General features: G+C 36.4%; 41 protein-coding genes (1 of these 41 only partly in view). 22 read left to right on the top strand and 19 right to left on the bottom strand.

The genetic code is table 11. From position 1 onward, the window contains the following. The first annotated feature begins 727 nt into the window (after window positions 1-727). The 4 genes from gyrB (at window position 728) to coaBC (ending at window position 7182) form a co-directional block, all read left to right on the top strand. Window positions 728-3160, top strand: a complete 2433-nt coding sequence (gyrB, locus tag ACFIK7_RS03160) for a DNA topoisomerase (ATP-hydrolyzing) subunit B (protein WP_273790211.1) — start codon at window positions 728-730, stop codon at window positions 3158-3160. Between the two features lie 118 nt (window positions 3161-3278). Continuing rightward, complete coding sequence (gene ubiE, locus ACFIK7_RS03155; protein WP_273790210.1) at window positions 3279-4061, top strand: bifunctional demethylmenaquinone methyltransferase/2-methoxy-6-polyprenyl-1,4-benzoquinol methylase UbiE; 783 nt, start codon at window positions 3279-3281, stop codon at window positions 4059-4061. Between the two features lie 2 nt (window positions 4062-4063). Continuing rightward, complete coding sequence (gene ubiB / locus ACFIK7_RS03150; protein ID WP_375662925.1) at window positions 4064-5650, top strand: 2-polyprenylphenol 6-hydroxylase; 1587 nt, start codon at window positions 4064-4066, stop codon at window positions 5648-5650. A 68-nt stretch (window positions 5651-5718) separates the two neighbouring features. Next, a complete protein-coding gene (coaBC, locus tag ACFIK7_RS03145) occupies window positions 5719-7182 on the top strand; it encodes a bifunctional phosphopantothenoylcysteine decarboxylase/phosphopantothenate--cysteine ligase CoaBC (RefSeq protein ID WP_375662924.1) in 1464 nt (487 codons plus the stop codon). Between the two features lie 1817 nt (window positions 7183-8999). Here the strand turns inward: coaBC and ACFIK7_RS03140 are convergent. Further along, a complete protein-coding gene (locus ACFIK7_RS03140) occupies window positions 9000-9719 on the bottom strand; it encodes a sulfate transporter family protein (protein WP_375630592.1) in 720 nt (239 codons plus the stop codon). Window positions 9720-10693: 974 nt separating this feature from the next. On the opposite strand from ACFIK7_RS03140, the gene accD reads away from it, so the two are divergent. From accD to tsaE, 6 genes are all read left to right on the top strand, one after another. Further along, the gene (gene accD, locus ACFIK7_RS03135) at window positions 10694-11614 is read left to right on the top strand and encodes an acetyl-CoA carboxylase, carboxyltransferase subunit beta (RefSeq protein WP_375662923.1); all 921 of its coding nucleotides are present in this window, start codon (window positions 10694-10696) and stop codon (window positions 11612-11614) included. A gap of 4 nt (window positions 11615-11618) precedes the next feature. Then, window positions 11619-12938, top strand: a complete 1320-nt coding sequence (locus tag ACFIK7_RS03130; RefSeq protein ID WP_375662922.1) for a bifunctional folylpolyglutamate synthase/dihydrofolate synthase — start codon at window positions 11619-11621, stop codon at window positions 12936-12938. A gap of 43 nt (window positions 12939-12981) precedes the next feature. Beyond that, a complete protein-coding gene (locus tag ACFIK7_RS03125) occupies window positions 12982-13980 on the top strand; it encodes a complex I NDUFA9 subunit family protein (protein WP_375662921.1) in 999 nt (332 codons plus the stop codon). 713 nt (window positions 13981-14693) lie between these two features. Further along, complete coding sequence (gene ahcY / locus ACFIK7_RS03120; protein WP_375630596.1) at window positions 14694-16091, top strand: adenosylhomocysteinase; 1398 nt, start codon at window positions 14694-14696, stop codon at window positions 16089-16091. Between the two features lie 34 nt (window positions 16092-16125). Continuing rightward, window positions 16126-18591, top strand: a complete 2466-nt coding sequence (locus ACFIK7_RS03115) for a PAS-domain containing protein (RefSeq protein WP_375662920.1) — start codon at window positions 16126-16128, stop codon at window positions 18589-18591. Window positions 18592-18642: 51 nt separating this feature from the next. Then, a complete protein-coding gene (gene tsaE, locus ACFIK7_RS03110; protein WP_273790201.1) occupies window positions 18643-19113 on the top strand; it encodes a tRNA (adenosine(37)-N6)-threonylcarbamoyltransferase complex ATPase subunit type 1 TsaE in 471 nt (156 codons plus the stop codon). Between the two features lie 690 nt (window positions 19114-19803). On the opposite strand, the gene trxA is transcribed toward tsaE, so the two are convergent. From trxA to addB, 3 genes are all read right to left on the bottom strand, one after another. Beyond that, a complete protein-coding gene (trxA, locus tag ACFIK7_RS03105) occupies window positions 19804-20127 on the bottom strand; it encodes a thioredoxin (RefSeq protein WP_273790200.1) in 324 nt (107 codons plus the stop codon). A 177-nt stretch (window positions 20128-20304) separates the two neighbouring features. Next, on the bottom strand, window positions 20305-23781 hold the full coding sequence (gene addA / locus ACFIK7_RS03100) for a double-strand break repair helicase AddA (RefSeq protein ID WP_375662919.1): 3477 nt from the start codon (window positions 23779-23781) through the stop codon (window positions 20305-20307). Between the two features lie 2 nt (window positions 23782-23783). Continuing rightward, on the bottom strand, window positions 23784-26903 hold the full coding sequence (gene addB, locus ACFIK7_RS03095; protein WP_375662918.1) for a double-strand break repair protein AddB: 3120 nt from the start codon (window positions 26901-26903) through the stop codon (window positions 23784-23786). A 318-nt stretch (window positions 26904-27221) separates the two neighbouring features. Between addB and ACFIK7_RS03090 the strand changes: the two genes are divergently transcribed. Then, the gene (locus ACFIK7_RS03090; protein ID WP_375630731.1) at window positions 27222-27335 is read left to right on the top strand and encodes a type II toxin-antitoxin system RelE/ParE family toxin; all 114 of its coding nucleotides are present in this window, start codon (window positions 27222-27224) and stop codon (window positions 27333-27335) included. Window positions 27336-27886: 551 nt separating this feature from the next. Here the strand turns inward: ACFIK7_RS03090 and ACFIK7_RS03085 are convergent. From ACFIK7_RS03085 to ACFIK7_RS03075, 3 genes are all read right to left on the bottom strand, one after another. Next, a complete protein-coding gene (locus ACFIK7_RS03085) occupies window positions 27887-29461 on the bottom strand; it encodes a peptide chain release factor 3 (protein ID WP_375630604.1) in 1575 nt (524 codons plus the stop codon). Beyond that, window positions 29461-31122, bottom strand: a complete 1662-nt coding sequence (locus tag ACFIK7_RS03080; protein ID WP_273790196.1) for a lysine--tRNA ligase — start codon at window positions 31120-31122, stop codon at window positions 29461-29463. The genes ACFIK7_RS03085 and ACFIK7_RS03080 overlap by 1 nt, the downstream gene beginning before the upstream one ends. Window positions 31123-31495: 373 nt before the next feature. Next, a complete protein-coding gene (locus ACFIK7_RS03075; protein ID WP_375630607.1) occupies window positions 31496-32731 on the bottom strand; it encodes an argininosuccinate synthase in 1236 nt (411 codons plus the stop codon). A 171-nt stretch (window positions 32732-32902) separates the two neighbouring features. On the opposite strand from ACFIK7_RS03075, the gene ACFIK7_RS03070 reads away from it, so the two are divergent. After that, a complete protein-coding gene (locus ACFIK7_RS03070) occupies window positions 32903-33544 on the top strand; it encodes a LysE family translocator (RefSeq protein ID WP_375630609.1) in 642 nt (213 codons plus the stop codon). 779 nt (window positions 33545-34323) lie between these two features. On the opposite strand, the gene rlmN is transcribed toward ACFIK7_RS03070, so the two are convergent. From rlmN to lptC, 6 genes are all read right to left on the bottom strand, one after another. Continuing rightward, window positions 34324-35550, bottom strand: coding sequence for a 23S rRNA (adenine(2503)-C(2))-methyltransferase RlmN (gene rlmN / locus ACFIK7_RS03065; protein ID WP_375654291.1), 1227 nt, complete (start codon window positions 35548-35550; stop codon window positions 34324-34326). A 42-nt stretch (window positions 35551-35592) separates the two neighbouring features. Continuing rightward, on the bottom strand, window positions 35593-36096 hold the full coding sequence (locus ACFIK7_RS03060; protein WP_273790192.1) for an invasion associated locus B family protein: 504 nt from the start codon (window positions 36094-36096) through the stop codon (window positions 35593-35595). 1840 nt (window positions 36097-37936) lie between these two features. Further along, a complete protein-coding gene (gene ptsN / locus ACFIK7_RS03055) occupies window positions 37937-38401 on the bottom strand; it encodes a PTS IIA-like nitrogen regulatory protein PtsN (RefSeq protein ID WP_273790191.1) in 465 nt (154 codons plus the stop codon). An 891-nt stretch (window positions 38402-39292) separates the two neighbouring features. Continuing rightward, window positions 39293-40087: an LPS export ABC transporter ATP-binding protein gene (gene lptB, locus ACFIK7_RS03050; protein WP_273790190.1), complete on the bottom strand. Its 795-nt coding sequence runs from the start codon at window positions 40085-40087 to the stop codon at window positions 39293-39295. Window positions 40088-40093: 6 nt separating this feature from the next. Next, a complete protein-coding gene (locus tag ACFIK7_RS03045) occupies window positions 40094-40693 on the bottom strand; it encodes an LptA/OstA family protein (protein ID WP_375643020.1) in 600 nt (199 codons plus the stop codon). Window positions 40694-40769: 76 nt separating this feature from the next. Then, complete coding sequence (gene lptC, locus ACFIK7_RS03040; protein ID WP_375662917.1) at window positions 40770-41414, bottom strand: LPS export ABC transporter periplasmic protein LptC; 645 nt, start codon at window positions 41412-41414, stop codon at window positions 40770-40772. 183 nt (window positions 41415-41597) lie between these two features. Between lptC and ihfB the strand changes: the two genes are divergently transcribed. The 7 genes from ihfB (at window position 41598) to ACFIK7_RS03005 (ending at window position 47512) form a co-directional block, all read left to right on the top strand. Continuing rightward, window positions 41598-41876 (top strand): integration host factor subunit beta, encoded by a 279-nt coding sequence (gene ihfB / locus ACFIK7_RS03035; RefSeq protein ID WP_273790186.1) that lies wholly within the window; start codon window positions 41598-41600, stop codon window positions 41874-41876. Window positions 41877-41883: 7 nt separating this feature from the next. Next, the gene (locus tag ACFIK7_RS03030; protein WP_273790185.1) at window positions 41884-42180 is read left to right on the top strand and encodes a lipopolysaccharide assembly protein LapA domain-containing protein; all 297 of its coding nucleotides are present in this window, start codon (window positions 41884-41886) and stop codon (window positions 42178-42180) included. 173 nt (window positions 42181-42353) lie between these two features. Next, window positions 42354-43286, top strand: coding sequence for a class I SAM-dependent methyltransferase (locus ACFIK7_RS03025; protein ID WP_375637260.1), 933 nt, complete (start codon window positions 42354-42356; stop codon window positions 43284-43286). A 2-nt stretch (window positions 43287-43288) separates the two neighbouring features. Continuing rightward, a complete protein-coding gene (locus tag ACFIK7_RS03020) occupies window positions 43289-44143 on the top strand; it encodes an RNA methyltransferase (RefSeq protein WP_273790183.1) in 855 nt (284 codons plus the stop codon). Next, window positions 44133-44636, top strand: a complete 504-nt coding sequence (lspA, locus tag ACFIK7_RS03015) for a signal peptidase II (RefSeq protein ID WP_375662916.1) — start codon at window positions 44133-44135, stop codon at window positions 44634-44636. The genes ACFIK7_RS03020 and lspA overlap by 11 nt, the downstream gene beginning before the upstream one ends. A 1126-nt stretch (window positions 44637-45762) precedes the next feature. Then, window positions 45763-46536, top strand: coding sequence for a Bax inhibitor-1/YccA family protein (locus tag ACFIK7_RS03010; protein WP_273790181.1), 774 nt, complete (start codon window positions 45763-45765; stop codon window positions 46534-46536). Window positions 46537-46648: 112 nt separating this feature from the next. Continuing rightward, the gene (locus tag ACFIK7_RS03005) at window positions 46649-47512 is read left to right on the top strand and encodes an endonuclease/exonuclease/phosphatase family protein (protein WP_273790180.1); all 864 of its coding nucleotides are present in this window, start codon (window positions 46649-46651) and stop codon (window positions 47510-47512) included. A gap of 5 nt (window positions 47513-47517) precedes the next feature. Here ACFIK7_RS03005 and polA read toward each other — a convergent pair whose 3' ends face one another. The 6 genes from polA to ACFIK7_RS02975 all read right to left on the bottom strand — a co-directional run bounded on the left by polA (window position 47518) and on the right by ACFIK7_RS02975 (window position 54317). Next, window positions 47518-50427 carry a DNA polymerase I gene (gene polA / locus ACFIK7_RS03000; RefSeq protein WP_375662915.1) on the bottom strand — a complete coding sequence of 970 codons (2910 nt, stop codon included), beginning with the start codon at window positions 50425-50427 and terminating at the stop codon, window positions 47518-47520. Between the two features lie 299 nt (window positions 50428-50726). Further along, a complete protein-coding gene (gene dnaQ, locus ACFIK7_RS02995) occupies window positions 50727-51434 on the bottom strand; it encodes a DNA polymerase III subunit epsilon (protein WP_273790178.1) in 708 nt (235 codons plus the stop codon). A 4-nt stretch (window positions 51435-51438) separates the two neighbouring features. After that, window positions 51439-52023, bottom strand: coding sequence for a dephospho-CoA kinase (coaE, locus tag ACFIK7_RS02990; RefSeq protein ID WP_273790177.1), 585 nt, complete (start codon window positions 52021-52023; stop codon window positions 51439-51441). Next, window positions 52020-52892: a shikimate dehydrogenase gene (locus tag ACFIK7_RS02985; protein ID WP_375662914.1), complete on the bottom strand. Its 873-nt coding sequence runs from the start codon at window positions 52890-52892 to the stop codon at window positions 52020-52022. Before ACFIK7_RS02985 ends, coaE begins: the two co-directional genes overlap by 4 nt. Continuing rightward, on the bottom strand, window positions 52885-53481 hold the full coding sequence (locus ACFIK7_RS02980) for a Maf family nucleotide pyrophosphatase (RefSeq protein WP_375662913.1): 597 nt from the start codon (window positions 53479-53481) through the stop codon (window positions 52885-52887). Before ACFIK7_RS02980 ends, ACFIK7_RS02985 begins: the two co-directional genes overlap by 8 nt. Next, window positions 53478-54317, bottom strand: a complete 840-nt coding sequence (locus ACFIK7_RS02975) for a pyruvate, water dikinase regulatory protein (protein WP_273790174.1) — start codon at window positions 54315-54317, stop codon at window positions 53478-53480. The genes ACFIK7_RS02980 and ACFIK7_RS02975 overlap by 4 nt, the downstream gene beginning before the upstream one ends. A gap of 549 nt (window positions 54318-54866) precedes the next feature. Here ACFIK7_RS02975 and rho point away from each other — a divergent pair. The 3 genes from rho to mnmG all read left to right on the top strand — a co-directional run. Then, window positions 54867-56132, top strand: a complete 1266-nt coding sequence (rho, locus tag ACFIK7_RS02970; protein WP_015857121.1) for a transcription termination factor Rho — start codon at window positions 54867-54869, stop codon at window positions 56130-56132. A gap of 32 nt (window positions 56133-56164) precedes the next feature. After that, the gene (gene mnmE, locus ACFIK7_RS02965) at window positions 56165-57472 is read left to right on the top strand and encodes a tRNA uridine-5-carboxymethylaminomethyl(34) synthesis GTPase MnmE (protein WP_375630629.1); all 1308 of its coding nucleotides are present in this window, start codon (window positions 56165-56167) and stop codon (window positions 57470-57472) included. A 106-nt stretch (window positions 57473-57578) separates the two neighbouring features. Next, on the top strand, window positions 57579-57671 hold the 5' portion of the coding sequence (gene mnmG, locus ACFIK7_RS02960; protein WP_375662912.1) for a tRNA uridine-5-carboxymethylaminomethyl(34) synthesis enzyme MnmG. Its footprint extends 1776 nt past the window's final position; 93 of the gene's 1869 nt are visible here — the first part of the coding sequence; it begins with the start codon at window positions 57579-57581; its stop codon lies beyond the right edge, outside the window.

Genomic DNA, 57671 nt, shown 5'->3' with positions numbered 1-57671 from the left:
AGAGATGTTCCTTAAAAAAGCGCGAGAATATCAGCGCAATGGTGCTTTGTTTTAAATGAGGGACGTAACCTCCATTACAGGAATGAGAAAAACATAAAGCGTAAGATAATGCGTCATCACCCTCATTATTCAAAAACATCACCGTAGACGTTTTTTAAAATTGTAAAGTTGAATATAAAAGATGATCGTGGAAACGTGTTTTTATATTTACGCGTTTATATTTTCCTCAAATGAGGCTTTTTTCACATTTTAAAGATGACACCAACCAATATACACAATATTTTCGCCTCAATCTAACATACAAAAGTTTGAACTGCTTAGAGAGCTCGTAACCTTTGTTTTAAATATATGGTAGAATTAGGATTGAAAATTGATTTATGGATAAAACAAGTAAGACCTCTGTTAGAGTAACACAAAAATGCATAACTAATTTTAAAACATTACGCATATGCAAAAATAAACAAAGTAAATAGCATCGTTTTATGAAACAACTTTTTGTATAAGTCAAAAGTGTTTATTCGCCTTATATCACCGCCCTCGTGTTTTACAGCATAACAGTACACTATCATTTCATCATTCTCTCCATTATATATCGACAGATATTGAATCTAGATCTGATATACGGTAAATATTTAATGTGGTTATTCCATAAATAACTGATCAGAACATTGAGCTTTGAAAAAAGCGGATGAAATATTGTAAATTGAACACAGGAATGGACTAACTTATGAGTGATGAAATAACCTCACCAGTACAAAGCAATAACTATGATGCCGCTTCTATCAAAGTTCTCAAAGGTCTTGATGCTGTACGCAAACGTCCTGGTATGTATATCGGTGATACTGATGATGGATCGGGTTTACACCATATGGTCTATGAAGTTGTAGACAATGCTATTGATGAAACTCTAGCCGGTCATGCTACTCTTGTAAACGTCACGCTCCATGCTGATGGTTCTTGTTCTGTTCGTGATAATGGACGTGGAATTCCGACAGATATCCATCCAACAGAAGGTATTTCTGCAGCTGAAGTTATTATGACACAGCTTCATGCCGGCGGAAAGTTTGATCAAAACTCTTATAAAGTTTCAGGCGGATTACACGGTGTTGGTGTCTCTGTTGTGAATGCATTATCCGTTTGGCTTAAATTGCAAATCAAACGCAATGGTAAAATTCATGAAATATCATTTACCCACGGGGTAGCTGATGCTCCATTAAAAGTTATTGGCGATTGCGATAGAGAAAGTGGAACAGAAATCAGATTTTTACCAAGTTCTGAAACTTTTACTATGGTTGAGTTTGATTTTGAAACTTTGGAGCGCCGCTTACGGGAATTAGCCTTTCTAAATTCTGGGGTTTATATTCTTCTTGTTGACGAGCGTCATGCTGATATTAAATCAGTTGAATTGCATTATGAAGGTGGATTAACGGAGTTTGTCAAATATATTGACCAATCAAAAAAAGCCCTGCTTGATAATCCTATTTATATTGCAAGTGAAAAGGATGGTATGAGCGTTGATGTTGCCCTATGGTGGAATGATTCCTATCATGAGAAGGTCTTGTGTTTTACCAATAATATTCCTCAGCGTGACGGTGGAACTCATTTGATAGGTTTTAGAAGTGCCCTTACGCGCCAAATTAATGGCTATGCTGAATCTTCAGGTATTGCTAAAAAAGAAAAAGTGAACTTAACCGGTGATGACTGCCGTGAAGGATTAACAGCTATTCTTTCTGTCAAAGTTCCTGATCCAAAGTTTTCTTCACAAACAAAGGATAAGTTAGTCTCTTCTGAAGTGCGCCCTATTGTTGAAAATTTGGTCAATGAAGGTCTTTCAGTATGGCTGGAAGAACATCCTCATGAAGCAAAACTTCTCATTAGTAAAGTGGTAGAAGCTGCAACAGCACGTGAAGCAGCGCGCAAAGCACGTGAACTCACAAGACGAAAAGGGGCACTTGATATCACTTCTCTGCCAGGAAAGCTTGCCGATTGCCAAGAACGTGATCCTGCAAAATCAGAAATCTTTATTGTCGAGGGGGATTCGGCTGGCGGTTCAGCAAAAAGTGGGCGCTCACGTCAAAATCAAGCAATTTTACCCCTTCGTGGTAAAATCCTCAATGTTGAACGAGCACGTTTCGACCGCATGCTCTCATCTGATATGATTGGAACACTTATTACAGCTCTTGGAACGTCTATCGGTAAAGATGAATTTTCACCAGATAAATTACGTTATCATAAGATTATTATCATGACGGATGCGGACGTTGATGGAGCCCATATTCGAACTTTGCTGCTTACTTTCTTTTTTAGACAAATGCCTGAATTGATTGAACGTGGTCATCTTTATATTGCTCAGCCTCCTCTTTATAAAGTATCGCGTGGAAAATCTTCCCAATATATTAAAAATGAAGCAGCGTTTGAAGAATTCTTGATCGATACTGGATTAGAAGAAACAACGCTTGAGCTTTCAACGGGAGAAGTTCGTGCAGGGGCTGATTTGTATCAACTCGCTAAAGATGCTCGTATATTACGTCAACTTTTAAATGGTCTTCATACCCGTTATGATCGTAATATTGTTGAACAAGCAGCAATTGTTGGCGCTTTTAATCTTGAAGTCTTTGCATCACAAGAAAAAGCGCAAAAAATAGCAGATACTATAGCACACCGCCTTAATCTGATTGCTGATGATATGGAACAAGGTTGGAGTGGACAATATACAGCAGATGGAAGTTTATGTTTTGAGCGTATTTTGCGTGGTGTTAAAGATGTTGTTACGCTTGATGTGGGACTTATAAATTCAACTGATGCACGTCAAATTGATCGCATTTCCCAAAATTTTATCGACATATATCATCCTCCTGTTCTTTTACGTCGCAAAGATAAAACAGAGCGTATTTTTGGTCCTATGAGCCTCTTAGAAAGCATTTTTACAAACGGTAAAAAAGGTGTTACTCTTCAACGTTATAAAGGTCTTGGGGAAATGAATGCTGAACAACTTTGGGAAACAACGCTTGATCCCAATGCACGTTCTCTTTTACAAGTAAAAATTAATGATGCAACCGATGCAGATTCACTTTTTTCTCGTCTCATGGGTGATGAAGTTGAACCTAGACGTATTTTTATTCAAGACAATGCCTTAAACGTTGCCAATCTTGATATCTAAAGGTACTCTTCTGTTTTTGGCTGTGTAAATGTCGTAGTTTTATACGTTGTTTTTTCGTAGTTGAACATTCCCTCTCTATTTCATTTACGATAAAAGAAAAATAAGGAAGATCATATACATGGCAATTGAAACAGAACGTGTAGGAACCAAGGGTGGCATGGAGCACTCTTTTGGTTTTACAAGAGTAGATGAAACGCAAAAACAATCCATGGTGGATGGTGTGTTTCATTCTGTCGCTGAAAATTATGACAAGATGAATGATATCTTATCCTTAGGGCTACACCGTGTGTGGAAAAATTCCATGGTTGCTTGGCTTTCCCCACCAGCACTTTCTCATTGGAAAGTTCTTGATGTCGCTGGCGGTACAGGTGATATTGCTTTTCGTATTCTTAATGCTTCACGCCAAAAAGCCCATGCTACAGTACTTGATATTAATGGCTCAATGCTCAGCGTTGGCAAAAAACGCGCACAAAAAAATGGTCTTGCCCCTCTGATTGATTTTGTTGAAGCCAATGCAGAAAATCTACCTTTTGAAGATCAAAGCTTTGACGCTTACACGATTGCTTTTGGAATTCGCAATGTTCCTCATATTGATCAAGCTCTTAGAGAAGCTTTTCGTGTTTTAAAGCCCGGTGGACGTTTCTTATGTTTAGAATTTTCAAATGTCGAGATGCCTTGGCTCGATAAAATTTATGATCTTTGGTCTTTCCATGCTATCCCTACGCTGGGTCAATTTATCGCAAATGATGGCGATGCTTATCGTTATTTGGTTGAATCTATCCGCAAATTTCCTAAGCAAGATGATTTTGCCCATATGATCAAGCATGCGGGGTTTTCGCGGGTATCGTACCGCAATCTCACCGGTGCGATTGCAGCGCTGCATTCAGGTTGGAAAATTTAAAAATGGTGCAAATTTCCCCTTACTTTCAATTGATGCGTGCAGGATGGGTTTTAACACGTGAAGGTGTTTTAAGTGCTCTTCCTCATGATGATCTTCAAGGATTTCCAGCGCTATGTCATCGTATAGCGAGCGCATTAGCAAGACGCAAAACAAAAAAGAAACAGCGATCTGAAAATATTTCGTATGCCATTAATAAGCTTGGACCCTCTTACATAAAACTTGGTCAATTTCTTGCAACAAGGCCTGATATTGTCGGCCATGATATTGCGAAAGATTTGTCACAACTACAAGATCGCGTCCAAACATTTTCTTGTACCGCCGCTATTGCTCAAATTGAAAGTTCTCTTGGTCGCTCTATTGATGATTTATTCGTAAATTTTTATCCCCCCATTGCCGCCGCTTCTATTGCTCAAGTTCATCCAGCTGAATACAGTGATGAAACTGGCCATACGACAAAATGTGCTGTAAAAGTTATTCGTCCCAATATCAGAGCACGTTTTTCTAAAGATCTTAGAGGATTCTATCTCATTGCTCATTTACAAGAGCGCTATATCCCTGCCTCTCGAAGGCTTCGTCCTGTTTGTGTAGTGGATACTTTAGCACAAACAACACGGCTTGAAATGGATTTACGCCTAGAAGCAGCAGCTATATCTGAAATGGCTGAAAATATTCAACATGATACAGGCTTTCGGGTTCCACGTATTGACTGGGAACGGACAGGACGTAATGTCCTTACAATGGAATGGATTGATGGTATAAGAATATCCGAAACTTCCAAACTTAAAGAAGCAGGTTTTGATTTGAAGGCGCTCGCTATTACGCTTATTCAATCTTTTCTTCGCCATACATTGCGTGATGGTTTTTTTCACGCCGATATGCATCCTGGTAATTTATTTGTAGATGAAAAAGGATGTATTGTTGCTGTTGACCTAGGCATTACAGGAAGGCTTGGTAAAAAAGAAAAGCATTTCCTTGCTGAAATCCTTTATGGCTTTATTACCCGCGATTACCATCGGGTTGCACGCGCCCATTTTGAGGCAGGTTATGTTCCTTCACACCATAATATTGAAAGCTTTGCGCAAGCCAACCGCGCTATTGGTGAACCAATTCACGGACAATCAGCACAAAGCATTTCCATGGCTAAATTGCTCACTTTATTGTTTGAAGTCACTGAATTATTTGACATGCAAACGCGACCTGAACTTTTATTGTTGCAAAAAACGATGGTTGTTGTGGAAGGCGTTGCCCGCACATTAGACCCCACTTTTAATATGTGGAAAGCTTCTGAACCCGTTGTCAAAGAATGGATTAGTAAAAATTTAGGACCCGTAGGCGTTGCCAAAGACTTTAGTGAAGGAGCACAAGCTCTCCTTTCGCTGGCACGCAAAACACCACAATTGGTTCAAAATTTCCAACGGATAGAAGAAGATTTTAATCAAATGAGAAAAACAGGTTTTAATCTTTCTCCTACTACCCTCAAACAACTTGCTGTGGAACAAAGTCATCGAAACCGTTATGGTCGTTATAGCCTTTTCATCATTGCACTTTGTTGCACTTTTCTTACTTTTTACTTTTTTCATCTTTTCTAATCTCCTTAATATGCTAAAAATATCAACAATGAAATCATTGCAATCATTTTATTTCTTGGAGGTATTTTATGGCCAGTATTACCATTCGTAACCTGTCTCCTGAAATCAAAGAAGCTTTGCGCATACGCGCCGCGCAAAATGGTATTTCTATGGAAGAAGAAGTCCGACGCCTTTTAAGCAATCCCACTCCTCTCACCACACAACCCCTTCATGCTAGTGCTGTTGAAGTGAAATCATTGAAATCAAAATCTCTTCTTCTTATTATTGGTGGAAGTATTGCATCCTATAAAGCACTTGATTTGATTCGCCGTTTACAAGAACGTGGAGCACACTTAAAAGTTGTAATGACAAAAGCAGCGCAAAAATTTATTACGCCTTTAGCCGCTGAAGCTTTAAGCGGTGGTACTGTATATACTGATTTATTTTCACGCGAAGAAGAACATGATATTGGACATATCCGATTAGCACGTAACGCTGACCTTATTATTTTAGCCCCTGCTACAGCCAATCGCATTGCAAAAATAGCCAATGGCATAGGAGATGATCTGACTGATTGCATTCTTTTAGCGGCACGCTGTCCACTCTTAATTGCACCCGCCATGAATCCGTCCATGTGGGCGCATCCTGCCACTATTCGCAATGTTGCACAACTGCGCGCAGATGGCGTTCATATCATCGGACCAGAAATCGGAAATATGGCTGAACGTGACGAGATAGGATATGGGCGTATGAGCGAACCTTTAACTATTGTTGCTACCATAGAGGCTCTTTTGAATGGGCATGAAAAACCTCTCTCTGACCGCCATTTCATCGTTACCTCTGGCCCTACCCATGAACCAATTGATCCAGTACGTTATCTTGCTAATCGGTCTTCAGGTAAACAAGGTCATGCCATCGCAACCGCTCTTGCGCATTTGGGTGCAAAAGTAACACTTATTTGTGGACCTGTTAATCTTGCAGACCCACAAGAAGTAAAAACCATTCATGTTGAAACAGCACAACAGATGTTACAAGCCGTTCAAACCGCATTGCCTGCTGATGGCGCCATCTTTGTTGCCGCTGTTTGTGACTGGCGCAGTCAAACGCAGTCTTTACACAAAATTAAAAAGAATGCTCATAAAATACCACCATCCCTTCATATGGTCGAAAATCCTGACATTTTAGCAACGATTGGACACGCTCCAAACCGCCCCTCACTGGTCATTGGTTTTGCTGCAGAAACATGTGATATCATTGCCAATGCGCAAAAAAAATGTGTTGAAAAAGGAGCTGATTTCATTCTTGCTAATGATATTTCTCTTCAACTAGATGGTACAGGTGTCATGGGTGCTGATACAAATCAAGTTTATCTCGTAAGTAGAAAAAAAGTTGAACAATGGCCCCATATGAGTAAACAACACGTAGCGCAAAAATTAGCAAACGTGATTGTATCATTTTTTGCCCCCAAAACACCTACTCCTCATGAGGAAAAATACCCCTTTGCAAATAATAACTCTTCAAACGCGTTGATATTAAAAAAACCTATAAAATAGAACTGACAATAGGTGTCTATCCATCTCGATTGTTATACAATATTTTTGATTTATAATGATAATCTCGCATTGTTCATATTAAATTAGAACCCAAATATCGTAAGATTCTCTCATTTCCAATCTCTCTCATGTTAAAGCAATAAAAATCATTTTCTTACACATTGCAAACAAGGATAGCTGTATGAATACAAAACGTTTAAGAAAGAACTAAAAACGCTTATAATGGACCGTCTCGGGTAACACTGAGGATGATGGTGCCAGCGTGCTCTTTTTATTAAGCGTAAAGATAGTGATGCCCTATAAGTTTTATATTATTCACGAAAGCTTTACCCTTATACCATTCATGGGCGCGATTGCGAAATGGGTGTGACGAGCGTTGGGAAATATTTTTTTTAAAATCCCGTATCACCTTAGCCTTCATAAAAGTAGGATCTCTTGCACCACTGTCTCCCCAGCTTATAAAAAAACAAGCTATCATTCACTTTGGCTACCATCAATTTTGACAAAGCTCTTGCACTGGATAAAATTTATAAAAAGCATTTTCTTTCTTCAATGTTTTTATCCCCATATTGGTCATATTTATGATATGCAAATAAATGATTTTGATTGTTTCATGATGAGAGCAGCTAATGAGAAAATATGATAGCTTTATTTGGAACTCTTATTTACTATGAAAAATAATATATAAATCAATATATTATAATATCTCAATGCAATTTAAAGCATATCTCACATTAACGCTTATAAAGAGTATAGACAAAATTCACTGCACCACTGTCTAAACTGACGCCTTTATTATTTTCCTCAGTGATCGGTCTTTAAGATTAAATGTGTGTGTGTGTCCTCTCTCCAGCACACCAAGACCACAAAGACTAGAATTTTATCCATGATATCCTCACATTGTAATGATTCATGAAAAGCATTTTTATTCCTCTATCGAAAGCCTTGTATCCATACATTGGTCTCGTCTATAATGTGCAAGTAAATAATTTTTTGATGTTGAATAGAGACTTTGAAATTAAAGAATATTTCTATATTTTGGATTCTTATTCAAGTTGAAAATGATCAATTCTCTTCATAAATTAATGGTGTTATTATCTAAAAATTATTTGATACAGTGCACCACTTGTACGAAAAGTGCTTCAATGAATTCTTATTTCATTGCACTTATAGCTTTTAAAATCTCATCATTTTTAATCATCAGTGGTGTCTCTCATTCTTTGCTTCTTCTTAAGAAAGAGCTCTTCCATGGGATCGGACGGTCAATCGCCTAAGCTTATTTTTTCCACTTTTATCATATTAATCATTCTGTTGCCCAAAATTAGAATATCTACGGCGCTACTACGTTACTCCTATATAACTACGTGCTTGTTTTACACAGATATCTTTCAATAATTGCCAAAACACTCTATATGAAGAGTATACACTCTCCATGAATGGTATAAAATACTTTATGCTATCCATTTTTACTGAAATATAAGGTACAAAGCGGCACCATCATACTCTTTTTCAGTTTTCAATGCGACGATAATGTTTGCATTAAGAGGATTCATAAAAGATATTTCACGCCTTTTTGAAAGTATTTTTATCTGCACACCACCTCCGTTTATGACATATTAACAAACGATTTCAATTGATCTAATATGAATAGGGCTAAAATGAGAAATCCTCATGATATTTAGGTTTTTCATTCATGTTGTGAAACAATAAATTATCATTATAAATCAATATATTGCTTTAATAAAAGATAAAGCATAAAATTTTATATTATGCTTTCTTTGGCTAGCAAGTTTTATTAACCTTAAAGTCAAGGAACACTATTTTTGTGTAATGCGTGCCATGGTCTTTTGGGAAAGCATTTTGTGTAAATATGTCATAAAGGCGGCTGCAAAAAGCGGTGTTGCTAAATTAAGAATTGGAATTGAAACAAAAAGCGCTATCAATAATCCTGCACCAAAAACCGTTGTGTAATGAGTATGTAAAAAAGCACGTGCATCTTGCTCTGTTCGAAAACGATAAGCAGCAAACAAGAAATATTCATGACCGAGCAAATAACCATTAATAAGATAAAAAGCAATTAAATTAATACCTGGTATGAAGAATAAAATAAAAGCAATTCCATTACCAAGAAGGCTTAAAATAACAAATTTAAAGGAAATGATAAGAGAACGCCGAAACGGCAAAGCTTGTCCAATAGGCTCGTTTGGGTAATCCTCTTTTTCAATAATTTCAGCAGCAGAGTCAATGAAAAAACCACCAATCATAGCTGCGATTGGTGCAATCAAAAAAGCCAACAAAAGAGCTAAACCAAGATTAAAAATGATAAGCATGCTAAAACCAATCCATCCTGCCCAACTAGGGAGTCCAGGAAGAAATTGAGCAATCCAGGGCCAAAAGTAAGACACAAAAAGTTGGTGCACACATAACCATAAAATGGTGAGAGTGAAAAAAGTAACCCCCAATGCTTTCAGTATCATAATACGATATTGCGAGGTCAAAAGACGTTGTAAAGCACGATAAGCAGCAGTAAAAATCATAGATTAATAAACTAAGGAAAGACGCAAAAAAAACAAGAAATATATTTAAAGAATGTACTGTATAATTTTTTCTTTCTTTGAACTACAAGATTTTTTTCAAGAACATTATAAAAAACGGCTAGGGCTTCTTTGTTTAAAATAAAGTTTTAATGAATAGAAATTTTGAATTTTAAAAACCAAGAAGAATTTAAAAAGCAGCTGTTGTAGAAGAAATTTTTAATATTTTTGTACAGAGTGTAGATTATTGCATTTGTATGATATATCTAAAAAATTAAGGAATAAGAACTAGTTGGGAGGAAAGTTGTTTACTTTTATTTATTCAGTAGAGTTGTTTAACTTCGTTTAGCTACGTGCTTAATTGTTTTGCACAATTCCTAATACTCTGTACTTTTCTACTATTTGGCGGCATGCTTTTTCCTCTTGTTTTTATTCAAAACAATATTGAGTTCAATGGAATAGGAGTATTTTGAGCGTATTCAATTTTAATTGTAAAAAGCATGCGCTTTAAAGAAACCTTTTGAAAAAAACCTTGCTCTGATGTTAGCGTTTCGCTAATATAGCGTTGTCGTATTCATTATCTTTAATGGATTATTTTAGCCTTGTTAGCGCCTTATACTATAAGGTTTCTTTTCTTCAAAACTGTTGATACGAATGATTAATTGGATATTCATTTTTATTAAAAAATAAGGCGTTTGTTAACCACACAAGGAGTGAATTTTAATACCAAAGTAAAAAATAAAAAAATGTAAGTTCTTAAAACTTATGAGAAATTTATTATAGGAAATACTCTTCATGATGCATATGATTGTTATGATATGGGAAAAATTAAAAATTAAAAAACAAGCTATACGTACACTGATAAAAGTATTAAATAGACTCCTTTGTTCAACCGGTAAAGCAAATGTGACTGCTTAAGTTCTATATTCTTTCAAATCATGCAAAAGATGCACAATATTTAAAGGAAGGTTATAAAGATGAACTGGATTACAAATTATGTTCGTCCTAAAATTAACTCTATATTGGGGCGCCGTGAAATTCCAGAAAATCTATGGATTAAAGATCCTACCAGTGGTGAAATGATCTTCCATAAAGATCTGGAAGCTAATCAATTTGTAGCTCCCAATTCTGGCCATCATATGCGTATCAGTGCTAAAAATCGTCTCATGCATTTTTTTGATGATGGTGTTTATACAACTCTTGAAAATCCAAAAGTTGTAACAGATCCTTTAAAATTTCGTGACGAAAAACGCTATATTGACCGGTTAAAAGATTATCGTTCTAAACTTGGTGTTGATGACAATATTTTAAGTGCACGTGGTACGATTGAAGGCTTACCAATTATTGCAATCGTTCAAGATTTTGCCTTTATGGGTGGATCACTCGGTATGGCTTCAGGAGAAGCTATTATCAAAGCTTTTGATACTGCTATTGCTGAAAGGCGCCCGCTGGTTCTTTTTGCTGCTTCTGGTGGTGCACGCATGCAAGAAGGAACACTCTCGTTGATGCAAATGCCTCGTACAACAGTAGCGATTGAAATGTTGAAAGAAGCAAAACTTCCCTATATTGTTGTGCTGACCAATCCAACCACCGGTGGTGTTACTGCTTCTTACGCCATGCTTGGTGATATTCACATTGCCGAACCTGGCGCTATGATTGGTTTTGCTGGTCCACGTGTAATTCAACAAACTATACGCGAAACCCTACCAGAAGGTTTTCAAAGTAGTGAGTATCTGCTTGAACATGGTATGATTGATATGGTTGTATCGCGTTTAGACATGAAAACAACCATTGCACGTCTTTTACGCTTGATGATGAAACGCCCTGCTGTTTTTAACCCTTCCGATCCATCCCCAACAGACTCTCAAACATCGCTTTCTACAACAAAAGCAGCTTAAATTTATGCAACAAAGCCAAATACAAAGGGTGGTGGATGATTTACTAAAAAATTATCCGAAAAAATTTGATCTTTCTTTAGAGCGTATTGTTCACCTTTTAAAGCGTCTTGGTAATCCACATTTAAAACTTGCACCTGTTATTCACATCGCTGGAACAAATGGCAAAGGATCTGCCTCAGCAATTTGCCGTGCTCTTTTGGAAAGTGCAGGCTACCGCGTTCATGTCTATAGCTCACCTCATCTCGTCAACTGGAATGAACGCTGCCGGTTAGGTCAAAAAGGAGGTGGTCAACTTGTTACAGAAAACCAATTAGCTGAGACAATCCATGAAATTATAAAAGTAAATCGTCAAGAGCCGATTACTATTTTTGAAATTTTTACAGCCGCTGCCTTTATGCTGTTTAGTATACATCCAGCTGATGTTGTCATTTTAGAAGTTGGATTGGGAGGACATTTTGATGCTACCAATGTCGTTAACAAACCAGCTGTATCACTTATTATGCCCATTGATTATGATCATGAGATCTTTCTTGGAAAGACAATTGCTCAAATCGCTTTTCAAAAAGGAGGGATTATCAAACCAAACGTTCCTGTAGTCATTGGAAAGCAAAATTATGAAGAAACTCTTGCTACTCTAATACCCCTTGCTAATAAAAATAAAGCATCTTATTCTCTATTTGATCAAGATTATCAAAGTTATAAAGAACATGGACGTATGGTTTTTCAAAACAATCAAGGTCTCATGGATCTTCCCCTTCCTAACCTTATTGGAGACCACCAAGTTGCTAATGCTGGCGCGTCTCTTGAAGCAGTCTTTCAAGCAGGTTTTCAACTTTCAGAACAAGCCATAAATGATGCTTTGAAAAATATTTATTGGCCCGCACGAATGCAACATCTTACCCAGGGACATTTGGTTGATCAACTGTCTCCTAATATCGATTTATGGTTAGATGGTGGTCATAATCCTGCTGCTGGAAAAGTTATTGGAGCAGAACTTGCACAATGGAGAAAAAAAACAGATCGTCCTATTATTATGATTGCTGGCATGCTCAATACCAAAGATGCTGTCGGTTATTTTCGTTCCTTAGCAAACCTTGTCGATAAAGTATATACGATACCGCTGATTAACAATAATGCAAGTATCTCTCCAATAAACTTAGCTGAATCAGCGCAAAAAGCAGGAATCCTTGCTACTCCACAAGCTCATCTACAAGATGCTTTGCATAAGATTAAGGTGGAATATAAAGAGGCAATTGTCCTTATTGGTGGTTCCCTTTATCTTGCGGGCGATATTTTGCGTGACAATAAAACACCTCCGTGCTAAAAATTAGCCATTTTTAAAACTTTGAAAGATAGACTTTTTCATCATGCAACTTGATTGTGCACTTTATCAACATCCTAAACTTATTACTGTTTTTGGCGGATCTGGTTTTGTAGGACGACATGTCGTTGAAACTTTGACTAAGCGGGGGTATCGCGTTCGTATCGCTGTTCGTTGTCCACAAAAAGCTTATTACATGCTTCAAATAGGAGAAGTAGGACAAACCCAAATGCTTAAAACAGATATCAAGCATCGTGCTTCTGTTGCACGCGCATTGCTTGGAGCTGATGCAGCAGTGTTTTTGCCTGGTAGCTTAAAACAAGCAAATCAATCGAATTTTAAAAAAACACAAATTGATGGTGTTTACAATGTTGCTGAATTAACAGCAGAAACTGGTATTCCGCTAATCTATATGTCAACACTTGTGGCTAACGAGAATGCTTCATGTCTTTATGCACGTGTTAAGTTTATGGGTGAACAAATCATTCATAACAAGCATCCTCACGCAATTATTATCCGTCCATCCGTTATCTTTGGACCAGAGGACTGTTTCTTTAACACCTTGGCAGATTTGTCACGTTTTTTACCAATTATGCCTCTTTTTGGAGGTGGGCAAAGCAAATTGCAACCCGTGTATGTTGGTGATGTTGCTGAGTTTATCGCGCGCGCTTTAGATGGACAAGTTTCTTGGGGAAAAAATTATGATCTTGGTGGTCCCCAGATTATCACCTTCCAAAATACTCTTGAAAATATACTCAAAATTATTCACCGTAAAAAAACAATCCTATCCATGCCCCTTTCTGCTGGTCTATTGATTGGAGGAATTTTGGGAACAGTCGGTAAATTGCCTTTTGTACCAACACTCGTAACAGCCAATCAGATACGTTTTTTGCAAATGGATAACATTGTTTCTAAAGAAGCTATAGAGAATGGATATACTCTAGAAGGTGTGGGAATTACCCCCAGAGCAATGGCAGCATTCTTGCCAAGTTATCTTTGGCGATTTCGTCCACATGGTCAATTTTCCCAAAACCTATTCGTTTAGAATAAATTCTTCTAAAACTGAGTTAATTATTTGATTTATAATTCATCGCTCGTTGTTAGCAGTTTTAAAATCAGAGTGTTCAATAGAGTGATGTTTTTACATTTTAAATACTCTATTCAGTATCACAAAAAATGTTTAATCGTATATCTATAGTCTTTTGATAAAAATCTTTGAAAACAGAAGAAAAGCACTTCTTATAAACTGTCTTTATCCAAGAGCAGATGCAATATTGGAATCCTAAAGAACCGATTCTGAATTGCCTATTCATAAACATGATAGCCTATGGCTTTGCATTATATTATTTTGCTAAAAAGCTTAATAATGAGATTAAAGTAATACTTCCTTTTTCAACAACCGCATAAGTGAGTAGAATATGGGTATACTACTTTCGATATTATCCCATAAAAAATCGATATAAAAACTGTGAAGCAATGCACCATTTTTATTATTTAAAAGGTATTCCCTCTAGAGATTTTTAAAAGCTTTAAAGTTACGTGAAAAGGATAGAGTTTTGTTTATATAATAAGACTTATCATGAAGATCTCTTATTCTGTTAGTAACATCACTACTCAGATCCGTAAATGCATATTTGTTGCACAAATTTATGGAGATTTTAAAAGAGCTTTTTCACATAGAGAAGTCCTCTTCTTGTCTTGCATTTTTTTTTAATTTCTCCTACCGTCTTGGAAAAACTTATTTTAAAGGAATGAAGAATGGCAGCTCAAGATTTTGTTGTCAAAGATATTGCACTTGCCGCTTATGGTCGTAAAGAACTTAATATTGCTGAAACTGAAATGCCTGGTTTGATGGCTTGTCGTAAGGAGTTTTCTTCCAGCCAACCTTTGCGCGGAGCGCGTATTTCTGGCTCATTGCACATGACAATTCAAACAGCTGTTTTAATTGAAACATTAAAAGCGATTGGCGCCGATATACGGTGGAGCTCTAGCAATATTTTTTCTACGCAAGACCATGCAGCAGCAGCTATCGCCGCAACTGGCATTCCTGTATTTGCCGTTAAGGGTGAAACATTGGAAGAATATTGGACTTATATAGATGCAATCTTCCAATGGCCAGATGGTAATCCTTCCAATCTTATTTTAGATGATGGAGCTGACGCCACAAACTATATTTTAATGGGAAGTCGTGCAGAACAAAATAAAGATATTTTATCGCATCCCAAAACAGAAGAAGAAGAAATTTTTTTCAAACAAATACAAAAGCGTATGGATGCAACGCCAGGTTTTTTTACACGACAGCGTGCAGCAATTAAAGGTGTAAGCGAAGAAACCACAACAGGTGTAAACCGTCTTTATCAGTTACAAAAAGAAGGACTTCTACCTTTTCCTGCTATTAATGTTAATGATAGCGTCACTAAATCAAAGTTTGATAATAAATATGGATGTAAAGAATCATTGGTCGATGGTATTCGACGTGGAACAGACGTGATGATCGCCGGTAAAATTGCCATTGTCTGTGGTTATGGTGATGTAGGTAAAGGTTCAGCAGCATCTCTTTCTGGTGCTGGGGCTCGTGTTAAAGTAACAGAAATTGATCCTATTTGCGCTCTTCAAGCCGCTATGGATGGCTATGAAGTTGTTAATTTGGATGATGCTGCTTCCAGTGCTGATATTATCATCACGACAACAGGCAATAAAGATGTTGTTCGTTTAGACCATATGCGACAAGTAAAGGATATGTGTATTCTTGGAAATATTGGTCATTTTGATAACGAAATCCAAGTCGCTGCCCTTAGAAATTTGCCATGGACAAATATAAAACCACAAGTTGATATGATCACCTTTCCCGATGGAAAACGCATCATTTTGCTCTCTGAAGGGCGTTTGTTAAACCTCGGGAATGCGACTGGGCATCCTTCTTTTGTCATGTCAGCCTCGTTTACTAATCAAGTTTTAGCGCAAATTGAACTTTTTACCCGTGCAGAACACTATACAAATGAAGTCACTGTTTTGCCTAAACATCTTGATGAAAAAGTTGCACGTCTACATCTTGATCGGTTAGGAATAAAATTAAGTGTTTTATCAGAAGAACAAGCCGCCTATATTGGAGTCTCACCACAAGGACCTTATAAACCAAACCATTACCGTTACTAATACGTTTCCTTGGGTTAAAAAAGGGAAAGATGCCGTGCTCAGCTTTGGTGACTATAACCCCAAAGAAAAAGCTCAAAAAGAGATCCGAATCTATACGTATATATTTTGCCTTTTTTTCTTTTTTTCTCCAACATGCGCTGTTGCTCAGTCATTGGAAGGTTATTTACCATTTTTCTTCACTTTTCCAAATAGTCCATGGCTGCTTTTAGCGCTGTGTGGAGGAATTTCTTGTGCTTCACTTCTCTCGTGCATAGCTGTTACCGTGCGTGCAAAAAAAACTGCACAGAAGCCTTTGAAGATACTTCAGGCAAATTTTTCTGAAAAACTTAAATATTATGAATGGCTTCTGAAAGAAACCGAGCAATTCCTTCTTATTTGGGAAAATCCAACAACCTTACCCCGTGTTGTTGGTGCTCTTTCTGCATTGCAAAAAATAGGAATCGATCAGAAAGATTTTCAGCGTTTTGAGCTCTGGGTTGAAGAAAATTCTCTGCGAGAACTTGATTATGCATTGACTCAACTACGTTGTAAATGTCACCCTTTTGATCTTTCTATCACCACCACAAACAATGTACTGCTACAAGTTACAGGAGTCATCGCAGGAACAGTCGCTATTGCTCGTTTTCAAGATATCTCAAAACAACAGAGTGAAAATGCTCGTTTAGAGAAAGATATAGCCCGCCTTCTTACTGAACTGAGAATGCAGCGTAATCTTCTTGATCTTATTCAAGAGCCCGTATGGATAAAAGATTGTGAAGGAAAAGTTTGTTTTATCAATCGCGCCTTTAGAGAAATGACAGACTTTCCTGAAGACAGTGATGACGTGGGGGATCTTTTCAATGAAAATACACAACGCAAAACAGATGAAACAGAAACAATTTTTCAAGAACATGTTCATACGGTTATTGGTGGAGAACGGCACCGTTTTCATCTCACACGTATTACAACAGCTGAAGGAATGGCAGCTTTTGCACGTGATGACAGCGCATATGAAAATCTTGCTCATGAATTAAGATATGTTCTTCAAAGCCATTGTGAAACACTTGACCAAATTTCAACAGCTGTAGCCATTTTTGATACAAACCAAAAATTAAAATTCTGTAATCATGCTTTCAAAATTTTATGGCCGTTGGAGAGTTCTTTTTTAGAAAGTGAACCAAGCCATACATTGTTTCTTGAACGTTTACGTGAAAAGGGGCTCATTGCTGAACACCCTGATTGGCGCGCATGGAAAGAAGAACTTTTAAAAGCCTATTGGCAAACAGAATCAAACCAACAAATTTGGAATCTTCCAGATGGGCGTACGGTGCGTGTTGTCTCGAACCCTCATCCACAAGGAGGTGTCACTTGGCTGTACGAAAACCTTACAGAAAAAATTGATCTTGAGCGCCGTTATAATACACTTATTAAAATACAAGGTGAAACACTTGATAAACTTTCTGAAGGCGTGGTCGTTTTTGGTACTGATGGACGCCTTCGCTTATCGAATCCTGCCTTGTCGAAATTGTGGTCTCTTCCTTATAATTTACTGGTAGAAGGAACCCATATTACACAGTTACAAAGCCATTGTTCAGCCTTAACCTTGGGGACAGAATGGGATCAGTTTACCAAGTTCATTACCGGTTTTGCTGAAAAACGTGAAACATTTTCAGGTCGTATAGATCTTAAAAATGATATGATTATTGACTATACTCTGGTCCCTCTTCCTAATGGACAAACGATGCTTACTTTTGTGAATGTTACGGATACTGTCCATGTTGCTCGTGCTCTTCAAGAAAAAAATGAAGCATTAGAAAGTGCTGATCGTTTGCGTAATGAATTTGTCCAACATGTTTCTTATGAATTGCGCACACCTCTCACAAATATTATTGGATTTTCCGACATTTTACGTGATCAAATTTTCGGCTCTATCAATGAACGTCAACAAGAATATCTTGAACACATTCATTCAGAATCAGGAACTCTTTTAAATATTGTTAACGATATTCTTGATCTTGCTACCCTTGATGCAGGCATTATGGAGTTGGACATAAAATCGGTTAACATTGCCGATGCTATGATACAAGCAGTAGCACGCGTAGAAGATCGCCTTAATGAACGTCATATTACGCTTTTACAACAAATTTCCCCTTCCTTAAATTCTATTTCTGCTGATGAAAAACGCTTGCATCAAATTTTTGTGAATGTACTGAGCAATGCTATTAATTTTGCAACGGAGGCGAGTACTATTGAATTTTGCGTCGATGAACAAGATGATAACATTGTCTTTAGCGTTCACAATCAGGGCTCTGACATCCCAGAAGACGTCCTTGATCGTATTTTTAAACGTTTTTCTTCCCATTCACACCATGGTGGGCGTGCGGGAGCGGGTCTTGGCCTTTCCCTTGTGAAAAGTTTCGTTGAACTACACGGTGGACATGTTGAAATTCTTACCGGTTCTGGAAAAGGAACAACAGTTAAATGTTTTTTCCCACTCTCCAAAGGAGATAAGATTTTTTAATTTTAACTTTTATGATAACAAAAAATTTTCATCCATTTCATGGAACTTTTAATGAATTTTAGTTTTTTTCTTGAAAATGAAGAGGCAACAAAGCTTTTTGCACAAAATTTAGCTCTTTCTTTAAAGCCAGGAGATCTTGTAACGCTGCAAGGGGATCTTGGAACTGGAAAGTCAACCATTGCACGTACAATCATCCAAACACTTGCAAACGATAACACTATGGATGTTCCAAGCCCTACTTTTACTCTTGTGCAAAGCTATCAACTTCCAAAGTTTGAAATTATTCATGCTGATCTTTATCGCCTTTCTATGGCAGAAGAAATTGATGAATTAGGGCTTCATGAAGCTCGTGAGAAAAATATTTTACTTGTTGAATGGCCAGAAAGAAATACAGCTCTTTTAGAGCTTGCCACTTTTGCACTCACCTTACACTATAAAGAACATGGGCGTCATGTAACAGTTAAATCAGCACAACATTCCATTGAATGTTTGCAACAGTCTTTTACAATTCGTACATTTTAAAAAACATAGATATAATCATGGGCATCATCATTTTTTTAGTTGGTAATATCTCAGGATATACCTATGAAATTTGAGATGATGAACAACATAAAGAAGGCTTCATGGAGGCACCGACCATGGAAGATGAAACGAAGTGCTGACTCTTTCATATAACAATGACATAAATTGCAAAGGACAGCCGTTAATTTATAGGAATTCATCAATTTATTTTAGAGAATCTGATACCTACAATTTTGATTCTAGAGAATAGTATAAGAGAATTTTAAATTGAAGTGGTAACCCTTTAGAAGAGCATTCTATAACCTGTAGTGAATTGCTTGTTTCTTTCTGCTTAAAAATTGTGAGCTTCAGAAAAGTAATTTGCAAAGTTTTTGCTTAAAATCTCCTTTTATGTGTTGAAAGCACTATCTATCTCAATAGTCTTATCTAAGAAAAAATACCTTTATGAAATTATCATTCACCCAATATTTTTAACACGCATATAAGGAAAGAATTGCCTATATTCTTCATACAAAGTAATTTTTTATAAAAATGGTCAATTGAATCATGCATAAAAGCACGAATTCTTAAATTCATTTAAAATTTTGATTTTTATTGTCTTTTCATTATAATATAATGCAAAAAAGAATATTTTAAAAAAGTCAAAAGGAGAGACAAAACTTCTCTCCTTTATAGTGGTTATATGTGGAATTAACTAAGCCCATCTTTTATCCATTCAGAAAGACGTCCTTTAGAGGTAGCGCCAACCATATTCGATGAAATATTTCCATTTTTAAACATTAATAATGTAGGGATAGAACGTACTCCGTATTGGGTAGCCAGTTCCGGATTTTCATCAATATTTACCTTAGCAATTTTAACTTGATTTTGCATTTCTATTGAAATTTCATCCAACATTGGAGCAATCACTTTGCAAGGGCCACACCATTCTGCCCAAAAATCAACCACAACAGGGGTGGAAGAGGTTAGAACTTCACTTTCGAAATTGTCCTTATCAACTTTTATACACGTCATTGATTTATCCTTTATATTCACTTTTTATAGATTGGTATAATAACAATTCATATCAAGTTATTGCAAAGATAAATTATTAAAGGACTTTTTTACACTAGAGATTGTGCATTGTGTTTGTTTGGGCGATTTTATGAAAGTAAATAAAGTGTAAAGATGATTTTCAAGGAAAAGAGTAGCTTATAAAGCAACTTCACTAAGAAATGCCTCAAGTTTTTCTGGAGGAAGTTTAAAAATTTTGGCTTCTTTACTGTAGATAAGCAGAGCCTGGATATCTTTATCGGGATGAATAGCTTGCAATAATTTTCGATAAAGAGCCATTTGCAACCAATAATGGGAAGCAATAGCAGCTTCATTTTCTGGCGGGGTTCCTGTTTTAAAATCGGCAAAGATAATGCTGTTTTGCGTGATGTAGAGACGGTCAATTTGACCAGAGATTGCTTGTTCTTTTCCACGAATTTTCACAATACCCATTAAGGAGACCTCAGCACGTGAATGCTCAGAGAAAAGGGGCTTGAGGTAAACATGATCTAATATTTTCCAAACATGGCGAAGAGCATCTTCTCTTTGGCTTTCATCCCAATGAGAGGCTTTGATATTGAGATAGTTTCGAGCATAATCTCGACGTTTTTGTGGGGGACAATCGGGTAAGTATTGTAACAATCGGTGAACGAGATTACCATATTCAATGGAAAAAGCCCTGTTGGTATTTTTTTCTCCCAAAACAGGCGAGACGCTATGATATTTTGAATTAGAAGAAATATCGGTATCAGCCTCAATGGAAAGACTAGCAACAGAGGGTCTCAACGGTTTTGGTAGCACTGGTTCTTCTGGTATTTTATGGGAGAAAAAAGCAGGTAAAGGTGGTAAGGTTTGGCATTCAGCACAAGGGACTTTTGAGTTTATAGAAGCAGAAGAAGCAGGTGTAATGCAATAACGCAAAGCTGCAATATCTTCCGAAGAATCTTTTATAGCAAGGGCATGCGGTTCGAGGGCTTTTTTTACGAGTTGTAACCATGTATGAGATGGCGTTTTCGGGCCTTTATATCCACAAATAAACAAGCGATCTTCAGCACGTGTCATTCCTACATAAAGAAGACGCCTATATTCTTCTTCTGCACGCTCTTTTAAATATGAAATTGCTTGTTTAGAGAGTTTTGTATCAAACTTTTCATTGGGATGCCAAATAAAGGCTTGTTTTCCATTCCATTGTGCATTGTTTAAAGGAACTTTAAGCAAGTGAGGCGCATGCTGAGGATGCCAAATCGCACTACCTGGATCGACTAAAAACACAACAGCAGCCTCTAGTCCTTTTGCAGCATGAACAGTCATAATGCGAATTTCTTCATTACTTTGTTCAAATTCACGTTTAATTTCTGGTTCGCTTGCACTTAATGTTTCTAAAAAAGCTTGTAATCCTGGTAATCCTGTTTTTTGAATAGTGAGCGTATAATCCATAAAAGCATCGAGCACATCATTTGCTTCAGATCCTAAACGAGACAGAATTTTTTGTCTTCCCTTATCATTATTCAAAATATGGCTATAAAACTCGAAAACCGGTATTTTATCCACTAAAGCGCGATAATGGTTTAGCTTTTCAAAAGCATCTTTAAAAGATGCCTGCGATGATGTATGCGTAAATAAGCTTTGCCAAAGAGAGCCGGTGCGGTGTGCAGCAAGCTGATAGAGTTCCTCTTCACTAAGAGCAAAAAGTGGGCTTTTTAAAACACAAGCAAGAGAAAGATCATCTTGTGGCTGTAAAACAAAACGTGCAAGCGCCATTAAATCACGGATACTAATATGTTTGGTAAGCTGTAAACGATCAGCTCCTGCTACGGGAATATTACGGTGTTTAAGAGCACGAGAAAGAGCTGAGACAAATTGATCACGTTTACGGACCAAGATCATAATATCACTTGCACGTATTAAGCGTCCTTTTGCTGGAAGCATTTCGCCTTTTTGTAACCAGTCGGCAATCGTTTCAGCAATTTTTTCTGCTAAACGCACTTCAGGTGTATCTAAATGATTAACAGTTGTATGCCAATCTTGAGGAAAGTCACTCGTTTCTTTGGAAATGGCATCCCATATAACAACTTCACCGGGACTATGAATACGAATAGCTTCATGCACCGTTTTTGTATTTTCTGCCGAAAGTCCTTTATAGTTTTCTGGTGTTTCAAAAACAAGATCAACACTTTTAAGAACATCTGCTGTAGAGCGAAAAGAATAATGCAGTTGTATTTTTTCAAATTGCTGATTTGTTTGCTGCACTTTTTTTTGAATAATTCGTCCATTTGCAGCAAAATTTTCTGGAGCAGCGCCTTGAAAAGAATAAATAGATTGCTTTTCATCTCCAACAGCAAAAAGAGTGCGTATGTTTGTTCGTTGGCTATACCCTGAAAAAAATTCCTGTGCCAACAGTTGAATAATTTGCCATTGCTCAGGGTTGGTGTCTTGTGCTTCATCAAGTAGAATATGATCAAGTCCCTGATCAAGTTTATAGTGCACCCATTGGCTTGCACCTTTGCGCTGTAACAAATGAAGTGTACGCTCAATAAGGTCGTCAAAGTCTAAGAAACCATTGGACTTTTTTAGATTCTTATAAATTTTGAGATAAATAGCACAGAGCTGAAAAGCAGCCATATTGAGGGTGGCAACCTTTGCGCATTGATATTTTTCTAAAAAAACAGAAAGCTTGTTTTGTTTATCTTCAAGCATTTGTTGAATAAAAGGCCAAATTTCGTCTGATTTTTTACGAGATAAATTTGAAAAATTACGCGGCTCACCTTTGATTGTAAAATAAATATCAGAAATAATATTGAGAATATTTTTCTCATCATGCACCTTTTCTAATTGGGAAAGTTTTTCCACCATATCCTTAAAGCTTTGACTACCATTGATTTCACAATGCTTAAGAGCATAAAGAGGAAGGCGCGCTGTTTGTTTAATTTGTTCCAGCAGATATTGATTTGTTTCATTGGGCGCTAAGTTAAAAAGCGCGCGCAATTTTTCTTCTCCATTTTCAGATAAAAGAGAAGATAAAAAATCAGACAATTTATGTTGCTTTTCAACTGCTTCATAGAGCAATTGGTTAAAAGTATGTTCGCTAATAACTTGAAGTAACTGTTGCAAAGCAGGTTGTACATCACGACGGGCTAAAAGTTGACGACGGGATTCTTGTCGTAATTTTTTTCGACCGATATCATCGGGAAGTTCAAAATGCCCTGCAATATTGGCTTCTAACATAAATTGATGTAAGAGAGCTTCACAAAAAGCATGAATCGTTTGAATTTTTAAGCCACCAGGCGTTTCGAGAGCACGCGCGAAGAGTTGTCGTGCATAAGTTAGTTTTTGCGCATTAACAGGCTTTTTTTCAAACTGTGTTAAGGTTTCTTGCAGCTGTGCATCATCGAGCTCATTCCAACTGGAAAGCGTGCGAAAAATTCGTGATTGCATAACAGCAGCAGCAGCTCTTGTATAAGTAAGGCATAAAATACGTGCTGGAGGCGTACCGTTTAAAAGCAAACGGATAACACGTTCGCTTAAAACGTGGGTTTTTCCAGATCCAGCATTTGCAGAAACCCACACGTTTTTTTGGGGATGTGTTGCTGTTGCTTGTGCATCAAGAGCGGCTTCAGGAATAGAAAAAAACGTCATGATTACTCTTCTTTATGAAAACCACTTGACCATTCCCACAACCGAGCCAAATGGTCGTAGTCACCTTCATATCGTTTTGACATGGGGACAGCATGTGAGAGATAACCTTGTTGTGGATTTTGATAATAAGTTATGAGTGCGATAAGATTTTCCCATGCATTGTCAGCAAGATCAACAGCACTTAGATGAGTTTTTCCGTCTTTTTTCTTTAAAAGAATTGATTGGGATTTAATTTCACCTTTTTTGTTAAGAGGAATGTAAAATAAATTTGAGGGGGTAAAATCTTGAAAATCTGGGAAGCCCCCTTGTATGAGTAAAGCTGTTTCTAAAGCCAATTGCGGAAATAATAATTCACGAACTTGTTTTGATGAAGGAGGGGTTCCGGTTTTGAAATCTAGAATTTCAACCGTTTTATCTGGCAAAACATCAAGACGATCAGCACGTCCTGAAAGGGTTACTCCTGTTGTTCCTATAGGAATTTTTTGTGATACCACTTCCGAATATCGCTCTCGCAGTCCTAAACTTTGTTCCCATTGAATAAAGCGTGGAGCAAGGTTTTCAAAACTATTCCACCAAATTACTTCAATATCGGGTGGAAAATTGAATTTATCAAACTCTTTACGCCCAATAGCAAGCAGTACATTGAGTGCATTTGCAGCATTTGGATTTTTCATTTGTGTGCAAAAAGCTGCAAGAATAGCGTGATAAAGTGTTCCTCGTTCTGAAGCGCTAGGATCATGAATAAGTTCTTTAAGTGGTTTGAGCCTTAAGATTTTTTTAGCATAAATAGCATAGGGATCATATCGCAATGTTTCTATTTCAGTAACTGAAAAATGACGCGGGCGTATATCAAGAGGCGGAGCAGGGCAAGGACGTTCCACCTCAGAAGTTATGCTTGTATGATCAAGCATCTTTGCCCAATGGCGTAGTATTTCACCTCGTTCACGGATTTGTTCCCAAACCTGTTTTCCTACAACTGTTTCCATGCGTTGTAGCCAGCGTGAAGGAATGGAAGGCGTATGATTAACGCGCAATGCGCGACTCATCACCACTTTTTCCATTCCCATCGCCCATTGAAAATCATGCGCAGAAATACCAATACGCTGCTCTGGTGGTTCCAGAGTTAACATCATTTTCATCGGTCGCGATAAAAAAGCATCATTTCGGGTTGATATCGGCCATGACCCTTCATTAAGACCGCCGATGACCACTGTATCAACCGTTTGCAAACGCGATTCCAAAGTACCCCAGATGAATAAACGTGGATGTCCTCCAGGCGAAGGTGCGACGGAACGGGTTGCTATTATGGCAGAAAACATAGCGGGCCATTCACAAAGATGAAATGTTAATCCTGATTGATCACTGACCAATTCACGCAAAAAATTTGATAAGGCTTGTCCTGCTTCATGTTGATAAAGATGTGCAAGAGAATTATCCTCATTGCGACCAAAATTTTCAAAAACCTCAACAGTTGCTATTGCAGCCTCATTGATGGTGCATTCTTTCTCTTGTTTCATAAGAGATGTTAAAGGTTCAACAGCTTTTTTCAAAAGATGACAAAGGAGACGTGCTTCTTCACATTTCTGCTGATCAAGGGTGTTGACTTCAGAACTATTATGAAAGGATGTATCAATCCATTTTTCGAGAAATTGATCACACTCGCAAAGATTGATGCGCCCTGTATTCCCTCGAAGAACAAAAAGTTCAAAATTTTCTGCCATTTCCCGTAAACGATGACGGTTTTGTTGGAGTGTTGTAAGGGGATGTTTAAGAAGAGAAAGAAAAGCAATGGGATCATCAGCTTGTAACACATTTTCTAAAATAAGTCGTAAGAGAGTTACAGGCAATGTTTGTGCAAGTGGTATTCCGCCTGAATCATTTGCTTCAATTCCAAATCGCTGTAATTCCACAGCAACACGGCGTGCTAAATTACGGTCATTTGTAATAAGGGCTGCAGTTTTTTTGGGTTCTTCAATAGCTTTGCGTAAGATAACAGCTATCGCAAGAGCTTCTTCACGTTCATTTATAGCTTCAATAAATGACCAATCTGCACAAAAATTCTCATAATCATCACGGACAATTTGTACCCATTTGTCTGTTGTAGAAGCTGGTCGGAGTGCTTCTGATAAAAGAGCCATTCGTTTTTTCTTTATGCTACTCTGTTGGCCAATTTCGCAAACATGATGACGTTGACACTCCATGAGAGTTAGAAGTTTTTTTAAATGATATTGAGGATGGCTAAAAACATTTTCTGCAGGATCAAAAAAATCACAAGCTGTTTTTTCTTTATTGCTTGTGCTTAGTGCATTCCATTGTTCTTCATCCATATGAAGATCAAGACCAGGAAGAACAACAGCCCCTTTGGGCAGAGAAGATATAACCTTTAAAAGATGAGAAACTGCGGGCATAGAACCTGACACACCAGCTGCAATGATCGGTTTATCAGGCAGCATGCATCGTAAAGTCTCTGCATGCATTGTGAGTACTTGATTACGCCATTCAGCGGGATTACTTCGTTGTTTTTCTTTCAAGATTTTTGGCCAATTTTGCGTAACAATAGTCAAGAAATCGAGCGTTATTTGCCACCATTCAGCGACCATATCAGGTGCAATATTTTTAAGTTCTGACCAATCTGCTCCTTCTGCTTCAATTTCGTCCATCAAATGTGCTAAATCTTGCGCAAGCCAAATCGCATCAGCACTATGAGCCGGAATAAGTACATCTTCTGTACCAAACATGGCACGCAGATGCGCAGGCAAATTTTCACGCCATGGACGGATAAGGCGCGCTAAAAGTAAAAGACGTTCGCTTTCTCCAATAGGTGGATCGAGAGCGCTGGTATGATTTTCAACAAAAAGAAAACTGTCTTCATCGACATCTCCTAGAGCACGAATGGTTGGCAAAAATGTTGATTGTGTATCACTTCTTTCAACAAAGGCTAAACGCAAAGCGCGAGCAGCACGACGTGTCGGAACATAAATAAGGCTATCGGCAAGGGCTGTTTGAATGTCTCCACTTGAAGCGAAATTATCAATAAGGCTACCAGAAAGTAGTGCATCAACAAAGTGAGGCAAAAAAGCAGTTCCCGGAGAAATAGAAAAGACATGCGGTTTATAGGTCATATGATCTCATATTTGGGATAACAGATTTCAGCTTATTGATTATTTGTATTATTTTGACTGTATACAATATTTATACAAGGAAAAACTGAAAAGCTATGTTTATAAAGCAGATTTTTTAGTTTAGATTTAAAAAATATCGAAATAAATTATATTTCTTAAGTCATCGCGAAAAAATATATAAAATTTTTCTTATATTTTTCAACGTAGAATTGGCTACAGTTTATTCTCTAACTCAAATAGGTAATATAAAAATAAATATTAAAGTTTTAAAAGGTTCTAGAGGTACCAGTGCGCTGTAACTCTTTTAATAATAAATAAATTTACCGTATTTTTTATACAGTTCAATCTAAAAATATCCTTTACATACTCCATCACTTTCAGAAAAAAATAGATATCATGATATTGCAAAACTTAAAAAAATCAGTTTCATAAATAATATTTTAGAATCCCATAAAAAGCTTGGAAAAAAATAATAATATTTCCATATTTCACAGCGAAAACAGATTACTTTGAGGGAGAGAGTTTTGCGAAAGTTTATCGTGCAAGCCTCTATCTTGCTAGAATTACATCCCTTATGCAAAATAGAATGCCCAAAAATATCATTATGTTGCAATTTTATATGTTTGTTTTTAAAGGGACATTTTTCATTGTACTTGATCTTACCTCGTCATGTCATCCCGTAAATAATATAAATGAATAGTATAACGTAAACTTCCGTGAATGGGATGAGATACATCACACACCACCATCGTTACATCATAACGCTATAACCACCATCATCATTTTTACCCTCACCCAATATTTTGAAAGCTCTTGGCTATAGAGAAGATCTATAAGAGGTATTGTATTTCTTGCTTCAAGTGTTTTACGCACACACCAATCATACTTATGATTTTTAAACAAATGATTTTGATTGTTCCCATATAAAAAACGATAAATTATCATTATAAATCAAATTATTGTAGAAAAGATTTTTCTTTATTTTAAGAGCGTACTTGATAATCTTTAAAAGCAGAAAATTTTATTTTAGGAGCTCTTTCTGCCTCATAATTCAATGAAAAATGGTTCTCCGCTAAAAAAACTGGATCACCTTCTAAATCATACGCAATAGCAGAGCGGTGATTGCTGAGAAACTTTTGCAACTCATCTTTGCTCTGCGCTGAAATCCAACGGCATAAATTAAAGCGCGCAGACTCAAAATTCACTGGCAAAGAATATTCTATTTTTAATCGTTCTTTTAAGACATCAATTTGCAAAGCACCAATAACACCAATGAGAGAAGGCGACCCATCATCAGGAATAAACAATTGTACAACCCCTTCTTCAGCCATTTGTTGCAAAGCTTCTTTGAGCTTTTTTGCTTTCATTGGATCGCCTAAACAAACACGACGCAAAATCTCTGGTGCAAAATTTGGTACTCCCTTAAAGAGGATATCTTCTCCTTCAGTCAAAGTATCGCCGATACGCAATGTTCCATGATTAGGGATCCCTACGATATCACCAGCATAGGCTTGATCAGCAATTTGGCGCGAACGCGCAAAGAAAAATTGTGGAGCCGAAAGTGTCATCGGTTTTCTTGTTCGAACCAACTTTGTTTTCATACCACGTTCAAGCGTTCCCGAACATACCCGAAAAAATGCAATACGATCACGATGATTAGGGTCCATATTCGCTTGAATTTTAAAAACAAATCCCGTCATTTTAGGTTCAGTTGCTATGACATTGCGCTGATCTGCACTTTGATCACGAGGACTTTGACCAAAATCTATAAGCGCATTGATCAAATCACGAACACCAAAATTTCGCAAAGCTGAACCAAAATAAACCGGTGTCATATGACCTTCACGGAAAGCTTGCAGATCAAAATTCTTGCAAACACTTTGAGCAAGTTCTACCCCTTCAATAAAAGTTGAACGTTGATATTCAGGGAGTAAATGGACAACCTCTCTGGGATTTGAAACTATCTGCTGTATTATCTCATCATCTTTTTGACGAAAACGATTATGATGAAGGTCATAGGTACCAACAAAATCTTTACCCGACCCAATTGGCCATGTTATAGGCGCGGTATCAAGAGCAAGCTTTTCTTCAATTTCATCTAAAAGCTCTATAGGATCACGTGCCTCACGATCCATTTTATTGATAAACGTAACAATAGGAATATCCCGCATCCGACACACTTCAAACAATTTTAATGTTCTAGGCTCAATCCCGCGGGCCCCATCCAATACCATGATAGCACTATCAACAGCTGTGAGAGTGCGATACGTATCATCCGCAAAGTCCTCATGTCCTGGGGTATCTAGGAGATTAAAAATATGATTTTCATATTCAAACGTCATCACCGAAGTCACAACGGAAATACCACGATCACGCTCAATATTCATCCAATCAGAACGGGTTTGAATACGATCTTTTTTGGCTTTTACTTCTCCTGCAAGTTGAATAGCACCACCAAACAATAAAAGCTTTTCTGTTAATGTTGTTTTCCCCGCATCTGGGTGAGCAATAATTGCAAATGTACGGCGTCGCTTTACTTCCTGCACTCTTCGTTCCATTATTCCTCCGTCGGCCGTGCAAGTGTTTCAGCAATCAGTGCACGCATTTCATTAATCCCATAAAGCGCTATAAATGATCCCCATCGTGGACCTCGCTCTTGTCCAAGAAGGACTTCATACAACATTTGAAAAAAAACATTAGAAACACCAGGCCCACCTTCAGGGCTTTTTTTGCTATGATCTTGATAACGTTCCGTTAATCGTGCAACATCAAGAAGCATATTTTGTAATATGTTGCCATCAACAGTTTCAGGTAAATGAGCTAATTTTTCATCAATTTGTGCTAATGTTTCTCGTTCGCTATCATCTGGTATACGAAATTTCTTGTTTGGTTTAACAAAAACATCAAAATATTTAATAGCAAACTTCACCAATTGATCAAGTTCTGGATAAGTTTGTGCATTTGCTCCTTTAGCGTAACGAGAAATAAAACCCCAAAGAACTTCTGCATTCTCCGCATTTGAAGCACTTACCAAATTTAGGAGCATCGCAAAGGATACAGGCAAATCAACCTGCGGTGGACAACCATTATGAATATGCCATACAGGATTACTAAGCCGTTCTTGCCATTTTTGACGACCATAGGCTGAAAGATGCGCATAGTATTCATCAACCGCTTTAGGAATGACATCAAAATAAAGCCTTTTTGCTGTTTTAGGCTTTGAAAACATATAAAGCCCTAAACTCTCTGTTGGAGCATAAGTAAGCCATTCATCAATGGTTAAGCCATTTCCCTTGGATTTGGAAATTTTCTGCCCTTTCTCATCTAAAAAGAGCTCATAGTTGAATCCTTCTGGGGGTTTTCCACCTAATACTTTACAAATTTTAGAAGAAAGATTTGTGGAATCGATAAGGTCTTTTCCGGCCATTTCATAATCAATGCTAAGTGCTGTCCAACGCATTGCCCAATCTACCTTCCACTGACACTTAACTTTGCCCCCCGTAACCTCTGTTTCTATAGTTTCTCCTGTTTCTGGCTCAATATAAGTGACTGTACCTTTTTCAACATTACGCGCAATCATCGGTACCTGTAATACTTTTCCAGAAAAGGGAGAAATCGGTAGAAAGAGTGAATAGGTCGCTTGCCGTTCTTCACCTAATGTTGGTAAAATAATTGCCATAACCTTGTCATAACAGGCAAGGATTTTCAAAAGTGTTTCATCAAAACGACCAGAATTGTAATAATCCGTAGCACTTGCAAATTCATAATCAAAACCAAAACGATCAAGGAAAGCCCGTAACCGCGCATTATTCGCTGCCCCAAAAGAAGGATAATCATCTCCAAAAGGGTCGGGTACACGACTCAACGGTTGACCAAGATAATGTTCCATCCTTTCGCGATCAGGCACATTCTCAGGAACCTTGCGCAAACCATCCATATCATCAGAAAAACAAAGTAATTTTGTTTTTACTTTATTCTCCGTGAGAATATGAAATGCATGACGCACCATGGTTGTACGTGCAACTTCCCCAAAAGTTCCAATATGCGGTAAACCAGAAGGGCCATAACCTGTTTCAAATATCACATTGTCTGGATAACCCGTTTTTTCATACCGTTTGATAATCTTACGTGCTTCTTCAAATGGCCAAGTTCTCGATTGAGAAGCTGCATCTTTTAATTCAGGCGTAAGGTTGAGGGTATCACACTGATCACGCATCATTATTTATCCTAAAAATTACACTCTTTTAAAATAGGGTGTATGGTTCTTGAATTTATTCGTCAATAATAGCAAGCAAAAAGATGAAAATTTCTTTATACTCTTAAGTCACAATACAAAAACCGCCCTCGTTATAAACATGTTTTGTTCTGATAAAAATCAAAAACATTCAATATTATAAAGCAAAATTGACTTGTTTTGATTATCGAAGCCTTCATTGCTATTATTATCATGGGTTTTGCTTATTATATTTATTAGCGCAGAAGATAAGCTTCTAGTATTGAACGAAAGAACGGTAAAAACCAACAGAAAAATGCTTAAACTAGGCATTTCATACAAAAGCACTAATCCATATTACACTTGTCACCGTAATTTTCTATTTCTTTTCTTTATCACCTTGATGACGCATTGCTAATGTACGCAAACGTAGAGCATTTAATTTAATAAAACCAGTTGCATCTCTTTGATCATAAACACCTTGATCATCCTCGAAAGTTACCAACTCACTAGAATAAAGTGATTTTTTACTTTGGCGCCCTTCAATAATTACATTCCCCTTATAAAGCTTTAACGTGACTTCACCTTCAACATGTTCTTGAGATAAATCAATAGCTGCCTGCAACATCTTACGTTCCGGCGAAAACCAAAATCCATAATAAATGAGTTCTGCATAACGTGGCATCAATTCATCTTTCAAATGAGCTGCACCACGATCTAGTGTTAAAGATTCTATCGCTCTGTGAGCCGTCAAAAGAATGGTCCCCCCTGGTGTTTCATAAATACCCCGCGATTTCATACCCACAAAGCGATTTTCTACCAAATCTAACCGACCAATACCATTATCGCGCCCATAATGATTTAATTCTGCAAGTAAAGTTGCAGGAGATAAATTTTTTCCATTGATTGAAACAGCATCGCCTTTTTTAAAGCCAAGAGTAATTCTGGTTGCTTGATCTGGAGCATCTTCCGGCGAAAGAGTACGCATATGGACATATTCAGGAGCAGGAAGTGCTGGATCTTCTAAAATCTTTCCTTCTGATGAAGAATGCAATAAATTTGCATCCACTGAAAAAGGCGCTTCACCTTGCTTATCCTTTTCTACAGGAATTTGATGAATACGAGCAAATTCAAAGAGATCTGTCCGACTCTTAAAATCCCAATCACGCCATGGAGCAATAATCTTTATATCAGGATTAAGCGCATAAGCGGAAAGCTCAAAGCGTACCTGATCATTGCCTTTTCCTGTTGCTCCATGAGCAATCGCATCAGCCCCTGTTTCCTTAGCAATTTCAATAAGGCGTTTTGAAATAAGTGGACGTGCAATTGATGTTCCTAAAAGATAAGTCCCCTCATAAATGGTATTGGCTCGAAACATCGGAAAAACAAAATCACGCACAAATTCTTCACGCAAATCTTCAATATAAATTTCTTTAACACCTAGCATTTCAGCTTTACGACGAGCAAGTTCCAGCTCTTCCCCCTGCCCCAAATCTGCTGTAAAAGTTACAACTTCAACGCCTAGCGTACTTTGCAACCATTTAAGAATAATTGACGTATCCAATCCACCTGAATAAGCCAAAACAACTTTTCTAATATTTTGCCACTTTTTCATTTTAACGTTCTATATGAGCTACTTTTTTTATTTCTACCCAAAAATCAAAACGATACAAGAAATATAAAAATAAATTCTTTTTAAGCAACATTAAAAAGACGTAAAAAGCGTAAATAAAGGTGCCTCAAAGTATAAATAGTGAACACTGCTTAAAAATAAAAGGAGATTTACGTGTCATTTCTACCGGAGTGGTCTATTGTTGTACAATTTGCTTTAGCATCGTTGATTTTAGCACTTATTCCAGGACCAGATATGATGCTTTCTGTAGGACGAACCATTACACAAAGCAAAAAAGCTGGAATTATGTGCGCCTTGGGTAGTGCAACAGGGTTTGCCATTCAGGTTACCGCTGTAGCACTTGGCTTATCAGCGCTTATTTTTGCTGCACCACATACTTTTGTTCTTCTGAAAATTGTTGGCGCCTTTTATCTTTTATGGTTTTCCTTTCAAGCGTTACGGAGAAACCCCACTTTTTCCTTTGAACAGACATCTTCTAAATCTCAAAGCGCTAAACGTAATTATCTTGCTGGTATTGGAATTAATCTTCTCAATCCTAAAGTTATACTCTTTAACGCGACATTCTTACCACAATTTATCAATGCGAATGATCCTATGGCAACACAAAAATTGCTCTTTTTAGGACTCTCTTATATTCCTATTTCTTTCCCCATTACAATTGCAATCGTTTTTACAGCGCATAAACTTACCAAAACTCTCAAAAAGAACCCTCTTTATATTCGCTTTCTCGACTGGCTTATTGCTGGTACTTTTACCAGCTTTGCCCTCCATCTCCTTATCGTTACAAAACATTGATTTATATGTGTAATGTATCGCTTTTAATTTAAATAAAAAAACAAATATTATAAGATTTTTTCATTTCAAACCCGTTTATGTTGAATAAAATAATACCTTTCCTTTGTACATCACAAGCGAAGCTGGAGTTTTCGTATGGATAAAAACTGTCTAAGAAAAGAATAAAAATACCTCTTATGAACCATCTTAAGTGCCAAAAGCTGTTTACAACATTGGGAGCTAAAAAATAGAATGGTGGTATCAACTTACACCTTTATTAAACATAAAGGTGTAGGAGTATAGTACATTTCACAGAGCCTTTTTGTTATACTCTTCACAGGCATTGTCGTGATATGAAGAGTGCACTCAGAGATACCTAAAAAACATATCAATGGACAACACAATGGTATTTATATTTTAGATCCTCTGTTGTGCTTGTGAAGCGTGATCTTATTAAAGAACGTAATAAACAAAAGCATGAGGCAGTGCACCATCTCCACTTTTTAAAAGATATTACCGTAGATGCTTTTAAAAGACATAAAACCGAATTAAAGAGTATGATAATAAGGTAAAAATTAGTTACAATCCTTAAGACCTCATATTCCCTCTAAATTAGGCTTCCTTCTTATTTCAGAGATTATGCAAACAGACTATAGACAATATCTTACCCCATTTAGCATATAAAAGCTGAGACTGTTCGTCTAGCACTTATCTATCTTAATCTCTGTCTCACACATGCTATTATATGATGATTTACTGAAAAAAAGCATAGGCCTCGATATCGCTGAAAATTGCGTTAACTAATGACCAATGGCATTTTCAAGTCGTAACCGTTCAGATTTACGTAAGCGCTCTGAAGCTGATTTAAGCTGTCCACATGCAGCTAAAATATCGCGTCCACGCGGTATCCGAATAGGAGAAGCATAGCCCGCTTGATTAACGACATCAGCAAAACGCTCGATTTGCTCCCAATCAGAACACTGATAATTACTCCCTGGCCACGGATTAAAAGGGATTAAATTAATCTTAGCAGGAATCCCTTTCAATAACTGAATCAATCGCTTAGCATCATCTAAACTATCATTGATATCTTTCAACATAACATATTCAAATGTGATTCGTTTTGCATTGGAAAGACCAGGATAATTACGGCAAGCCTCCATTAGTAAAGCAAGCGGATATTTTTTATTAATGGGAACAAGCATATCCCTTAGTGTATCGTGTACTGCGTGGAGTGAAATTGCTAACATAACACCAATTTCTTCTCCGGTTCGGATAATTCCAGGAACAACCCCACTAGTTGAAAGCGTAATTCGACGTTTTGATAAAGAAAGGCCATCGCCATCAGAGGCAATCAATAAAGCTTTTTTAACAGCTTCAAAATTATAAAGAGGTTCACCCATTCCCATCATAACAATATTGGTAATTTTTCGTCCTTCAATGGGAACAATTGCTCCATCAGGGGTATTCTTATCAGGAAAATCACCCAAACAATCACGTGCAACCAATAGTTGTGCCAAAATCTCTTCTGCGGTCAGATTACGAACAAGCATCTGCGTTCCCGTATGGCAAAAAGAGCAGGTTAACGTACACCCTACTTGCGATGAAAGACATAAAGTACCGCGTCCTTCTTCAGGGATATAAACCGTTTCAATTTCAACAGGTCTTCCAGCTCCACGTGCAGGAAAACGTAAAAGCCATTTACGTGTACCGTCTTTTGATATTTGTTCTCCAACAATTTCTGGACGCATAATGGAAAAATGACACTTAAGTGTTTCTTGCATTGCTTTAGAAATATTCAGCATCTCATCAAAATTTGAAACACCACGCACATAAAGCCAATGCCAAAGCTGACGCATACGCATACGCGTTTGATGCTCTGGTACACCAACTGTCTTTAAAGCTTGTATCATTTCATCTTGCGACAAACCAATTAAAGAGAGCTTAGAACTCTCCTTCACGACCACATTATCTGTTTTTCGTGCAAAACATGAACCAACTGGTCTAAGGTCATAGGAAATGGCCATTGCTTTCCAATTCACATCACTATTTTAGAAGTTATCGAAACCTTAATGGCACTTTTGAGCTGCGTTTAATGCAGCAGTGACCCCTTTTAAGGAATAAGTGTAGGTGGTATGCGTTCCTCTTTTTGATATCGCTTGCACTGTCATATTGTTTCCAGCACGTATAGCAGAAACAAGCTGCTTTTCTAGCTCTGATGACGCCAACCAAGCTGAGGAATCCTTCGTGAAAAAATTAAAGTCCTTATTTCCAATGGTCACTGTCACTCTCGATCCTTCTTGAAGCGTATAACCAGCCATAAACTGCGGTTCGAACGAAACAGGTGAATGAGAACGCTTGGTAATTAAGAAAAAATTATCACCATGATTAACCGTCGTTGGAAGAGCCTTCAAAGGTACCGATAACACATAGCAAATCGTATTTTGGGGCGATTTATAAGAATAGACCCCCCATGCTTCAAATTGATTTAAACGATTTGGCGTTTGTGCACATGCTGCCCCAGCTGTAACCAGAACCATTACAGATGCAGCAATAACAGTCTTTTCAAACATCTTTATTTAGCTCACTTCTTTAGTCTCTAACAAGATTCTCTTCATTGGAAAAATTCAAAAAAACCTCGATACTCATGTATCACTGTCCTAATTCTTCTAATAAGCAAAATATTTTCACACCAATTAAAATAGATCTCTACGTTTCATTGTGACCTTTTAGGTGTTACCAAAATATAAACTTCTTATTCAATAACCACATTAAAAAATAACATTTTCATTTTATGCTACTCATTTCGTTTTTGTATAAAAAACGATTTCTTTAAGCAATAGAACTTCAAAACGAGATGAAAATACACCACCACTCTGTTAAGAAATAAACTATACTCTTTAATATCACAAGAAATCTGCTGCAAAATTTTGCAAACACACCCTGACCTCCCCAAAAATTTCACAGCCTTGCGAATATCACTTCTCGACTTCACACATTCAATACATTTATGTTCGTAAATACCTCACCTTTTATCCATTATAGTGCATTCATACTTCGTATTCAACATCGTTCCCATATCGCCTTTTCATAATCTTCAAAATATCTTAAAAAAATAATAGACTATTATCACTACATTGGTCATGAAACATAAAGTACTAGATTTTGTCTCAACAACTACATGTAACTTTGTTTCTTTTGCTCCTATTAACTCTTCCTATATATTTCATCTCCAATTTTAAGTTCTAAAGTGATTCTAGTAGCTTATAATAGCTTAAACATATTATTTTAAATGTATTAGACAATTCCTTTCTTCCTGTTACCAAAAATGTTTTAAGAATTTTTTGACAAGTTCTCTTATCTTATTTCTCAGTAATTTATAACAAGAAATATAAAACTTTTTTCTATAGAAGTTCTAACATTACCGTTTTTTAAACAACATTTTAATCAATTAAAGACACTTGAATAAATCTTCTTATGCATAAAAACTCTTTCACCCAACCTAAAGGTATAGTTTTCATTCTTACCGTACAAAATTATTTTTTAGTATGAGCTCTATACAACAGCTGACATCTAAATCATACTTAATCACACTTTGCCAGCTTCCAATATTGCTACAGCCCTTGGCATTTGAGACGGTTCATAAGAAGCATTTTTACTCCTTGTCTTATACAGTCTTATCCACACGGCTTTCCTTAATTGTAATCGTGTAAGTGAATGGTTTTGATTGATTCAACATGAATAGGTTCGGCATGAGGGAATCTTATGATATTCGGATATCTCATTCAACATGTAAAACAGTAAATTATCTTTATAAATCAATATATTGACACACACAGGATACAATATCCCCTATTTTCTACTTGAATCTTAATAATATTATCCCTAAGTACCAAAATTTAATTTACAAAAAAATTCAATGCATGAATAAAGTTTTCTATTGATTTCTTCCCCACCCTCAGAGGGTGAAGATTTTTAACCCAATTTGGTGTATAAGAAGTTTGGATTCTTGTTGAGTCGAGTTCCCCTTGCCTTTCCACTCATGTGATTCACTTAACTAAAGGCTCTACAGACAAATCCTGCTTAAAAATATTTACCACGCACTCTAAAAGCACTTAATATATCAAGAAGATTTCCAGAATTTATCTCACCACACCTCAAATGATAGTGTTTTTATAGTATAATAGGATAAAAGAATCCATGAACATAATAATTAGGTGCTTTAATATACGAGAACAAGAAAGGACAACTCCTTCGTTTTTGTTGCTTGCTCTTTAAAAAGAAGGTTCACTTAGAAATGATTTTTTTTAAATCTCATGACATAACCTTTTGTTATTAGTCTTAAGATGCAAATTATATTATTTCCTACGCTCTGTGGTGCATACCTCGCAATTTATACGCTCATAATACCTTTTAAGCTGCATTTGATTCTGAAGTTTGAATCAATAAAGCATAAAGCGCATTGGCATTATGCGTATTGCGCAACTTTTGCACAACATCAGCATGGCGCAAAACACGTGCAATCTGAGATAAAGCTTTTAAGTGATCTGCACCAGCATTTTCAGGTGCCAAAAGGAGAAAAACGAGATCTATAGGTTCGTCATCGAGAGCTTCAAAATCAACAGGACTTTCAAGACGTGCAAATATACCAACAATCCGATCAATATCAGGTAATTTCCCATGAGGAATCGCAATACCACCACCCAAACCCGTTGAACCAAGCTTCTCGCGTTGCAAAACAACATCAAAAATTACATGCTCACTAAGACCTGTCAGCTTAGAAGCCTTTTCGGCTAAAATTTGTAGAACTTGTTTTTTCGAATTAGCCTTAAGAGCCGGAATGATCGCTTCCGGTGCTATTAACTCACTCAAATTCATACTTTAATTTTCCTCTTACACGCTCAAATGCTCATCAATAAACCTATAAACGGTATAGATACTTAATGTTCTTTCACTTTTCGCAACATCGCATGTGTTTTTATTTTTCAATTTATAACGGATGATAACTCAATACATGTCATATCACTTTTAACACAACAATAAATAGTATTTAGCTCCTCATTAATGGCATGAGAAAACAAAGAAATGAAGTTGTTCATAAAGTTAATTTCCTTACGACTCTAGAAAAGGTCATTATTCATAAATTTATTAAACTTGTCATAAGAATTGATGTATAATTCGCTATCAGAGTTTTTCTTTCCTTAAAAATGATCCCTTAAATTAAAATGAAAAGCATACTGAGCAAAATGGACCTTTACTTTGAAAATTACTGTATAGCTTGAATACCGCCTTATAACAAGAATATAAAGGTTTTTAGAGATTTAATGGTTATTTTAAAAGATTTATAGATTTAGCCTGATATCTGTAGTCAAGCTCCTATTTTTTAATAGGGCCATATAAACCAATAAAATACGACAACTCCTATTGAATAACCGGCGCTCCTATTAAAATACCTAAACCAGCATCATCGATATATTACAGAGAAAAATATCATAAACATCTCTTACCTTTCAATAACACACGCATTTATTGAGAGTTTCATTTATCACTCATTATCACGTTAATCTAGTGATATCTTTTCTATGATACAATCATGAGTAAGCTAAACTTATAAAAAAACAAACTAACTCTTTAATGATGAAGCTTTTTTCACCACTCAATAAAAACATTCTAAGGTTATAGTCATAAAAGAAGTTTTGGCATAAATAAGGAGATTTTCAGTAATAATGTTTGGTTAAACTTAAATGGAAACTCGTGAAAGCTGTAAAATCAAAGAGAAAACTGATTTCCTAAATAAATTCTGCGTACATCAACGTTGTTGATAATATCGTTAGGACAACCGTGAACTAACACGCGCCCTGTATGAATAATATAAGCGCGGTCGACAAGCCCTAATGTCTCACGCACATTATGATCCGTTATTAAAACACCAATGCCACGCTTCGTTAAATGACGAATAAGTTGTTGAATATCGAAAATAGCGATAGGATCAATTCCTGCAAATGGTTCATCAAGTAACATAAAATGGGGACGAGAAGCTAAAGCGCGCGCAATTTCAAGTCGCCGACGTTCACCTCCAGATAACGAAAGTGCAGACATTTTACGTAAATGATCAATTTTAAATTCATGTAAAAGGCTATCTAACTCTTCACGCTGTTTAAGGCGATCTTTTTCAACGACCTCTAAAACAGCTTTAATGTTATTTTCTACTGAAAGACCACGAAAAATAGACGCTTCCTGTGGAAGATATCCAATACCTAAACGCGCACGTCGATACATCGGAAGATGCGTAATATCAAATCCATCAATTTTAATGGATCCTCCATCAGATTTTATAAGCCCCGTAACCATATAAAAACAAGTTGTTTTACCTGCCCCATTGGGCCCTAAAATGCCAACGGCTTCTCCCGTACGAATGCCAAAAGAAACACCATTAACAGTTCGCCTTCCTCGATAAACTTTAATCAAATTACTGGCAATCAAGGTCCCTTTTAAGGGGTTTTTTGAAGCTTCACTTTCAAGATTATACCTATCGGTCTGTTTTTTTATTTTGATTCCAAACATGAAATCTTAATGACCATTCTTTTGATTTTGTTTTAAAATAATAGAAACACGACCTTTTTTCTTAGGTGTCTCACAACCTTCTAAAAAAGCCTTTCCGCTTTCCATATTTGCCGTTAGTTTGCACCCCGTTGCCACATTGTCACCATCAGTTAACACAACATGATTCCCTGTCAAACTCATCATTTTTGACTTTCCATCAAAAACGCCTTTATCACCCGTAGCAACTTGCGTAGCAATTTTTATATAAACTTTTCCTAAAGCTTCCATTTTTTGTATACTCGACGAACCAAATAAAGAAACAGATGATGCCTTTGTATTTTCCTGATTTTTATCAATTTCTTTATATGCTTTATCGTAGTAAACAACTAATTCTGCCGTTCTTAAAAGACGTTCACCTTGCACCACTGAAACATCACCCTTAAAAAGCGCTATCCCTTCTTTATCACGTATTTCCAAAGAATCTGCATGAAGTTCTACCGGTTCTTTATCGCTTGATAGACTTATTCCAAAATGGGCCACTTCAGCATATCCTAAAACTGCTCCTCCTCCTAACATTCCCATGCTAAAAGCCAACATCACACCTATCCATCTTTTGTACGATTTCATTATTTCAATTCTTTTGTTTGTATATACACATACTTCTCTTTATAAATATCCTTTAAAGATTTGTATTGATATTGCGTTATTGCTTTTGAAGCACTAAATGCACTCCACCATGGAAATACATGTTTTTTCCTTTTTCTCGAATTTGTAAGGCGTTTGCGGCAAGATGAAAACCGGCTTGCTGAATATTAACACGTTGATCTGTTTTTAACTGTCCCTCGGATAAGTTAATACTAGCTGACATAAATTGTACCATCATCCCATCATTCGTCGTAATGGTGAATGGCTTGTCCAACTGTAAAAAACCATTAATGTTATCGTAAACCCCCCCTTGTGCTGCGAGAAAAATCTGTCTTTGTTGGCCCATAAATGCTCTAGCTGTAATGTTTTGCAACCCAATCATTCCAGCGTGTGTATGGTCTTGAAATGCCCTTTCTGCTTTAAGCCAATAAGGTTCATGAGCACGCGTATACCCTTCTAATTTTGGATTGAGCATCGTCAAATTCATCACGCCACTTTCTCCATTGTTCAAAGGCATAGAATCAGAAGTAATGGGAACCAAGAAAAACGTAAACCAGCAAAAAACCAGCGCTGAAATCAACGCTAAGAGAGGTAAAAAGATTTTTAATATGCTAATGCGACGCGAATGACGGGATGCTTTTTTTAAAACATCTCCACAAGATGATTGCGTTGAAAAGGCTTCATAATGATTGTGTACGGACATACTCTCCTGATCTCTTAAATACTCCGCATTTTTAATCTGTATAACCTTTATAGAAGGTATTTTCAAATTTTGTTTCTTGCAATTTGTTTTTTCTTGATTTTATTTTGCTTTTATCCGTTTATATATTGTAATATGCATGGAGTGCACAATTACAAAATTTTTTTGTGTGAAAGTGAGGCTATTGTGGTAAAATCAGAGCTTGTGCAAATTATCGCTCGTCATAACCCGCATCTTTTTCAACGGGATGTGGAGAATATTGTAAACGCTATTTTTGAGGAAATTGCAACAGCACTTGCAAATGGCAATCGCGTTGAACTTCGTGGATTTGGAGCTTTTTCTGTAAAAAGCCGTTCAGCCCGTAATGGACGTAATCCACGAACAGGTGAAGCTGTTTCTGTTGAAGAAAAGTGGATTCCTTTTTTTAAAACTGGCAAGGATTTACGCGACCGTCTTAATCAGTGAGAAACTTATGATAATTAAACGTATTCTTCTAACAAGTATCGGTGTGATTCTCGCAGCGGTTTTGATTGTTTTTATCGTGGCTAATCGTCAAATGGTTCCGTTAACCCTTGATCCTTTTCGAGCAAATCCTGAAAGTTTTACTTATCATGCTCCCCTCTTTATATGGCTCTTTATTTTCTTTGGTTTTGGTATTTTATTAGGAAATCTGATAAGTTGGTTTTCCTATCACAAATACAAAAAAGCTCTCAAAAAAAGTAAAGCCGAGATTGAAAAATTGAAAACATCTATCACAAATCTGGTGTAATGGTATTTAAATGAAATCTTTTCTCTTTAGTATTTTATATTCAGTACAGAGTTAAAAGTGCTCTTTTTCTTTTTTTATACATGTTTTAATTGACTTTAGCTTTTTTGCACTTTTACGAAACATTTAAGAGCTTTATAACATCTTTTTATACCTCATATACCGTGATACAAAACATGCCCGCACAATACTTTCAATCCTCCCATAACAATAGATATCCGCAGGAAAAGTTGCCCCTTATTTTAGAAACGGGTATAAGCGAAAACTATGCTCTCATTGATTCTGGTCATGGACAAAAATTAGAACGTTATGGAGCTTACCGCATTATTCGACCAGAAGGTCAAGCACTATGGAAACCCGCTTTACCTCAACAACAATGGGCTGATGTTGATGCTATTTTCACAGGAAACCTTGATGAAGAAGGGGTTGGGCGTTGGCATTTTCCTAAAAAGCCACTTGATGAAACATGGGCTCTTGCTTGGAATGGATTGTCTTTTCTAGGCCGTTTTACTTCCTTTCGTCATGTGGGGGTTTTTCCTGAACAAGATGCCCATTGGCGCTCTATGGAAGAACAAATTGTTCAAGCCAAACGCCCTATAAAATTGTTGAATCTTTTTGGCTATACAGGTATTGCCTCTTTGATTGGAGCACGAGCGGGTGCGAATGTTACCCATGTTGATGCTTCTAAAAAAGCCATTGCGTGGGCAAAAGCTAATCAAGAAAGAGCAGGATTACCAGATCATTCTATTCGCTGGATTTGCGATGATGCTATGAAATTTGTCGAGCGTGAACTGCGTCGTAAAAAAAGCTATGATATGATTCTTCTTGATCCCCCTGCTTATGGGCGTGGACCCCATGGTGAAATTTGGCAACTGTTTGATCATTTACCCGCCATGATCACAAATTGTCGTAAACTTCTCTCTGATAAACCGCTCTCTGTTGTCCTTACAGCTTATTCTATTCGTGCTTCCTTCTTTGCACTTCATGCTTTAATGCGTGATGCATTTGTAAATCTTGGTGGTACAGTCGAATCAGGAGAACTCATTTTGCGTGAAGAAGTTGCAGGACGTGCTCTTTCTACTTCTCTTTTTAGCCGTTGGATTGCTTGAATATGTGTAGACCCAAAACTGGTAGAGTGAAAGAAATTACCTCTCTTAGCAACCCCATCATAAAAGATCTTAAAGCACTTAGCCAAAAGAAAAACCGTAATAGAGAAAGTCTTTTCATGGCAGAAGGATTGAAATTGGTCATTGATGCTCTCAATCTTGGCTGGACAATACAGACGCTTATTTTTTCTAAAAGTAAAATCGGTAATGCTACTATCGAAAATACTGCCGCACGTGCTGTAGCCAACGGTGGTTTTGTTATTAAAGCCTCACAAAAAGTTATGGAATCACTTACCCGACGCGATAACCCACAAACAGTTATTGGTATTTTCAAGCAAAAATGGCACTCTTTTGAAATGATAAAAGGACAGATTAAAGATGTTTACATCGCGCTTGATCGTGTGCGTGATCCTGGAAACCTTGGTACCATTATTCGAACCGCTGATGCTGTAGGTGCTAAAGGTGTTATTTTAATTGGTGAAACAACAGACCCTTTCTCGCCTGAAACGGTCCGTGCAACCATGGGATCTATTTTCTCTGTACCACTTTATCGTTTTGATGAAAGCGCCTTTTTAAACTGGTCTTCTCACTTTAAAGGTATGATCGTTGGAACACACCTCAAAGGATCTCTGGATTATCGCACACTTGACTTCAAAAATGGCCCTATTATCCTTTTAATGGGGAATGAAAAACAGGGATTATCAGATCTTCTTACGAATCGGTGTGATAAACTTACGCGTATTCCACAAAGCGGACGAGCAGACTCGCTTAATCTAGCTGTAGCAACAGCTGTTATGCTTTATGAAATCCGTCGCCCCTATTTAATACTGGAACCATGTGAGGAAAAACATGATTCGTAAATCACTCCCTTTTCTTCTCTTGGGCTTGGCTTTTACAGTAGTACTTGATCAAGCTGTCAAATACTGGGTTATGCACAATATGCCTTTAGGAACAGAAATTTCGCTTATTCCTTTTCTTTCCCTTTATCATGTGCGCAATTCTGGCATCGCATTTTCGTTTTTTTCTTCCTTTTCTCAGTGGGGAATCATCGCCATCACGATCATTGTGATTATCTTCCTTCTATGGTTATGGAAAAATACTGCATATAATAAGTATTTAATGCGCTTTGGCCTTATTTTTATTATTGGAGGAGCCATCGGCAATCTCATTGATCGTATTCGCTTTCATCATGTCACTGATTATATACTTTTTCATATTGATGATATTTTTTATTTTGCTATTTTCAACCTTGCAGATAGTTTTATCACTCTCGGTGTTATTGCCATCCTTATTGAAGAATTGCGTACTTGGATGAAAGCAAAGCCTCATTCCAATAGTACATCTTCTCATTGATATGTTCATTGCCTTAGAAAACAGAGATCTTTGATCATCACAAGTCTGATTACGCATTGATTTCTCTTAATCAATTCTTGTTGCTCGTCATTTCACGTGTTTCTCTTCATGGGACGATAAGATCTTACTTTCTTTTCAACTTCACATTTCTACACTTAGTTAGTGCAAAAGAAATGAACTCAAATAGAAATCAATATTTTTTATCCATGTGTCCTACATCATAATTTTTGAGGAGATATTTCACAGCATTTAAAGTTCCATTTATTTAATTAGAACAATTGCTTTTCGTATGTTTTTTAGTTTTTACAGATATCGCTTTTACAGAGCTTTTCTTAAGTGCTTCGTTTAAAAACTCTCCTTTTTTATTTTATATATTGCTTAATAAAAAACATTTTTTCAACTATTTTCAATGGTGTCTTGTTAAAGCAACATATTGATTATAAATATAAATTACCTTTTTTCATATTGAATAAAAGCCCTTAATAGCCTAAATCTCTTTTATTTGGAATCTGTTCATGTTGAATCCATAAAAACCCTGTCTCTTGCAAGACACAAGCAAGTTAATAATCTTGATTGATTTAATATGAACAGATTTGAAACCAGAGAAGCTTGCGATATTTAGAGTATCATTTAGTACTCAAAAAGACAATTTATCATTACATATCAATATATTATATAAAAATCCAATTCAATAGCTCTTATAACCGTGCAAAACAGATGCAATATTGGAAGTTGAAAAATAGTGTGATGATACTTGCCGCTCTTCTCATAAACGCAAAAATAGTGAATATTTTATAAGGGATTGTATTACATAGTTTCTGTGAATAATAGAAAATTTTTTGAATGTAGTCTTTTTATCTTGCAAAAATATGGCAAAAAATGGAAATATTTTTTATTAAAATGAACTATTTCCTTACCAATTTGTAAGGTTCCTTCTTCATATAAATCTCTTGTAATTTTTAAATAAATCTCCATAATAAGAGCATATATGCTGGAATTCTGTCAGTGATTCTTAAGGGTTTTTGTATTTGCCCAATTAAGGCTTATACCAAGCTTATCTGTGTAATGACAGAGACACTTTTAAAGCCCTATACCTGACAGAACATATGCTAAAGGATTTTATATTATGGCTAATTTTAAAGATTTACGTTCGGCACCTGCTTCTCATGCCGATGCATCAATTGATCAGGGATTACGCGACTATATGTTGGGTGTCTACAATGCAATGGCCATTGGTTTGCTTATTACAGCTGCTGCCGCTTATGCAATTGTATCATTAGCAACGACAACAGATATGAGCCAAGCAGCAGCTCAAATCAATAGCAGTGTTTATCTAACACCACTTGGAGTAACATTTTATACATCGCCATTCTCTTATATTGTTATGTTTGCACCACTCATAGCAGTCTTATTCCTCAGTTTTAAAATTAATACATTGAGCACAAATGCTGCTCGTAGTCTCTTTTTTGGTTATGCTGCTCTGGTTGGTCTTTCACTGTCTTCAATCGTTTTGCGCTATACGACAGAAAGTGTTGTGCAAACCTTTGTCATTTCCGCCGCAACTTTTGGAGCTCTTTCACTTTATGGATACACAACAAAGCGTGATCTCACAGCAATCGGTTCCTTCTTATTCATCGGATTGATCGGCTTGTTTCTTTCCATGATTGTGAACATTTTTCTTGGATCAAGCGCTTTGCAGTTTGCTATCTCTGTGATTGGTGTTTTTATCTTTGCTGGTTTAACAGCCTACGATACCCAGAGCATTAAGTTGATGTATTATGAAGGAGATGAAAGCGATACCAGAGGACGTAAAGTTATTATGGGCGCGTTGAATCTTTATCTTGATTTCATCAATATGTTTGTCTTCTTGCTACAGTTTCTTGGCTCAAACCGTGATTGATTGCAAAAATCATAACTTAATTAAAGAACCTTGTTTCTAAAAGAGACAAGGTTCTTTTGTTTTTAGTGTAAGTCTTTACCCTTGGCCTCTTAGGGACTATTCTTTTCGTAAAATGACAAAAATACCTTATAAGCAAAAATTCCCTTGGTTTACCGGTTTTATCCAACAAAAACTCCACAGCTCCCTTTTTAATGCAATTCACAGCCGCTCTCATCATCAATCAAACATCATCAATCAAAATAGTAATTATGATCTGACCGTTGCTTCCTATAATGTGCATAAATGTGTAGGTGTTGATAAAATTTTTAATCCTACAAGAATTGTCCGTGTTATTACTGAATTACAAGTTGATATTCTTGCTCTTCAAGAAGCAGATAAACGTTTTGGGGAACGCATTGGTTTGATTAATCTTCAGCTATTAAAAGCTGAAACCGGTTTGATTCCTGTACCTCTTAATACTATGTCACCTCATGGCCATGGTTGGCATGGGAATGCTCTTTTTTTGCGAAAGGGATATGTACGTGATACTTTACAAGTCACTCTTCCTAGTATTGAACCACGTGGGGCTGTAGTTGTAGAGTTGGAAATGGAAGCAGGCCCTATTCGTATTATTGCGGCTCATTTTGGCTTATTACGTTACTCTCGTAAACAACAAACAAAAATGCTCCTTGAAATTTTCCAAAAACGCCCCCTTATGCCTACACTCCTTATAGGAGATTTTAATGAATGGCGGATGGGAAAAGGCTCATCTTTAAATCATTTTTCTCCCTATTTTGATAGCACTTTTGAAGTTGTACCAAGCTTTCCCTCTCGCTTTCCTTTTTTAGCCCTTGATAGAGTTTTTTCTTTTCCCCACCAATTGGTAACAAGTATTGAAAATCATCTTTCACCGCTTGCACGCATTGCTTCAGATCATTTGCCTATCAAAGCCTATCTTAATCTTTCTAACGCAATCAACATTCTTAAAAATAAATAAAAAAATTAATGTGCCTCATCCCAATTTTGAGCCGTCATGACTTTTACTTCAAGCGGTACAGATAAAGATAGAACCGGTATTGTAGCATTTTCCATAACATTTTTAACAACAGTCATGGTTTTTTTACTTTCTTCTTCTGGTACTTCAAAAATCAGTTCATCATGCACTTGCAGCAACATTTTTGCTGATAGTTTTTCTTCTTTTAAAGCATCTTCCATATGTATCATAGCGCGGCGAATAATATCGGCCGCAGAACCTTGAATTGGAGCATTGATAGCTGCTCGCTCATTAAGAGAACGAATTTTTACATTCTTTGCTTTTATTTCTGGATAATGGATACGACGTCCAAAGATTGTTTCTACATAACCATTTTCACGTGCAAAGATTTTAGTTTTCTCCATATAATCTTTAATTCCTGGAAATCTTTCAAAATACAGTTGAATATAACGACCCGCTTCTTGGCGTGAAATTCCCAATTGATTAGCTAATCCAAAAGCTGAAATACCATAAATAATACCAAAATTAATCGCTTTTGCACGCCGTCGTATATCTGAATGCATTCCCTCTATTGCAACGCCAAACATTTGTGATGCCGTTATAGCGTGAATATCATGCCCTTTAGCAAAAGCTTCTTTTAATGCTTTTATATCCGCAATATGTGCAAGAATGCGCAATTCAATCTGACTATAATCAGCAGAAAGCAATACATGTCCTTTGGGAGCAATAAAAGCTGTTCGAATTTTACGTCCTTCAGCAGTTCGCACTGGAATATTTTGCAAATTTGGCTCTGATGATGATAACCGACCTGTTGATGTTATTGCCAAAGAATAATTCGTATGAACACGCCCTGTTTTTGGAAAAATATAAGAAGGCAAGGCATCTGTATAGGTAGATTTTAGCTTTGCAAGTTGACGCCACTCAATAATTTTACGCGGTAAAATATGACCTTCAGCAGCCAACTCTTCTAAAGTCTGTGCAGAAGTTGACCATTGTCCACCCTTAGTTTTGGCGCCTCCAGGCAATCCCATTTTGCCAAAAAGGATATCCCCTAATTGCTTTGGCGAAGCAATATTAAACTTTTCATCAGCTTGTTTATAAATTTCCTCTTCTAGAATCAAAGCAGCTTGTGCCAACTCTCCAGAAAGACGCAATAAAATCTGCCTATCAATAAGAATCCCCCGTTCTTCCATTCTTGCAAGAACTTTTACAAGGGGTCGATCAAGACGCTCATAAATTTTTGTCATCCCACGAGCAACAAGTTGTGGTTTCAATACTTGCCAAAGGCGTAGCTTTATATCAGCATCTTCCGCCGCATAAAGGGTTGCTTGTTTTAAATCTACTTGTGCAAAAGAAGTAATTTTTTTTCCGTTATGCGTTAAATCTTTATAGGCAATTGGTTTATGCTCAAGCCAACGTTCAGACAAATCATCCATATTATGGGTTAAAGTTCCAGCATCAAAAGCATATGATAAAAGCATGGTGTCGTCAAAAGAGCTTATCATAATGTCGTATTGCTTCATCACCAACCAATCATATTTTATATTATGACCAATTTTTAACACCGCTGAATCTTCTAATATCGGTTTTAAAAGTGCTAAAGCTTTTCGGGCCTCAATCTGTGAGGCAATGCGCCCGCCCCTCAAAAGGTCCTCTTCTCCTTCATCAAAATGTTCAAGAGGTATATAAGCTGCTTTTTCCGGCTGTAATGCGAGTGAAAAACCAACAAGCTTTGCTTGCATCGGATCAAGAGATGTTGTTTTAGTATCAAAAGCGAAAAAACCCTGCTCTTGTGCTTGTGATAACCACTCTTTTAAAATTTTCTCATCAAGAATTGTTGTATAAGCAGCTCTTGTAATTTTTTGAGTCAGCGCTTGATCTTTACGTTTTTGTGCAAAAACTTGTGGAGAATTTTCAGAAAAACTATGAAGAGATGCGTGCTCAGTATTCTTGATCTCAAAATCATGCCTGGGGCTTAGTTTTTCCCATTCAACATCTATATCAAGTGCGTCAATAACAGCTGCATCGCATGACGTTGCCTCTGCCACGCGACGCGTTAATGTTGAAAACTCCATCGCTTTCAAAAAAGCAATTAAACGTGGACCATCTTGTGGCTCCAAAACAAAATCATCTAAATCATTATCTATAGGAACATCTGTTTTAAGCCTGACAAGTTCACGAGACATTTTAACTTGTTCTCTATAAGCTTGAATGTTTTCACGCCGTTTTGTTTGTTTAATTTCTGTTACGCGTTGCAATAAAAGATCAAGAGAACCAAATTCATTTAATAACTGAGCTGCAGTTTTTGGACCAATGCCTGGAATACCCAGTACATTATCTGTTGAATCTCCAATTAATGCTTGTAAATCAATCATTTTTTCAGGCGCAACACCCCATTTTTCTATAACTTCTGAGATACCTATATGCTTATCTTTCATTCCATCATACAAAGATACATGCGTATTTACGAGTTGCATAAGATCCTTATCAGAAGAAATAATGGTTGTTTTTGCCCCAACCTTTGTTGCAAATTTTGCATAGGTAGCAATTAAATCATCCGCTTCAAAGCCTTCCTTTTCAATACAAGGCAAATTAAAAGCCTTCGTTGCTTGGCGTATTAGCGCGAATTGAGGAATTAGATCTTCAGGAGGTTCAGCGCGATTCGCTTTATATTCAGGATAAATTTGTTTCCGAAAAGTATCAGATGAATAATCAAAAATAACAGCAAAATGTGTTGGAACAACACCCGTAGCTGTATTACGAGCATCACATAGTAATTTCCATAACATATTGCAAAAACCAGCTACTGCTCCTACAGGAAGTCCATCCTTTTTACGTTTTAAAGGCGGCAAAGCATAATAAGCACGAAAAACATAGCCTGATCCGTCAACCAAAAAAAGATGATCTGTTGCTTTCATTACAATTTTTTCTCCATTTCAGCTAAAAAAACAATTTGTCCTTATATATTTTTTCACTTTGCCTCTAAAAAGCCATTTTTTCTTTTCATAAGACATGAAGTCGTTGCACTTTATATTAAGTACCTAGAGCTTTTCTTTGCTGTTACAGGATTAATAGCTTTCATTTTGCTCCTCCTATGATAGCTGAGGTACGATGTAGCGACAGGGTCGTTGTGGTGTTCCCCTCCCCACAACGACCGTTTTTTTTGACATCGATATTCTTTAATTTCAATCGTGACTTTTTTAGAGAAAAGATGATGTTATTCATGAATTTTGAAATTATTCCACAGAGCTTTTTCACCCATTTTGTAGATAAAATCAGCGTGTAACTTTTTTTCTTGCGTACTCAATCTTGAAGGTAAAGCCTGTGGGCGAATTTTAACGGCATAAGATGTATCTTTATCATTCTGGATATGTTCATCAACACCCCTTCTGTTATCAAAACCCAATACACCTTGTTTTCCACCGATAAGCTCAATATAAACATCGGCTAGAATCTCTGCATCAAGCAAAGCACCATGAAGAACACGATGGCTGTTATCAATTCCAAAACGTTTGCATAAAATATCAAGAGAATTAGGACCCATAGGAAATTTACGCCGCGCCATAGCCAGTGTATCAAGAATATTATCAACACTGATAAGCGGTTTGTTGACACGTTTTAATTCTGCATTAATAAAACCAATATCAAAACTCGCATTATGCGCAATCATTGTCGCGTCTTTGATAAATTCTAAAAACTCATCAACAATATCACTAAAACTTTTCTCGTTTTTTAGGCGTTCATTGGTTAATCCGTGAATTGCTACAACTTCATCAGGAATAATAACGCCTTCAGGGTTTAAATAAACATGAAATTGGCGCCCCGTAAGATAACGATCAACCATTTCTACACAACCAATTTCGATTATGCGATCTTTTTCTTTATCTAAACCTGTTGTTTCTGTATCAAAAATAATTTCCCGCATAACTTCAATTCTTTAGTTTTTTTATTACATCAAAAACCTGTTGACGTGTATTCTCTAAATCTTTCCCTGTATCAATAATAAAATCAGCACGTTCTCGTTTTTTTTCATCTGGCATTTGTTGAGCATTGATAAAGGCAAATTTTTTCTCATTCATACCTTGGCGAATCATGACACGTTCTTTTTGTATTTCTGGTGGAGCAGAAACAACAATAACGCTATCCACACGACTTTCACCATTTTTTTCAAACAAAAGTGGAATATCAAGAATAACGAATTTTTTCCCTTGTTCACGCGCTATATCAATAAATTCCCTTTCTTTTTCTTGCACCAAAGGATGAATTATTTTTTCTAATGTTTGTAATTTTTCTTTATCATCAATCAAAATTTCAGAAAGTTTCAAACGGTTAACTTCACCGTTTTCAACAACACCAGGAAAAATACGCTCTATGAATGACAAAGCTGGCTCACTTTTATAAAGCTGTTTTACTGCTTCATCAGCACTAAAAACAGAAATACCCGCTTGCTTGAAAAAATCAGCAACTGTTGATTTTCCCATAGCAATTGATCCCGTTAATCCTATGATCTTCATTCTCTTTTTTCACTCATATCCTCTAAAATAGCTGTCCGTAAAGCTTTTGTTACCTGTGGTCTTATTCCAAACCACTGTTCAAACCCTATAACAGCCTGATGTAGAAGCATCCCAAGCCCATCAACCGTCTTGAGATCACAAGCCTTTGCCTGTTGTAAAAAAGGAGTTATCAATGGTGTATAAATAATATCTGTTACTAACGCCGTTTTTTTTGCTTTATGAAAATCGCAAAAAAAAGAATCACTTTTTTCTTCTGGACTTTTTATACCAATAGAGGTTGTATTAACAATCAAATCAGCTTGATGAAGTATTTCATGGATTTTATGCCAATCGTAAACTTTAATGATTTTTCCAAAATGCTGAGCTAAATTATCAGCGCGTTGTTTTGTACGGTTAATCAGATAAATCTGTTCAAATCCGCGTTTTTTTAAGGCATATATGATAGCGCGTGCGGCACCACCTGCTCCAAAAACAAGAGCTATTTCCCCTCCCCAATCAGATGTAAAATCATCAAGATTAGCGCTAAAACCATAGGCATCGCTATTCGTGGCACAAAGCTTATCTCCTTCATACCAAAGTGTATTAACAGCACCAATCATTGTTGCTCTCTCATCTTTATAATCTGCTAAACGAAAAGCTTCCTGTTTATAAGGTAAAGTAACATTTCCTCCACAAAAGCCTATTTTTTGTAAAGACGCAATAAAATGACTGAATTCTTCAGATGTTACTTCTTGTGCAAGATATTCTCCTTGTAAACAATATTGTTTAAGCCAAAAATTGTGAATTTTTGGCGATTTTGAATGATGAATTGGAGAACCAACAACAAAAGCACGCGGATAATTTGTTTTTTTTATTGTTAAGTCAACCATCAATAATTCCTAAGTGGCGCAGTTTTATGAGTAGAGGCAGTAAAGGTAAACCAACAATGGTAAAAAAATCTCCTTCAATTTTTTCAAAGAGATGAATTCCTTCTCCTTCAATTTGATATACTCCCATGCTGTTTAAAACATCTTTTCCTACGCGTGCTAAATAACGTTCAATAAATTCTGATGAGAGTAAACGGACGGACATATGTGCACTAAAAGCTTCAACCCAAATTTTTTGACCATTTTTAAATAAAGCTACCGCACTATGAAGAGAATGGGTTTTTCCTGATAATTCACATAAACGTTGATGTGCTTCTTTAATATTTGTTGCTTTGTGAAAAACTTGACCTTCAAAATCAAGAACTTGATCACAACCAATAACGAAAGCATCAGGAAAACGATCTGAAACATTTTTTGCTTTTGCGCTCGCAAGAAAACAGCTGAGTTCTTTAGGTGTTTTTTCTTTTGCTTTTTTTTCTACTTCTCTTTCATCAAAAGAAGCTCCTTCAATGGAAAAATTTAAGCCTGCTTTTTTTAATAATTTTGCACGATAAAAACTAAGAGATGCTAATATTAACGTATCTGTGTTCATGAGAATTTTCTCTCATTTCCTTCACGAAATCGTGATAACAGTTCAAATATTGCAGCAGCAGTTTCTTCAATAGAACGTCTTGTGACATCAATAATAGGCCAACCAAAACGTTCGCAAATGCGTTTTGCATAGATTAATTCTTCAGCTATGTTGATACGATTTGTATAATTATCAAGAGCAAAACTTTCTCCCAAATCTCGATTTTGGCGGATATGTGAGATTCTTTCAGCTGAAGCAATTAAACCAATAATTAAAGAATTTTTTGCCTCTAAAAGGGATTCTGGCAAATCAATATTAGGAATAAGAGGAATATTAGCCGTTTTTATTCCGCGATTTGCTAAATAGATACTTGTTGGCGTTTTAGAGGTTCTTGAAATTCCCACAAGAATCACATCTGCTTCGGATAAGCTACTGGAAGACTGTCCATCATCATGCTCTATTGTAAAATCCAGTGCCTCAATACGGCGAAAATAATCCGCATTAAGATCATGTTGTGCGCTCGCACGTAAATGTGTTGGCATTCCAAGGTAAGACTGAAAAGCATTTAAAACAGGATGTAATATATCAATACAGGGAACTTTTATTTTTTTACACATTTTTTGAAGGAGAAGTTTAAATTCTTCATCAATCATTGTGTAAAGAACAATACCTGGTTCTTGTTGTATTTCATCAAGAGCTTTTTGTAACTGTATTCTATTACGAATCATAGGATAGATATGCTCTGTTGCCTGACTCATTGCATATTGCGATGCTACAGCTCTTCCAACAGAGATTAATGTTTCTCCCGTTGCATCAGAAAGCATGTGTAAATGAAAGAATTTTTTTTCTTTTGTCACAAAAATTTTAACTCCTTGTTAAGATATGTGTATATATCTTCACCGTTTTTTATAAAACTAAAATTTAGGAAAAATTCTCCTTTTTTATGCACAAATTAAATGCTTGTAATAATTTAATCCCTCTTATAAAAAAAGAGGGGATAATATCTTTAAGATAGTGTTATTTTTATTCTTTTTTAACTTCCTTTTGTGGATAAAATTGAGGATAAATAATAATCCACACTAAACACAGTTATAAATAAGAATAATCCTTTCTTTAATATAAATTTATTAATATAAATTTCTGTAAAAATACTTTTGAATAGCATTTCATTAATGCTATAAATTTAACTTACATTTTTGTTATTAAAATAATTAAATACTATTTGGATTTTATATTTTTTCAAGTTTTTCATATAATTACTTAATATTACAGGAATAAATTTCATATAAATGGTACTTGCAGATTAAAAAAATTGAGTGTAGAATATTTTTTTCTTAATAATATTTCACTCATAAATTTCCATAAATTATTTAGAACAATCTTCTCCATTACAAAGAGCATATTTCATGCAAAAAATGAAACTACAAGAACTTAAAAGCAAAAATCCCGTTGAGCTTGTTTCTTTTGCTGAAACATTAGAAGTTGAAAATGCCTCCCTTATGCGCAAACAAGAATTAATGTTTGCTATCTTGAAAAAACTTGCTCTACAAGATGTAGAAATTATAGGAGAGGGTGTTGTTGAAGTTTTACAAGACGGATTTGGATTCTTGAGATCTGCTGATGCTAATTATCTTCCTGGTCCTGATGATATTTATCTTTCACCTGCACAAATACAGTCGTTTTCTTTAAAGACAGGTGATACAATTGAGGGTCCTATACGCAGTCCAAAAGAGGGAGAACGTTATTTTGCTCTCCTTAAAATTAATACAATTAATTTTGAAAAACCTGAAAAGATTCGTTATAAAATTCACTTTGATAATCTCACTCCTCTTTATTCAAATGAACGTTTCCAAATGGAAATACAAGATCCTACAGAGAAAGATATGTCATCACGCGTGATTGATTTGATATCTCCATTGGGAAAAGGACAAAGAGGGTTAATTGTAGCTCCTCCTCGGACGGGAAAAACAGTTTTACTTCAAAATATTGCTCATTCTATTACCACTAATCATCCTGAATGTTATCTCATTGTTCTTTTAATCGATGAACGACCAGAAGAAGTTACTGATATGCAGCGTTCAGTGAAAGGAGAAGTGGTTTCTTCTACTTTTGATGAACCAGCAATACGTCACGTACAAGTGGCAGAAATGGTCATTGAAAAAGCCAAACGTCTCGTTGAATATGGGCGTGATGTTGTTATTCTTCTCGATTCTATTACACGTCTTGGGCGTGCATATAATACAGTTGTTCCTTCTTCGGGTAAAGTTTTAACAGGTGGTGTGGATGCAAATGCTCTCCAGCGTCCAAAACGTTTTTTTGGTGCAGCACGTAATATTGAAGAAGGCGGATCTTTAACCATTATTGCAACGGCTTTGATTGATACAGGAAGTCGTATGGATGAGGTTATTTTTGAAGAATTTAAAGGAACAGGTAATTCGGAAATTGTTCTTGATCGAAAAGTTGCTGATAAGCGTATTTTCCCTGCTATGGATATTTTAAAGTCAGGAACGCGTAAGGAAGAACTTCTGGTAGAACGACAAGATTTACACAAAATTTTTGTTCTTCGTCGTATTTTAGCATCTATGAATGTAACAGATGCAATTGAATTTTTGATTGATAAATTAAAGCAAACAAAAAATAATAGTGAATTTTTTGATTCAATGAATACGTAGAGTCATTAAAGTTTTTATTAGGATTAAGACCTGTGGATACAATCTTTGCTGTTTCGAGTGGATTGTTACCTTCAGGGGTTGCAGTCATTCGGCTTTCTGGTCCTCATGTTGTAGATATAGTTAAAACGCTTTGTGGTCGTTTACCTAAAGCACGTTTTATGCATTATGGAAATCTTACTGCTCGTGATGGTAGTTTTTTAGATTCTGGTTTAACTGTTTTTTTTCCTGCTCCTCATAGTTTTACGGGGGAAGATTGTGCAGAATTCCATTTACATGGAGGAAAAGCCGTCGTTAATCGTTTTCTCGATGAATTATCGACATTTTCTGGATGCCGTATTGCAGAGGCAGGTGAATTTTCACGTCGCGCTTTTATGGAAGGAAAATTAGATCTTGTTCAAGCAGAAGGTCTTGCTGATTTAATAGAAGCAGAAACGGAAAGCCAACGGCGTTTAGCTGTTATGGGTACAAGTGGACATTTAACGACGCTTTATCGTGATTGGCGTCATAAGCTTATGAAGGCGCGTGCTTTTATTGAGGCAGAACTTGATTTTGTTGATGAAGCAGATATTCCCAACGCAATATCTGATAAAGTTTGGAAAGATATTGAAGATCTTTGTACCTCTCTTCGAGAATATATTATTGAAGGAGAACGTGCGAGTATTTTACGTGATGGATTAAAAATTGTTATTGCCGGTGCTCCTAATTCTGGAAAATCAAGCATTATGAATCGTCTTTCAGGAAGATCTGTTGCTATTGTAACGGAAGAAGCAGGAACAACCCGTGATGCTTTAGAAATGAGAATTATTCTTGGTGGTTTACCTATTTTTTTAACAGATACTGCTGGTTTTAGAAAAACAGAGAATAAAATAGAACAAATGGGAATAGAAGTTGCTAAACAGCATGTTATGGAAGCTGATTTGGTTATTTTGGTTTATGATATAGGAAATCCTAAGCAGGTTGATTTACCAGAAACATCGGCTGAAATATGGTGTGTTGGCAATAAGCTTGATCTTTATGAAAAAAATGATCAGCGTTGGTCTATACAATTTTCCGCATTAACTGGTTTAAATTTTGATTATTTTATAAAAGAACTTGAATCATTTTGTCATCATCGTGCTTCTGAAATTGGAAATATTGTTCCAGCACGTAAAAGACAACTTCAATTGTTAAAGGAGGCTGTTAAAGAGATTGAATTTTCTCTTAATTATCATTCTCTTGATCTCAGTTTACGTGCAGAACATCTCCGTTGTGCAAGTGATTTTCTTGGTAAAATTACAGGAGATATTGATGTTGAAGATTTGCTTGATATTATTTTTTCAGAATTTTGTGTTGGTAAATAATGATTCACGTGAAACATTGATTATTTCATAGACAGATTATAAAGATTATGTAATTTATATATTGTTTCACGTGAAACCTTAGAATATTTTCTACGGAATGAATTAAATGCAATCATATGATGTTGTTATTGTTGGTGGTGGTCATGCTGGCTGTGAGGCAGCTTCAGCTTCAGCACGTGTAGGAGCCAAAACAGCGCTT

Source organism: Bartonella sp. CL266QHHD (assembly GCF_042195355.1).
In the GTDB taxonomy this organism is placed as follows: Bacteria; Pseudomonadota; Alphaproteobacteria; order Rhizobiales; family Rhizobiaceae; genus Bartonella.
Note: the sequence above shows the minus strand (reverse complement) of the source record. Positions and strands in the feature narration are given on the sequence as shown.

Excerpts from the sequence above, each read along its gene's own strand:
- gyrB (WP_273790211.1), top strand. The coding sequence starts at position 728 with ATGAGTGATGAAATAACCTCACCAGTACAAAGCAATAACTATGATGCC.
- ubiE (WP_273790210.1), top strand. The coding sequence starts at position 3,279 with ATGGCAATTGAAACAGAACGTGTAGGAACCAAGGGTGGCATGGAGCAC.
- ubiB (WP_375662925.1), top strand. The coding sequence starts at position 4,064 with ATGGTGCAAATTTCCCCTTACTTTCAATTGATGCGTGCAGGATGGGTT.
- coaBC (WP_375662924.1), top strand. The coding sequence starts at position 5,719 with ATGGCCAGTATTACCATTCGTAACCTGTCTCCTGAAATCAAAGAAGCT.
- ACFIK7_RS03140 (WP_375630592.1), bottom strand. The coding sequence starts at position 9,719 with ATGATTTTTACTGCTGCTTATCGTGCTTTACAACGTCTTTTGACCTCG.
- accD (WP_375662923.1), top strand. The coding sequence starts at position 10,694 with ATGAACTGGATTACAAATTATGTTCGTCCTAAAATTAACTCTATATTG.
- ACFIK7_RS03130 (WP_375662922.1), top strand. The coding sequence starts at position 11,619 with ATGCAACAAAGCCAAATACAAAGGGTGGTGGATGATTTACTAAAAAAT.
- ACFIK7_RS03125 (WP_375662921.1), top strand. The coding sequence starts at position 12,982 with ATGCAACTTGATTGTGCACTTTATCAACATCCTAAACTTATTACTGTT.
- ahcY (WP_375630596.1), top strand. The coding sequence starts at position 14,694 with ATGGCAGCTCAAGATTTTGTTGTCAAAGATATTGCACTTGCCGCTTAT.
- tsaE (WP_273790201.1), top strand. The coding sequence starts at position 18,643 with ATGAATTTTAGTTTTTTTCTTGAAAATGAAGAGGCAACAAAGCTTTTT.
- trxA (WP_273790200.1), bottom strand. The coding sequence starts at position 20,127 with ATGACGTGTATAAAAGTTGATAAGGACAATTTCGAAAGTGAAGTTCTA.
- addA (WP_375662919.1), bottom strand. The coding sequence starts at position 23,781 with ATGACGTTTTTTTCTATTCCTGAAGCCGCTCTTGATGCACAAGCAACA.
- addB (WP_375662918.1), bottom strand. The coding sequence starts at position 26,903 with ATGACCTATAAACCGCATGTCTTTTCTATTTCTCCGGGAACTGCTTTT.
- ACFIK7_RS03085 (WP_375630604.1), bottom strand. The coding sequence starts at position 29,461 with ATGGAACGAAGAGTGCAGGAAGTAAAGCGACGCCGTACATTTGCAATT.
- ACFIK7_RS03080 (WP_273790196.1), bottom strand. The coding sequence starts at position 31,122 with ATGATGCGTGATCAGTGTGATACCCTCAACCTTACGCCTGAATTAAAA.
- ACFIK7_RS03075 (WP_375630607.1), bottom strand. The coding sequence starts at position 32,731 with ATGAAAAAGTGGCAAAATATTAGAAAAGTTGTTTTGGCTTATTCAGGT.
- rlmN (WP_375654291.1), bottom strand. The coding sequence starts at position 35,550 with ATGGCCATTTCCTATGACCTTAGACCAGTTGGTTCATGTTTTGCACGA.
- ACFIK7_RS03060 (WP_273790192.1), bottom strand. The coding sequence starts at position 36,096 with ATGTTTGAAAAGACTGTTATTGCTGCATCTGTAATGGTTCTGGTTACA.
- ptsN (WP_273790191.1), bottom strand. The coding sequence starts at position 38,401 with ATGAATTTGAGTGAGTTAATAGCACCGGAAGCGATCATTCCGGCTCTT.
- lptB (WP_273790190.1), bottom strand. The coding sequence starts at position 40,087 with ATGTTTGGAATCAAAATAAAAAAACAGACCGATAGGTATAATCTTGAA.
- ACFIK7_RS03045 (WP_375643020.1), bottom strand. The coding sequence starts at position 40,693 with ATGAAATCGTACAAAAGATGGATAGGTGTGATGTTGGCTTTTAGCATG.
- lptC (WP_375662917.1), bottom strand. The coding sequence starts at position 41,414 with ATGTCCGTACACAATCATTATGAAGCCTTTTCAACGCAATCATCTTGT.
- ACFIK7_RS03030 (WP_273790185.1), top strand. The coding sequence starts at position 41,884 with ATGATAATTAAACGTATTCTTCTAACAAGTATCGGTGTGATTCTCGCA.
- ACFIK7_RS03025 (WP_375637260.1), top strand. The coding sequence starts at position 42,354 with ATGCCCGCACAATACTTTCAATCCTCCCATAACAATAGATATCCGCAG.
- ACFIK7_RS03020 (WP_273790183.1), top strand. The coding sequence starts at position 43,289 with ATGTGTAGACCCAAAACTGGTAGAGTGAAAGAAATTACCTCTCTTAGC.
- lspA (WP_375662916.1), top strand. The coding sequence starts at position 44,133 with ATGATTCGTAAATCACTCCCTTTTCTTCTCTTGGGCTTGGCTTTTACA.
- ACFIK7_RS03010 (WP_273790181.1), top strand. The coding sequence starts at position 45,763 with ATGGCTAATTTTAAAGATTTACGTTCGGCACCTGCTTCTCATGCCGAT.
- ACFIK7_RS03005 (WP_273790180.1), top strand. The coding sequence starts at position 46,649 with ATGACAAAAATACCTTATAAGCAAAAATTCCCTTGGTTTACCGGTTTT.
- polA (WP_375662915.1), bottom strand. The coding sequence starts at position 50,427 with ATGAAAGCAACAGATCATCTTTTTTTGGTTGACGGATCAGGCTATGTT.
- dnaQ (WP_273790178.1), bottom strand. The coding sequence starts at position 51,434 with ATGCGGGAAATTATTTTTGATACAGAAACAACAGGTTTAGATAAAGAA.
- coaE (WP_273790177.1), bottom strand. The coding sequence starts at position 52,023 with ATGAAGATCATAGGATTAACGGGATCAATTGCTATGGGAAAATCAACA.
- ACFIK7_RS02985 (WP_375662914.1), bottom strand. The coding sequence starts at position 52,892 with ATGGTTGACTTAACAATAAAAAAAACAAATTATCCGCGTGCTTTTGTT.
- ACFIK7_RS02980 (WP_375662913.1), bottom strand. The coding sequence starts at position 53,481 with ATGAACACAGATACGTTAATATTAGCATCTCTTAGTTTTTATCGTGCA.
- rho (WP_015857121.1), top strand. The coding sequence starts at position 54,867 with ATGCAAAAAATGAAACTACAAGAACTTAAAAGCAAAAATCCCGTTGAG.